The organism is uncultured Pseudoflavonifractor sp. (genome assembly GCA_904419835.1).
Lineage (GTDB): Bacteria > Bacillota > Clostridia > Oscillospirales > Oscillospiraceae > Pseudoflavonifractor.
This window is the reverse complement of record CAJFTA010000011.1, coordinates 1-56323: the sequence shown is the minus strand read 5'-3', so window position 1 is coordinate 56323 and position 56323 is coordinate 1. Positions and strand designations below refer to the sequence as shown.

The window sequence follows — 56323 nt, the reverse complement described above, 5'->3', positions numbered from 1 at the left end:
GAAGAAATTCTGGATCTGTTCGCCGTAGATGTCGTAATGGGTGGTCACCTCCAGGGCGGGGCTGTCAAACCCGGCCAGGGGAGCCAGCTGCTCCCACAGCAGGGGGGCGGCCTTTTCCAGGGTGTCCGCCCAGTCGGGGAGGGACAGACGCTCCGGCAGCCAGACATGGCAGCTGATGAGATTTTCCATGGTCATCCGTCCGCCGTCGGCCATATCCGCGGAGAAGAAGCGGTAGGGCGAGCCGGTTTCCGGGCCGCTGCTCTCATAATCGGTGATCTCAGTCCCCAGAGCGGCGGCGACATTTTGGGCGAACCGGAGCTGTTCCTCCTCGCTGGGGATAGGATTTTTGTATACAGGCAGCTCTTTCATCCTGTCCGTATTGTCCAGGGTGGGGTTGACGCCCGTCATCTCCTCCAGGTCATGCACCATAAAGGAGCCGCAGGTGTCATCCGAGCCGCCCATGCCCATGCCCACCGGGGCGGACCAGGCGATTTTCTCCAGGGTCTGGGCGGAGGTATAGCCCGGGTCCAGGGGGACGGTGTGCCGCTTCCAGGCGGAGGTGGCCAGGTTTTTGCAGCGGTGGGAGGTGGCGCGGATGAGCCAGGCCCGGAGGTGGGTCTCGTCCCGGAAGGCGGGGCTGGACCGGACCAGGGCCACAAAAACCTCCTGGGCCGCGTCCTCGGCGTCCTGCCGGTTGCCCAGGGACTGCCAGGCCAGACGGAAGACCAGGGGGCTGTACCGGTCCAGAACCTCCTCCCAGGAGAGGGGGGAACCTTGCAGGGTGAGCATAGCCTTTCAACTCCCTTCTACCTATAAAACAGCGTGGGAGGGGATTTGATTGCGTGGGAGGAGAAAAAAGAGAAAAGCCGCCTGCCCCTCGGAGAGGGACAGGCGGCTGAGGGGACTGCTTACAGCTCCCGGGTGGGGACATGCCAGATGTTGTCGGCGTAGTCCCGGATGGAGCGGTCGGCGGCAAAGATGCCGGATCGGGCGATGTTGATGAGGGACATCCGGTTCCAGGCCTTCTGGTCCAGATAGGCCTCGCCGGCCCGCTGGTGGGCGTTCTTATAGCTCTCAAAGTCAGCCAGCAGCAGGTACTCGTCGGGGGCGCTGCCGTTCTGGCCGAAGAGGAGCCGGTTGGTCAGGTTGGTGTAGCTGACGCCGTCGTTGAAGCCGCGGGCAATCTGGTCCAGCACGGCCTTCATGCTGGGGGAGCCCACGTAGTACTCATAGGGCTTGTAGCCGCGCTGCTTGAGCTCCACCACCTCGTCGGCCTTCAGGCCGAAGAGGAAGATGTTCTCGTCGCCCAGCTGCTGGTGCATCTCCACATTGGCGCCGTCCAGGGTGCCGATGGTCAGGGCGCCGTTCATCATGAACTTCATGTTGCCGGTGCCGCTGGCCTCCTTGCCGGCGGTGGAGATCTGCTCGCTCAGCTCGCTGGCGGGCATGAGCTGCTCGGCCAGGCTGACCCGGTAGTTCTCCAGGAACACCACCTGCAGCCGGTCCTTACAGGCCGGATCGGCGTTGATGGTGGCGGACAGGGAGTTGATGAGGTGGACGATCTCCTTGGCCACATAGTAGCCGGGGGCCGCCTTGGCGCCGAAGAGATACACCCGGGGAGTAAAGGTGAAGTGGGGATCGCTCTTGAGGCGCTGGTACAGGTAGACGATGTGCATCACGTTGAGCAGCTGCCGCTTGTACTCGTGGAGGCGCTTGACCTGCACGTCGAAGATGGCGTCGGTGTTGAGAATGACGCCGCTCTCCCTGGCCACGTAGGCGGCAAAGGCCTGCTTGTTCTCCGCCTTGATTTTGCCCAGGCGGGAGAGCACGCCGGCGTCGTCCTTGTACTTCTCCAGCTTCTTCATGGCCTCAGGCCGGAGCAGGTAGTCGTCCCCGCCGGTGCAGTCCTTGATGAGGGCGTCCAGCTTGGGGTTGCACTGGGACAGCCAGCGGCGGTGGTCGATGCCGTTGGTCACGTTCTGGAACTTCTCGGGCGTGAGGGCGTAGATATCCCGGAACAGATCCTTCTTCAGGATGTCGGAGTGGAGGGCGGACACGCCGTTGACCGCGTAGCAGGCGCACACGCACATGTTGGCCATGCGCACGTCGCCGCCCCAGACAATGGCGTTGCGCTCCACGCGGCCCATGTCGCCGTGGAAGGCCTCGGTGAGGCGCTGCTGCCAGCGGTTGGAGATCTCGACGATAATCTCCCAGATACGGGGCAGCAGGGTCTGGACCAGCTCCTGGGGCCAGCGCTCCAGGGCCTCGATCATGACGGTGTGGTTGGTGTAGGCCACCGTGTGGGTGACGATATACCAGGCGTCATCCCAGGTGTAGCCCTCCTCGTCCAGCAGGATCCGCATCAGCTCGGGGATCACCAGCGTGGGGTGGGTGTCGTTGATCTGGATGACATGCTTCTGGTGGAAGTTGTGCAGGGTGCCGTACTGGGCCCGGTGCTTGCGCACGATGGACTGGATGGTGGCGGAGACAAAGAAGTACTGCTGCTTCAGCCGCAGGGACTTGCCCTCGTAGTGGTTGTCGTCGGGGTAGAGGACCTTGGCGATGACCTCGGCCATGGCCTGCTGCTCCACCGCCTTCAGGTACTCGCCCCGGGAGTAGAGGGACATATCCACGGGTACGGGGCTCTTGGCGTCCCACAGCCGCAGCACGTTGACGTGGTCGGTGCCGTAGCCGGCGATCTCCATGTCCTTGGGGATGGCCAGCACGTCGGTGCCGCCCTCATAGGCCACCCGGTGGCGGCCGTTCTCATCCCAGTAGCCCCTGACCTTGCCGCCGAAGTGGACGGTCTCGGTCTCGTCGACCTTGGGGATGAGCCAGGCGTCGCCCAGGCCCAGCCAGTTGTCCGCCAGCTCCACCTGCTGGCCGTCCACGATCTTCTGCTTGAAGATGCCCAGCTCATAGCAGATGGAATAGCCGGTGGCGGGGATCTCCAGGGTGGTCATGGAGTCCAGATAGCAGGCGGCCAGGCGGCCCAGGCCGCCGTTGCCCAGGCCGGCGTCGGGCTCGGCCTCGAACAGGTCGGCGGCGGAGAAGCCCAGGGACTCAATGGCCTGGGTCAGGGGCTCCAGCACGCCCAGGTTGTAGGCGTTCTTCATCAGGGAGCGGCCCATGAGGAACTCCAGGGACAGGTAGTGGACCTGGCGGGCATGGCTGTTCTTCACCCGGTCCTCGGTCTCCAGCTCATGGGCGGACATAATGTCCCGCAGCACCATGGCGCAGGCCTTGAACATCTGAGGCACAGTGGCCTCATCCACGTCGCGGCCAAAGTTGCGGCGCAGCTTTCCGGTAATCAGATTGGTCAATTCGGTCTTTGTATAATTATGCAAGGGAACGCATCTCCTAAACATAAAATAGGCTGGGAAAACAGATATAGCTGTCCTGGTAACAGCGACCTATTTTACCACAAGGAGTTATTTAATGTCAATGTAACAGGGACAAAATCGGAGATTAAGACAAAAACTATGGCTCATTTTCCGGTAATCCAGCCGTAAATCTCCAGATACTCGCCGGCGGATTTGCCCCAGGAGAAGTCGGCGGTCATGCCGGAGCGCATCAGGCAGCGCCAGGCCTTGGGGTTGTTGTGGTACAGATCCACGGCCTCGTGGAGGACCCACATCATGTCGTGGGCGCTGATGTTGGCGAAGGTGAAGCCCCGGCCCTGGCCGGTGAACTTGTTGTAGGGCAGCACGGTGTCCCTCAGGCCGCCGGTCTCCCGCACCACGGGGACGGTACCGTACCGCATGGCGATCATCTGGGACAGGCCGCAGGGCTCGGCCTCGCTGGGCATGAGGAACAGGTCGGCGCCGCCGTAGATGGCGGTGGACAGGGAGGCGGAGTACATCATGTGGGCGGCGAAGCGGCCGGGGTACTGGGCCGCCGCGTGGCGGAAGGCCTCCTCATAGTTCCAGTCGCCGGTGCCCAGCACCACCATCTGCACGTTCATCTTCATAATCTCGTGGATGGAGGCGGTGACCATGTCAAAGCCCTTGTGCTTGACCAGACGGGAGATGCAGGCGATGATGGGCACGTCCGGGTCCTGGTTCAGGCCGCAGGCCTGCTGAAGGGCGGCCTTGCAGGCCTTCTTGCCGGACAGGTCGTCGGCGGTGAAGGCGGCGGCCAGGCCGCTGCCGCCGGCCGGGGTGTACAGCTCGGTGTCAATGCCGTTGAGAATGCCCCGGATTTTGTTCCGGTTGTCGGCGATGACCCCCTCCAGGCCGTGGGCGTAGAAGGCGTACTGGAGCTCCTGGGCGTAGGTGGGGGAGACGGTGGTGACGTAGTCGGCGGCATAGATGGCGCCCTTCATCAGGTTCACGTCCCCGTGGTACTCCAGCATATGCTCGTTGAGGTAGCCCGGTGCCAGGCCCAGCAGGTCCTTGAGCACCTGGCTGCCGTACCGGCCCTGGTACTCAATGTTGTGAATGGTGTATACGCTCTTGGCGTCCCGCAGCTCGGGCACCACATGGCGCTCCTCCAGCAGGTAGATGGGCACCAGAGCGGTCTGCCAGTCGTTGCAGTGGATCACGTCGGGCTGGAAGCCCACATGCCCGGGCGTCTCGATGATGGCCCGGGAGAAGAAGGCGAAGCGCTCGCCGTCGTCATAATGGCCGTAGATCTGGGCGCGCTTGAAGTAGTACTCGTTGTCCACAAAGTAGTAGGTGACGCCGTCCCGCTTCAGCTCGAAGATGCCGCAGTAGGGGGTGCGCCAGGCCAGGTGGACGTGGAAATTGCACAGGTAGGTCATCCGGCTGCGCCAGTCCTGCCCGATGCCCTCGTAGAGGGGGAGAATGACCCGCACGTCATGGCCATGGGCGGCCAGCGCTTTGGGCAGGGAGCCGGCCACGTCCGCCAGTCCGCCAGTCTTGATGAAGGGGGCTACCTCGGAGGAGGCAAAGAGGATATTCATATGGGAGCTCCTTTCAGAACCGGCCGCCGCTGGAGGCCGGTGAATTAAAGTTTTGGGAGGACAAGCACGAGAGACGAAGCCTGTCCGGCCCCGTCTCTCGCGTTTTCGGCGGTTCGCCGGCCGCCGGTAATGTTTTTATACAGTTTCGTCCTTGGCGATGGCCAGGGGATAGGTCTCATGGCCCATGAGCATCCGGCCGGGGTTGACGTGGACGTTCTTGTCCGTGATGGTGTACTTGAGGACAGCGCCCTGCTGAATGGTGGTGCCCTGCATCAGGATGCAGTTCTCCACCAGGGCGCCCGCCTCCACCCGCACGCCGCGGAAGAGGATGGAGTTGCGCACGGTGCCCTCGATGATGCAGCCGTCGGCCAGCAGCGAGTTGACCGAGCTGCCCTGCTCCCCGTAGTAGGTGGAGGGGTTGGACTGGTCCTTGGTCTTGACGGGGCGCTCGGGCACAAACAGGTCGGCCCGGACGGCGGGGTCCAGCAGCTCCATGCTGCGGGCAAAGTAACTGGGGACAGACTGGAGCCGGGCGGCATAGCCGTCGAAGATGTAGGGGACGATCTTCAGGGTGTGGACCATGGCCTGGAGCACGTCCTGGCTGAAGGAGGGGCTGTTGTGGGCGGCGCACTGGTCCACCAGGGAGAGCAGCAGGCTCTTGGAGAGGATGTATACCTCCAGGGACTCGCAGCCCACCGGGGCGTAGGGGTGGACGGACACGTCGGTGATCCGGCCGTCGTCGCCGATGGTGAAGTAATCAGAGGAGCGGGGATCGCCCTTGGGGTTGCGGGTGCACACGGCGGTGATATCGGCGCCGCTCTTGATGTGCTGCTGATAGATCTCCCGCATGGGCAGGTTGACGGCGATGTCGCCGCCGGCCAGCACCACATGCTCCTGCTTGATGTTCTTCAGGTAGGAGTAGACGCCCTCCAGCGCGTCCATACGGCCCCGGCACACGCCGCCCCGCTGCTTGTTGGCGTAGCCGAAGGGGGGCAGGATGCGCAGGCCGCCGTGCTTGCGGGACAGGTCCCAGTCCTTGCCGGAGCCCAGGTGGTCCAGCAGGGACTGATAGTTGGCGTGGACGATGATGCCCACGTCCACAATGCCGGCGTTGACAAAGTTGGAGAGCATGAAGTCAATGATGCGGTAGCGGCCGCCGTAGGGCACGGAACAGGTGTTGCGCACCTGGGTCAGCTCCCGCAGGTCAGCGTTGGAGCGATAAGCGAAAATGATGCCGTGCAGCTTGTTCATCATTCCGCAGCACCCCCTTTCACATTCCGGGTAATCATAGCGTTGGCGGGTACGTGGGCGCCGTCGCCCACCTCAATGTCCTGGGCAACCACAGTGATGCCCCAGTCTCCTGTACCGCTGGGCGGAGGCGGCGCGCCCACGGAGGCGCCGCGGCCGATGACCGCGTTCTCCGCCACAATGGTGTAGTCCACGGTGGCGCCGGCCTTGACCACGGTGCCGGGCATCAGGATGGAGTAGCGCACGGTGGCGCCGGGCTCCACAATGACGGAGTGGAACAGCACGGAATTTTCAACGGTGCCGTACACCTCGCAGCCGCCGGTGACCATGGAGTGGGTGAGCTTGGCGTCGGGGCCGGTGAAATGAGGGGGCTTGGTTGGCGAGCGGGCGTAGATGGGCCAGCTGGGGTCGTAGGGGTCGATACCGGTGCCGATGGACAGCATGTCCATATTGGCGTCCCACAGGGAGCTGATGGTGCCCACGTCCTTCCAGTAACCCTTGAAGCGGTAGGCGGACATCTTCTCGCCGGCGCCCAGCATGGCGGGGATGATGTCGTGACCGAAGTCATTGGAGGAATTGGGGTTGGCCTCGTCAGCGATGAGATAGTCCCGCAGCTTGGACCAGGTGAAGATGTAGATGCCCATGGAGGCCAGGTTGCTCTTGGGCTCCTTGGGCTTCTCCTGGAACTCGTAGATGTTGTCCTCCTCATCCACGTTCATGATGCCGAAGCGGCTGGCCTCCTCCATGGGGACCTCCAGCACGGAGATGGTGCAGGCAGCGCCCTTCTCCTTATGGTAGGCCAGCATGGCGCCGTAGTCCATCTTGTAGATGTGGTCGCCCGAGAGGATCAGCACATAGTCGGGATCATACAGCTGCAGGAAGCCGATGTTCTGGTAGATGGCGTTGGCGGTGCCCTTGTACCAGGTGCCGGAGTCGCCCTTCTGGACGTAGGGCGGCAGCACATGCACGCCGCCGTCGGACCGGTCCAGATCCCAGGGCTGGCCGTTGCCCAGGTAGGCGTTGAGCTCCAGGGGCTGATACTGGGTCAGGACGCCCACGGTGTCAATGCCGGAGTTGATGCAGTTGGAGAGTGGGAAATCGATGATGCGGTACTTCCCCCCAAAGGGGACGGCGGGTTTTGCCACATGGCTGGTCAGGGCGTAGAGACGGCTGCCCTGTCCGCCAGCCAGCAGCATGGCGACACATTCCTTTTTCATTCCTAACACCTCTGCTTATTTGGTGGTAATTCGCCTGGGTATTTACCTTTCCATCGGGGCGGAGTGCCTGAAAGAGCCGCTCCGAAGAAAAATCAGGATTTTTTGGCCGTGGAACGCTTCTTGCCCACGGGGGTCAGCTTGACGGCGCCCCCCGCCTTGGCGGCCTTTTTCCTGAGGGCCGGCTTCTTCCGGGTGCACCGGTAAATCACGCCGCTCATGGGGGGAATATCAATCACCAGAGACTGCTCCTGGCCGTGCATGGGGATATCCTCGGAGCTCAGCGGCTCCTTGTCGCCCAGGCCGGATCCGCCGAAGCGCTCGTCGTCGGAGTTGAACACGCACTGATAGGTGCCCCGGTAGGGGACGCCCAGCCGGTATCCCGGCCGGTGAACCGGCGAGAAATTGCACACGGCCAGCACGAAATCCCCCTTGCGATCCTTCCGCAGGAAGGAGGCGCAGTTGTTTTGGTTGTCGTCGGCGCAGATCCACTGGAAGCCCTCCCAGGAGAAGTCCAGATCCCACAGGGGCTTGTTCTCCAGATAGAAGGCGTTGGCCGCCTGGAAGAAGGCCTTGATGTCCTGGTTCTCCTTGTTCTCCAGCAGGTGCCAGTCCAGGGAGTACTCATAGTGCCACTCGTTCCACTGGCCGAATTCGCTGCCCATCATCAGCAGCTTCTTGCCCGGGTGGGCCAGCATGTAGGTATAGAAGGCCCGGACGCCGGCGAATTTCTCCTCGTAGGGGCCGGGGATCTTGTTGAGGAAGGAGCCCTTCATGTGGACCACCTCGTCGTGGGACAGGGGGAGGATGAAGTTCTCCGAGAAGGCGTACATCAGAGAGAAGGTGATGTCCTTGTGGTTGAACTGCCGGAAGTAGGGGTCCAGCTTCATGTAGTGGGTGATGTCGTTCATCCAGCCCATGTTCCACTTCAGATTGAAGCCCAGGCCGCCCTCCTCCACCGGGTGGGATACCAGGGGCCAGGCGGTGGACTCCTCGGCAATCATCAGCACATCGGGGTGGGGGACAAAGATATGGGTGTTGAGGGTGCGCAGGAAGTCGATGGCCTCCAGATTCTCATGGCCGCCGTACTTGTTGGGCACCCACTCGCCGCTCTGACGGCTGTAATCCAGGTAGAGCATGGAGGCCACGGCGTCCACCCGCAGGCCGTCGATGTGGTACTGCTCCAGCCAGAAGAGGGCGGAGGAGAACAGGAAGGAGCGGACCTCCTTCCGGTCGTAGTCAAACACACGGGTGCCCCAGTCGGCATGCTCGCCCTTCCGGGGGTCTGCGTATTCGTAGCAGGGCTCGCCGTCAAACTCGTACAGGCCGAAGGCGTCCTTTGGGAAATGGGCGGGTACCCAGTCCAGAATCACGCCCACGCCGGCCTGGTGGAGCTGGTCGATGAGGTACATCAGGTCGTGGGGAACGCCGAAGCGGCTGGTGGCGGCAAAGTAGCCGGTGCACTGGTAGCCCCAGGAGGCGTCCAGGGGGTGCTCGGTAACGGGCATCAGCTCCACATGGGTGAAGCCCATCTCTTTTACATAGGGCACCAGCCAGCCCGCCATATCCCGGTAGCTGAGGAACTCGCCCTCGCCGGTCCTACGCCAGGAGCCCAGGTGCATCTCGTAAATATTCAGCGGATTGTGGTAAATCGGATGGGCCTTCCGGTACTCCAGCCATTTCTGGTCGCCCCACTGGTAGCCGGACAGGTCGTAGAGCTTGGAGGCGTTGCCGGGGCGGGTCTCGGCGTGGAAGGCGTAGGGGTCGGACTTGGCCAGAACCCGGCCGTCCCGGGCGTGGACGGCGTATTTATAGGTGTCGTACTGCTTCATGCCCGGGATGAACAGCTCCCACACGCCGCCCTCCAGGCGGTTCATGGGGTGGGACTCCTCACTCCAGCCGTTGAAGTCGCCCATCACGGATACGCCCCTGGCATGGGGCGCCCAGACGCGGAAGACATATCCGTCCTGCCCGTCCTGATTGGCGGGGTGAGCGCCCAAATAGTCCTGTGCGTGGCAGTTATCCCCATGCAAAAAATGGAAAAGCGGTGTGTCAGGCTGCTGGGGGGTGGGGCTTGCTTGATCCGTGCGGGTCATAGGGAACACCTCCAGAAAATTGGAAAAAACTTGCAAAATAAAGCGTTTATGAGCGATTTTGAATGTCGAATTGACACAAATGACTGTTTTCAACGGAATTAATTTGTATAAATTATACAACAATACAAGTTGCCAGTCAAGTGCAGAACCAGTAAAAAGTTAAAAGGTCTGAAGTATGGACTCAAACAGGGGAAAACACTGCAAAAAAAGGCAGACGGATCCGGATCAATCCGTCTGCCTGCCGGAGGCAGCCTGGTGATCCCGCTCGATGTCCTCAAAGGCGCGGAGGAAGGCGGCCCGCTGCTGGGCGTAGCCCTCCTCGCCCAGACGGGTGAGGCAGGTCCCCAGAATCAGGGACAGTTCGGCGGAGAGCCAGGCGCTGCCGTACATGCCCTCCTGATTGTAGTATTGGGCGTTCTCAGCCAGTTCTCTGGCCTCCACCAGGCTGCCGGCGTCCAGCGCCTCGCGGGCAGCGGCTGCGCCGGCGAGGGCGTGGAGCAGATACCCCTCGTCGGTGGTGCCCGCCTTGTTGTCGGTATCCAGAGCGGCGAGACAGTCGGCCCAGCGGTGCTCCCGGTAGGCGGCCCGGGCCTCGTCCAGCCCGTCGGGGGCGGTGCCGTCGGATACCGGCGCACCGGAGAGAAAGTATCCGGTGGGAAAACCCAGCGCCCCGGCCAGGTACTCCAGGGTGCGGACGGAAGGGATGGCGCTGTCATTTTCAATTTTGGAGAGCATATTGCGGGTAATATAGTCCCCCACCAGCTCCTTTTGGGTCATCCCCTTGCTCTGACGTGCCTCGCGGATCTTCTGACCAAGGGTCATAGATGTTCCCTCCCTGCGTAACTGAAATTTACTCTTCTGTTATTGTAGCAGGTATGGAGGGAATTTACAATTGAAAAATAGAGCTGCTATCTGTAAAAATCAGGGAATTGGATAAGGGCCTGCCAGCGTCAGAGTAAGGAAGGCGTTGGAGTAAGCGGGTGTGGCAGGGAGGGAGACTGTGGTATTGTTGTCGGCGGAGTCCACATGGATGCCAACGAGAAAGCCGGGCAGCAGAGGCACAGCAATGGTACGGCTCACCAGCACGCCGTTGGAAAGAGGCGTGCGGGCCCAGGGGAGATAGCCGCCGGGGGTGACGCCGATGGTGATATAGTGGGGCAGATCAGTATTGGTTAGTGCGCCGAAGCTAATGAGATAGAGCCCGGCCGTCTGGATAACGGCGTACTGGCCGCTGGCGCTCTGGGTAATGCCTTTTCCATTAAATTGGTCGAAGGTAATAGAACCATAGAGGGGGGTGGAGAAGGTCTGGGCTGCGCTGCTGGAGAAATTTCCGTATACGGCGGGCTGGACGGGACCAGTGGCGCCGGCAGGGCCTGTGGGCCCGGTTGGTCCCGTGGATCCGGTTGGTCCCGTGGATCCGGCTGGTCCTGTGGGTCCGGCTGGTCCTGTGGGTCCGGCTGGTCCTGTGGATCCTGCTGGTCCCGTGGTCCCGGCTGGTCCTGTCGGCCCTATTAGTCCGGCAGGTCCAGTTGGGCCGGCCGCCCCTGTGGGTCCGGTCTGACCGGTTTGGCCGTCGGCCCCCGCAGGTCCGGTTGGGCCGGTCGGTCCGGGAATGGGGCATACCGTGACAGTGGACCAGGGGCAGAACGGACGGCTGAGATTTGGGTTGCCGAAAAAGTAATTCATAGCAAAAACCTCCGCCCCAGTATATGACAGGGGAGGGGCGCGGGAGAAAAAAGCCGCCCCTGAGCCGAGAAGCCTCGGACAGGGGCGGCGGAACGTCTGTTTGGCAGGCTGGGACTCAGCCCACAGGCAGCACTTCTACAATGCGGCAGACCAGGGAATTCTCAGTGATGCGGTCGTTGCTGGCCATCAGATCGGCCAGGACATCCTGGTCCTCCTCCAGCTCCAGCTTGACCACGGCGCCCTGATGGCGCTCCTCCTTGGTCTCGGCGGCGGTGTTGGGAATATCAAACACCATCTTGGCCACCTTGTCACGGAGCAGGTTGGCCTTGGTGGCGTTGTCGGCAAGACCGAACACGATATGGCTGTCATCGCCGGCTGCGCCGGGGGTGAAGATGGCGATGTTGGGGGTGCCGTCGGCATTGACGGTAGACACCACGGACACACCGCTGTAAGCGGCGATGGCGTCCAGCAGCTCCTGCTGGCTCATATTGCCGTACAGGCCGGTGGTAACGGAGGCGGTGGTGACGGCGTCGGTGCTGGGGGTGCCGCCGGAGGTGTCGCCGCCGGCGGGCTGGCTGCAGGCGGTGAGGCTGAGGGCCATGACGCCGGCCAGGGCGGCAAGGACAAGCGCGTTCTTTTTCATGGTGGGACTCCTTCCTTCAAATAACGGATAGAACTGTCTGATTGGGAAACAATTGTATTTTATCGCATTGTCAGAAAATTGTCAAATCAAAAATGTATAAAATGCGCATAAAATACATGAACAAAATGTTATAAAGCAGAAAAATTGTCAAATATGATCATGGATCAGCCCCTGCTCCTCCATGGGGCAGGGGGCGCCGTAGGAGGAGAAGGAGGCGGCGATGTCCAGGAAGCGGCGGAGGGTATCGCTGATAACCTTATTGCGGTGGCAGCACAGCAGGAAGGAGCGCTGCCAGACGCAGCCCTCCACATTGACCCGACAGAGCTCACCCCGGGAGAGCTCTCCGCTGACCAGCCGGGCGGAGAGGACGCTCAGCCCATAGCCCCGCATGACGGCCTGCTTGATGGCGGTGGCGCTGCTGCACTCCCACTTGGCGCTCAGAGGCAGGCGGCGGCGGGCCATGAAGGACTCAAAGAGGGCCCGGGTGCCGCTGCCCTGCTCCCGGAGGATAAAGGGCTGCCCGGCCAGCTCCTCCGCCTCCACCGATTTCCGTGCGGCAAAGGGGTGGTCTGGGGCGCAGACCAGGATGAGGCAGTCGCTGATGATGGGGGAGGAGAGGATTTCCTCCCTGCGGATAATGCCCTCCACAATGGCCGCGTCCAGCTCGTTCTGGAGGAGCAGGGTTTCAATGGTGCGGGTGTTGTCCACCCGGACCGACAGATCCACGTTGGGCCGGACCGACCGCAGCTCGTCCAGAATGGAGCACAGCACCGTGCTGCCCACGGTGAGGGTGGCCCCAATCCGCAGGGAGGGCCGCTCCCCTTCGCCTTTCATGACCTCGTCCAGCCGGTCAAAGGCCTCCACCGCCAGCAGGGCCTGGGCGCGGAGGGTGCGGCCCGCCTCGGTGAGAAAGAGCTCCTTGGGGTAGCGCTCAAAGAGCCGGGCTTTGTACATCTTCTCCAGCTCGCCGATGGTCTGGGAGACCGTGGGCTGGGACACATAGAGCCGGGCGGCCGCCTCGCTCATGTTTCGGGTCTCAGCCACGGTGAGAAAAATTTTCAGGTGGCGGATGGTGATCAACGGATACCCCTCCTCTTGCCGGTATCGGCTTTTCTGATTGCCTCTATCCGATTTTACTATTTTACCAATGGCAGAACAAGTGATAAAATGAAAACAATACTGCCAAAGGCGGGGCGCCCGCCGGAAAGGATGGAGATTCCAGTGAAGGTTTTGGTTATCGGCGGCGTGGCCGCGGGCACAAAGACGGCCGCCAAGCTCAAGCGGGAGGACCCCTCGGCGGAAGTGACCATTCTCAACAGGGGTGAGGATATCTCCTACGCCGGCTGCGGCCTGCCCTACTACGTGGGCGGCGTCATCGCCGACCGTGGGGAGCTGATTGTCAATACGCCCGCCCAGTTCGAGAAGCTCACCGGCGTGGCGGTGAAGTGCGGCGTGGAGGCCGTGGCCCTGGACCGGTCCGCCAGGACCGTCACCGCCAGAAACCTCTCCGACGGCAGCGAGACCGTGTACGGCTATGACAAGCTGGTGCTGGCTGTGGGCGCCTCTCCCGTGGCGCCGCCCATTCCCGGCGTGGATCTGGAGAACGTATTCTTCCTCCGCACCCCCGAGGATGCCGCAGCCCTGCGCCTGGCCGCCGAGAGCGGCCAGGTCCGCCGGGCCGTGGTGGTGGGCGGCGGCTACATCGGCCTGGAGGCCGCGGAGAACCTGGCCGCCCGGGACATCCGCACCACTGTGCTGGAGATGGCGCCCCAGATCCTCCCCGGCTTTGACCAGGAGATGGCCGCCTGGGCCGAGGACCGTCTGGCCGACCAGGGCGTTATGGTCTTCACCAACGAGCGGGTCACCGCCATCACCGGCGAGGGGAAGGTGGAGAAGGTCCTGTGCGAGAGCCGGAAGATGAAGGCCGATCTGGTGGTGCTGTCCACCGGCATCCGGCCCAACACCGCCTGGCTGGCGGACAGCGGCCTGGACATGGTGAAGGGCACCCTCCTCACCGACTTCCACGGCCGGACCAGCGACCCGGCCGTCTGGGCCGTGGGCGACTGCGCCATGGTCCACAACCTGATCATCGGAGCCCCGGCCTGGTCCCCCATGGGCTCCACCGCCAACATCGCCGGCCGCAGCGCCGCGGTGAACCTGGCGGGGGGCGAGAGCCAGTATCAGGGCGTGCTGGGCACCGCCGTGTGCAAGCTGCCCGGCCTCAACGCCGGGCGCACCGGCATGAGCGCGGCCCAGGCTGCCGCCGCCGGCATTGACGCCGAGAGCGTGGTGTGCGTGCTGGGCGACAAGGCCCACTACTACCCCGGCGCCGGCGAATTTATCGTCAAGCTGACCGCCGCCCGTGCGGATCAGCGGCTGCTGGGCATCCAGGTGCTGGGAGAGGGCGCGGTGGACAAGATGGTGGACGTGGCCGTCACCGCCATCACCCTGAAGGCCCGCCTGACCGACCTGGCCAACATGGACATGGCCTATGCGCCCCCCTTCTCCACCGCCATCCACCCCTTTGTGGCCGCGGTGCAGATCCTGCTCAACAAGCTCTCCGGCCGTCTGGTGAGCATGGGCCCCGCCGATTTCCAGGCCGGAAAGGCGGAGGGGTATCAGGTGCTGGACGTGGGTAAGGCGCCTGCCGTTGAGGGCGCCCGCTTCCTGGACTTTACCGCCCTGCCCGCAGGGATGGACGGGGTGGAAAAGGACAGCAAGCTCCTTCTGGTGTGCACCAAGGGCCGCCGCGCCTACCTGACCCAGAACCGGCTGCGGGCCCTGGGCTATCCCAACACCGTGGTGCTGGAGGGAGGCACCACCGTCAACGGCACCGAGCTGGTGAAATAAGCGAGAAGTTCCGCGCTGAAACACAACATCATACATGACATAAGGAGAGGTAATTATGGCCTGCACCATCAAGCCCGAGGACATCAAGCGGGTGAAAGCCTTCGGCTTTCTCCACAACAAGGGGACCGACTGCTTTAATGGACGGATTATCACGGTAAACGGGAAGATCACCGCCAGGCAGAATCAGATCATCGCCGAGGCGGCCGAGAAATTCGGCAACGGCACCGTGGCCTTCACCACCCGCCTGACCGTGGAGGTACCCGGCATCCACTATGACAACATCGAGCCCTTCCGGGCCTATATCGCCCAGGCCGGGCTGGAGACCGGCGGCACCGGCTCCAAGGTCCGCCCCGTGGTGGCCTGTAAGGGCACCACCTGCCAGTACGGGCTCCACGACACCTTCGCCCTCTCCGAGGAGATCCACCAGCGGTTCTACAAGGGCTACGGCAACGTCCGCCTGCCCCACAAGTTTAAAATTGCCGTGGGCGGCTGCCCCAACAACTGCGTCAAGCCCGACCTGAACGACCTGGGCATCATCGGCCAGATGGTCCCCAACTTTGACAGCGAGGAGTGCAACGGCTGCAAGAAATGCGGCGTGGCCCAGGTGTGCCCCATGGGCGCGGCCAGGCTGGACGGCGGCGAGCTGACCATTGACAAGGAGCTGTGCAACAACTGCGGCCGCTGCATTGACAAGTGCTACTTTGACGCCATGGACGGCGGCACCTTTGCCTATAAGATCTACATCGGCGGCCGCTGGGGCAAGCGCACCGCCACCGGACGCCCCCTCAGCAAGCTGATCTCCACCAAGGAGGAGGCTCTGAGCATCATCGAGAAGGCCATCCTCCTCTTCCGGGAGGAGGGCAGGACCGGCGAGCGCTTTGCCGACACCATCGAGCGCCTGGGCTTTGAGCACGTGGAGCAGGAGCTTCTCTCCGACGGCATCCTCGCCCGCAAGCAGGCCATTCTGGACGCCCAGCTCCACATCACCGGCGGCGCAACCTGCTGAGCCATAGAGACAAAAACGACCCCCTGTGCAGGACAATCGCTGCACAGGGGGTCGTTTTTGTCCACAGGGAAGGGGAATGTGTGGAAAAAGATTCAGAATAAATTTACCAGGCTGTCGAAAAAAGTCCGGGGCATTCGATTCCACGCGAGGCGGGCGGCTGCCCCCCGCGCTCCCCCGCCCCAGTCCAGGCGGATTCTGTTCAACCGAGGTTTTTCGACACGCTGCTGTTCTATTGCCCAAGCTCTTCGCGCCAGGCCTCCAGAAAGGCCTCGTCCTTCAAATCCAGGCCCCGTTCCCCGGCCAGCCCCTCAATATGGTGGGTGAACTCGTGGGCCAGGGTGGTATAGAGCTCCTCCTCCCAGTCCTCCTCCGTCCAATGCTCCTTTTCCGCCAGGGCGGCGAAGGAGCCATAGTACAGGAGGATGTACCGGCCCATCTGGTCGTCGCAGTACTCGCCCAGAATATACATCTCCCCCGGCGGAAACTCCGGATCCGGCTTTTCGTCGGGCAGCAGGGAGATGCCGCCGTTAAGGCCGGCGTAAAATTCCTCGGGGAACTCCTCCGCCATGAGGTCCAGAGCTTCCCCCGCCTCGTCAAAGGTCATGTTCATCCCTCGCTTCTCATTTCCTGCCTGGGGCATCCACCATGCCGCAGAGGAGGCCTCCCACAGGGAAGACCACCCAGGCGGGATGCCAGGCGTTGAAGACCAGGCCCGCAATCAAAAAGATAATGGTGGCCGCCGACATGATGAGGCTACACCGGCGGTCAGAGGGCCCGTCAGGTCCGTACTCGCCGCTGCCACCCTCTGCCCGGGCGGCGCCGCTGCCGTGGTACTTGCTGTGCTGGATGCCCAGATAGACGATGGCCCCCACTGCGGCGGCTACAATCAGAAAGAAGACCGTACAGGCCGCCGCGCCCCCGTTGGGCTGGAACTGCCACAGCACCGAAAGCCCCACCAGAATGGCCACGGCCACCAGGATGGCGGCCACCGCGGCGGCGATGCCCGCCCGGAACAGCTTCCGGAAGGCGGCGATGGCCTCCGGGTTGTAGAAGGGCGGCACCTCCGGGTGGGCCTTGCGGAAGTCGCTGTGGGCGATGCCGCCCCAGATAAACAGAAACACCGCCGCCGCAAGGCACAGGAAGAAGGGCAGCACGATCATGCCGGTATTTCCCCAGTTCAGATAGCCCGCCAGCAGGGCGGCTATGCTGGCCACGGACAGAAACACCCCGGCGGACATGAGGGCGGAGAACCGGTCCATATGCCGGTCGTAGGCCACGAAGAGGGCGAAACGGGCCTCCTCGGCCTCCGCCTCGGCGGCAGAGGGCGGGGGGAAGTCCTCTGCGGACAGCTCCTCCCGCATCAGCTGGTCCAGCGTGCAGGAGAGCAGGTCGGCCAGGGTGAGGAGGGTGGCGGCCTCGGGCAGGCTCTGGCCGCTCTCCCACTTGCTCACCGCCTGGCGGCTCACCCCCAGGGCTTCGGCCAGATTCTCCTGGGTGTACCCGGCCCGGCGGCGGAGGATGGGCAGATTATGCTCAAAATGCGTCATTTGGAATGGTCACTCCTTTCAGCATCATTTTGCCGGAAGGAGGCTGGTTTTACCACCAACCCGGCGTTTCAGCGGGGATTTTTTCACGCAACTTCAGGTTGCGGAGCCGATTTCGGCTCAGGAGGGGCGCTTCATGGTGAGGGAGATGCGCTTCTTCTCGTCCGCCCCACACGGCCGCGGCCGTGCGGGGACCCCGGATTTTTACATCCTCGGGGCAAGTGAATTGCCCCTGCGGCAAGGTTTCGGCGCTGCCGAAACGCTTGTACGCGGCGCTCGCCGCGTCCCGCCGGCGGCGGGTCCCTGTACAGCCCTGTCAACTCTGGGGCTTCTTCATGGTGAGGGAAATACGCTTCTTCTTTTCGTCCACCTCCAGCACCCAGACGGTGACGATGTCCCCCACGGCGCACACCTCGCTGGGGTGCCTCACCCGGCGGCCCGCCCCCAGCTGGGAGATGTGCACCAGGCCGTCCTGGTGGACGCCGATGTCCACAAACACGCCGAAGTCGATGACATTGCGCACCGTACCCGTCAGCTCCATACCCGGCTTCAGGTCCTTCATCTCCATCACGTCGGTGCGCAGGATGGGCTTGGGCAACTCGTCCCGGGGGTCCCGGCCCGGCTTCATCAGCTCGCCCACCACGTCCCGCAGGGTGGGCACGCCCACGCCGCAGGCCTGGGCCGCCTTCTCCTCGCCGAAGTCCCTCACCCGCTCCGGCAGCTGGGCCAGGTTGCCCGCCTTTACGTCGGCCATGCCGTAGCCGCACAGCTCCAGCAGCCTGCCGGCGGCGGCGTAGCTCTCCGGGTGGACGCCGGTGTTGTCCAGCACGTTGGCGCTCTCGGGCACCCGCAGGAAGCCGGCGCACTGCTCAAAGGCCTTGGGGCCCAGCTTGGGCACCTTCAGCAGCTGCTTACGGGAGGTAAAGGCTCCGTTCTCCTCCCGGTACTTGACGATATTTTTCGCGGTGGTGGCGTTGAGGCCCGCCACCCGGGTGAGCAGAGGGGCGGAGGCGGTGTTCAGGTCGGCGCCCACCGAGTTGACGCAGTCCTCCACCACGCCGGACAAGGTCTCGTCCAGCCGGGCCTGGGGCATGTCGTGCTGATACTGGCCCACGCCGATGGCCTTGGGGTCGATCTTCACCAGCTCGGCCAGAGGGTCCTGGAGCCGCCGGGCGATGGACACGGCGCTTCTCAGGTTCACATCGTACTCGGGGAACTCCTCGGCGGCCAGCTTGGACGCGGAGTACACGCTGGCTCCCGCCTCGCTGACGATCATGTAGCTCACGCCGCCCCCCAGCCGCTTGATCAGCTCCACCGCCATCTGCTCGGTCTCCCGGCTGGCGGTGCCGTTGCCGATGGCGATGTGGGCCACGCCGTGCTTTTTAATGAGCCGGGAGAGCACGTCGATGGCCTCCTCCTTCTTCCGCTCGCTGAAGGTGGGGTAGACCACCGCCGTGTCCAGCACCTTGCCGGTGCCGTCCACCACCGCCACCTTGCAGCCGTTGCGGTAGCCCGGGTCCAGGCCCATGGTGACAAAGCCCTTCACCGGCGGCTGCATCAGCAGGGGCTTCAGGTTCAGGCCGAACATTTTGATTGCCCCCTCGTCGGCCTGCTCGGTGAGGAGACTGCGGATCTCCCGCTCAATGCTGGGGGCGATGAGCCGGTCGTAGGCGTCCTCGGCGGCGGCGCGGACAAAGGACATGGAGGGGGCGCCGGGCGCCAGCACCGCCCGGCGGACCACGATGAGGGCGGCCTCCCGGTCCATCTCCACCGAGACCTTCAGCACGCCCTCCCGTTCACCCCGGTTGATGGCCAGAATCTGGTGGCCCATGGCCCGGGAGACCGGGGTGGTAAAGTCGTAGTACAGGCGGTACACCGTGTCCTCCGGCTCCTTGTCCGCGGCTTTGGACACCAGGCTGCCCTTGCTCCGCCACAGCTCCCGCAGGCGCTTGCGCAGGTTGGCGTCGTCGCTGACAGCCTCGGCGATGATGTCGGACGCCCCAGCCAGGGCCTCCTCCACCGAGTTGACGCCTTTTTCCGGGTTCACATAGTCCGCCGCCGCCGTCTCCGGGGCGGGGCAGTCCCTGCCCTGGGCGAAGAGCAGCTGGGCCAGGGGCTCCAGCCCCTTCTCCCTGGCGATGGTGGCCCGGGTGCGGCGCTTGGGCTTGTAGGGGCGGTACAGGTCCTCCACCTCCGCCAGGGTGGCGGCGGCGTCGATGGCGGCGGACAGCGCCTCGGTCAGCTTGCCCTGGCCCTCAATGGAGGCCTTGACCTCTTCCCGCCGCTTGTCCAGGCTGCGCAGGTAGGTCAGGCGGTCGGCCAGGGTGCGGAGGGTGGTGTCGTCCATGGTGCCGTGCATCTCCTTGCGGTACCGGGCGATAAAGGGGATGGTGTTCCCCTCGTCCAGCAGGGTGACGACATTCTGGACATGCGCTTCCTTGCGGCCCAGCTCCCGGGCCAGAATCTGCACAATGGTCTCCATTGCAAAACTCCTTCATATAGAAATGCCCGGCGGCAATGCCGTCAGGCTTGTCCTGTGGGATATATTTTACGGCATTTCCCCTGGGAAGTCCAGGGGAAAGCTTGCGCGGCGGCGGGCGAGTGAGTAGAATAAAAGGGAGAAAACCGGCGAAAGATCCGGAGGAGAGGAGAGACGGAACATGGCGCGTACATTGGAGGAGCTCAACCGCACCCTGGCCGAGCTGGGGGAGCGGCAGGAGAGGCGGCGGCGTCTGCTGGCCCAGCGGTCCGCCCTGGAAGACGAGGTGGAGGAGCGCTCCGCCCGGGCAGAGGAGCTGGCCCAAATCCTGGCCAAGGAGCGGCGGGACGTGGCGGAGCTGGAGGGCATCAGCCTGAAGGGGCTGTGGCTGCGCATCACCGGCGACCGGGAGGTCCGCCTCTCCAGGGAGGAGGCGGAGGCCCTGGCGGCCCAGGCCAAGTACGAGCAGGCCCTCCGGGACGTGGAGGATGCCGGAGCCCGCCTGGCCGAACTGGAGCGGGCGCTGGACGGGGCGCCCGACTGCTCGGCGGAGCGGGAGGCGGCCCTGGAGGAGAAGCGGGCCCTGCTCCGGGCCGCGGGCGGCCCGGCGGGAGAGCGGATTGCCGCCCTGGAGGAGGAGATTGCCCGGCGGGAGGGCTGGAAAAAGGAGCTTGAAGAGGCCGCGGCCGCCGGGCAGGAGACGCTCGCCTGCCTCGGCGCGGCGGATGGAAGCCTGGCTGAGGCCGAGGACCTGGGCACCTGGGACATGGTGGGCGGGGGCACCTTTGTCACCATGATGAAGCACGACACCCTGGACAAGGCCAGGGACTATGTGGACCAGGCCCAGCGGGCGCTGTCCCGGTTCCACACGGAGCTGGCCGACGTGGACCTGATTGCCGGCGCCCAAGTGTCCATCGGGGACTTTGCCACCTTTGCCGACTACTTCTTTGACGGCTTTTTTGCCGACATGGCAGTACAGGAGCAGATTGAGCAGTCCCGGGACAGCGTGGTCCGGGCGGGGCAGGAGGTGGAGCGCGTACTCAGCCGGCTGGAGGAGATGGGCCGGGAGGAGGCGGCGGGCCTTGCCCGGGCCCGGGAAGAGCTGGCGCGCATCACCGAAGCGGGATAGGGATAGAATGACAGGCCCGGCCCGGATATTTCCGGGCCGGGCCTCAGCGTGTGGAAAAACCTCCCCGAAGAGGAAGCCTCGCAGAGTTCCGCCATCCGCAGATGACGGAATTAAATGAAAATCCGTCATTTTCGGGGACATGTGCCTCGAAAATGACACTTCTCATGAAAATTTGCCGACAATTTCATCAGAAATCGAGGTGAAAATTTCATGAAGCCCCTTCGGAAAAGTGGCGGAAGCCACTTTTCCGACATACTGAGGCGCGGCCCGGAAATATCCGGGCCGCACCTCGTATGTCGGAAAGACGCTGTCAAAAAAGCTGCCCAAATTGGGACGGGGGAGCGCAGGGGGACAGCCGCCCGCGCCGCAAGCTCTGTATGGCAGGAACTGCGGCGCGAGAGCAGCGGATTCCCTCAGGGCAATGAAACAGAATTTACTCCAGCGAGCCGGGCAGGAACGCCTGCCAGGGCAGCACGGCGGAAAGCTCTATCACTGCCGGAGAAAAGCCGCCGGTGCGGCCAATCTTTGGCTGGGGCGTGCGGAGCAGGGGGGACTTATCCGGACGGCTGACAGGGAGGGAGACCGTGGCCCGCACTCCCGCGCCCGTGCGGCTCTCCAGCATCAGCGCGCCGCCGTGGAGGGCGGCAATCTGCCGGGCGATGGGCAGGCCCGCGCCGGCGCCCCAGACCTTTGCTTCCGTACCGCCGTCCAGCCCGGCGCCGTTGTCCCACACGGTGAGGAGGGCACGGTTACCCGACGCTGACAGCCGCAGCCCCGCCCGGCCGCCGCTGCCCGCCGCCTTCAGGGCGTTGGAGATGAGACACAGCAGCATCTGCTGGATAAGCTCGCTGTCTCCAATTGTAAGGAAGGAGCCGCACCGGTCGTCAAAGTGGAAGGATACGCCCGCCGCCTCCGCCAGGCCGGACACCTCCCGGCACAGCTCCCGGCACAGTCCGGCCAGGTCCAGCGGCCCGGAGGACAGGGCCAGCCGCTCATCAGCCAGCGCGCCGGCGATCTCGGCATTGTTCATCAGGCGCACCATCCGGTAAAAGCTCTGATTCATAACAGCCAGGTACTGCTCGTATTTGCCCCCCAGCACATGAAAATCGGGTGTAATGAGCTGGATGGCGGCGCTCAGATTGTTGATGTGCTGCCGCAGCTGCTCCAGCAGGGCGGCGGTGCCGGGGAAAGGGGAGCCCGCCGGGTCCTCGGGGAGGAGGACCGCCAGCAGATCGTTCTCCTGGGGGGAGAGGGAAAAACGCCAGCTCCGTCCGGCGGCGGTACAGGTGCCGGTGACAGGCTCCGGCGAGGGGGAGACGCCCGTCAGAAAATCCGGCGCCGGTCCGCCGGGATGCAGCCCCAGCAGTTCCGCCGCCGCGCCGTTGCAGGCCGCGGTTCTGCCGTTCCGGACCAGCAAAGCGGGAAAGGGGGCGTGCTCAAGGGAAAAGGGAGAGAACGACACGCTGTCCATAGGCCGCGCGCACCTCCATTGAAATAGATCTCTTGCAGCATTATAGCTTATGCAGTTCCCGGAGGAACCGCATTTTTTTCAGTATACCAAAATCTGGCCTGTGCAACAAGGGAAAATGTCGAAAAACGTCGAAAGAAGGGGGACAGGGTGCAGCCGCTGATTTTTATCAGCCCCGCCCGCTTGAAGAAAGGGAAAAACCGGAACAGAGAGCGCTTGCCCCGGATAAGCGGGAGGAAAACAGACAGAACGCCGCGCCAAAGGAGAACGGGGTGACCCTTATGCCGCGCTTAAGCGCCTCGGCGGCTTCGCTTGCGATAACTTGAATAAAAAAAGCAAATTTTTTGTGGAATTTCAAAAAAACTCTTTAAAAACGCAACAAGATAGGCTATAATAGGGGGCGCACGAGGATACCTCGAAGATTTTAAAAGGAGAGAATTGAAATGAGCATTAAAGTCGGCATCAATGGCTTTGGCCGCATCGGCCGTATGGTCTTCCGCGCTAGTCTGAATCATCCCGAGATCGAGATCGTGGGCATCAACGATCTGTGCCCCGCCGACTACCTGGCTTACATGCTGAAGTATGATACCATGCACGGCCAGTTCGCCGGCGAGGTGAGCAGCAACGAGACCGGCATTGTGGTCAACGGCAAGTGCATTCCCGTCTTTGCCGAGCGTGACCCCGCCAACATTCCCTGGGGCAAGCTGGAGGCCGAGTACGTTGTGGAGTCCACCGGTCTGTTCCTGACCAAGGAGAAGGCTCAGGCTCACCTGACCGCCGGCGCCAAGAAGGTCGTCATGTCCGCCCCCTCCAAGGACGACACCCCCATGTTCGTCTGCGGCGTGAACCTGGACAAGTACACCACCGACATGAACTTCGTGTCCAACGCCTCCTGCACCACCAACTGCCTGGCCCCCATCGCCAAGGTCCTGAACGACGCCTTCGGCATCACCGACGGCCTGATGACCACCGTTCACTCCACCACCGCCACCCAGAAGACCGTTGACGGCGTGTCCATGAAGGATTGGCGCGGCGGCCGTGCTGCTGCCGGCAACATCATCCCCTCCTCCACCGGCGCCGCCAAGGCCGTGGGCAAGGTCATCCCCGAGCTCAACGGCAAGCTGACCGGTATGTCCATGCGTGTTCCCACCCTGGACGTGTCCGTCGTTGACCTGACCGTCAACCTGGCCAAGCCCGCCAAGTACGAGGAGATCTGCGCCGCCATGAAGGCCGCCTCCGAGGGCGAGCTGAAGGGCGTCCTGGGCTACACCGACGAGGACGTTGTCTCCTCCGACTTCCTGGGCGACACCCGCACCTCCATCTTCGACGCCAAGGCCGGCATCGCCCTGACTGACACCTTCGTGAAGGTCGTGTCCTGGTACGACAACGAGGTGGGCTACTCCAACAAGGTGCTGGAGCTCATCAAGCACATGTACTCCGTCGACCACAAGTAAGCTGGTCCAACGGCAGATGAAGAATTCCCTCCGGAGCAATCCGGAGGGAATTTTTCAGCTTGTCAGAAAAGCCTCGCAGAGTTCGCGCCCGCAGGCGCGAAAAAGTGCAAATCTGTTTTCTCCGGGGACATGTGCCTCGGAGAAAACACTGCTCAGGCCGCAAGTGTGGTATTTGTCCGCATTGAACGGACAAATGCTGCGCGCAGTGGAATGCATCCCACTCGAAAAAGGTGAGAAACACCTTTTTCGACGGTTCCGAAAATTCCCTCCGGAGCAATCCGGAGGGAATTTTTTTGCGCCGGGGACAGCGGGTCAGGCCATGACCGCTCCGCCGGGGAGCGCCTCGCCCGCCAGAGCCCGGCGGCCCAGACGGACGCTGAGGAGGAGGGTGGCCAGCTCCACCGCCGGGAAGGACAGCCAGATGCCGGTCATGCCGAAGAGGAGGGAAAAGAGGCAGGCGGCGGGGACGATGCCCAGACAGCCCCGGAAGAAGGACACCCAGAAGGAGGCGCCCGCCTGCTCCGTGGCTCCCAGCAGGGCGGCGGTCACAAAGTTGAAGCCCACAAACAGGAAGCCGATGAAATAGAGCCTCAGCCCCGGCTCGGCGATGGCCTGAAGGGCGGCGTTGCCTTCGCTGTTGAAGACAGACACCAGCTGCCCGGGGAAGAGCATGGCGGCGGCCGTGATAAGGGTTCCCAGAGCGGTGGCCAGAATAACGGTCCGGCGGTAAACCGCCCGCACCGCCCTGCCGTCTCCCCGTCCATGGGCAGTGCTCAGCAGGGGCTGGCAGCCCTGGGAGATACCGGTAAACACCGACAGGGCGACCAGGGCCAGGTTGGCCACAATGCCGTAGGCGGCCACGCCGATGGTGCCCGCGGTGTGCATCATCAGAAGGTTGAACACCACCAGAACAACGCTGGAGGAGAACTCATTGATGAAGGCGGCGATGCCCAGCCCGGCCACGGCCGCCGCCTTACGCAGCTGGATTCGGGCACGGATCAGGCGGAAGCGGCTGCGGCCGGAGAGAATATGGCAGGAGGAGATGAGGATGCCGATGACCGGGGCGATGCCGGTGGCCAGGGCGGCGCCGAAGATGCCCATGTCCAGGGGAAACAGGAACACATAGTCCAGGACCACGTTGGACAGACTGCCCACCAGCATGGCCGCCATGGCCAGCTTGGGGTTTCCGTCGTTGCGGACAAAAGCCACCAGAATGTGGTTGAGAATAAAGAAGGGGGCAAAGGTGAGCACGGTGCGCAGATAGTCGGCACACATGGGCAGGATGCGCTCCTCCGCACCCAGCAGCCGGGCCATGGGCTGGGACAGCAGCAGACCGAGGACGGCCAGCAGGATCCCCGCCCCCAGGCCGGTGAGGAAGGCGGTGGAGAAGGAGGCGTCCGCCTCCCGGTCGTCCTCCCGGGCCTTGCAGATGGCATAGCGGGTGGCGCCGCCGATGCCCAGCATCATGCCCAGGCCGTTGACAAAGCCGAACACCGAGATGGCCAGGTTTAAGGCCGCCAGGCCGTCCGACCCCAGGCGGCTGGAGACGAAAAAGGTGTCGGCCAGGATATAGCCCGACATGCCCAGCATGCCCAGAATATTCAGGGACATGTACCGGGCGAAGGTACGGTTCAGAGTGCGTTCGTCCATGGGGGAATCCCTCGCTTTTCAAAACTGGGGCTTTCGGGCCCCGCAGAGCAAAAAAGTGCCTGAATATATTCCTTCTAAGACCTACGGAATATATACAGGCACAGAGTGCATTTACCCGGTGGTAAATGCCGGCACAGGTGATAAAAATGTCGTAAGAGAGGATACCACAGGGGGACGGGGATGTCAAGCCCCCGTCCCTCAGCCCAGGATGCCCAGATGCTCCAGCAGGATTTTCACGCCCATGAGGATGAGCACGCACCCGCCGAAGAGCTCCGCCCCGGAGCGGTACTTGGCGCCGAACACGCTGCCGATCTTCACCCCCGCGGCGGACAGCAGGAAGGTGGTTACGCCGATAAAGGCCACGGCGGGGAGGATGTCCACCTGCAAAAAGGCGAAGGTGACGCCCACGGCCAGGGCGTCGATGCTGGTGGCCAGGGCCAGCGGGAGCATGGCGGCGGGGGAGAAGGAGCCGTCCTGATGCTCCTCCGCGCTGCGGGACTCCCTGACCATATTGCCGCCGATAAAGGCCAGCAGCACAAAGGCGATCCAGTGGTCCACGCTGGTGATGAGGGCCTCAAACTGGGAGCCCAGCAGCCAGCCCAGGAAGGGCATCAGGGCCTGAAAGCCGCCGAACCACAGCCCGGCGGCCAGCATGTGGGGGAGGCGCACCCTCCCCACGGACAGGCCCTTGCAGATGGAGACGGCAAAGGCGTCCATGGAAAGCCCTACGGCGATGATGAACAGCTCCAGAAGACCCATAATAAAAACCTCCGCTTTGGGGGGATTTGGTCCGGCACGGCGGCCGGGGCGGGAGAAAACGGACGGAAAGCGCCCAAAACAGGCAAACAAAAAGAGACCTATCCGCCCCCGGGCAGATAAGTCTCGTCATTTCAGGCTGAACCAGAGGCCCAAGGCCCCAGTATGTTGGCTCCGCCGCGCACACCGCGCCGACTACTCCCTTATTTTCGTCTATTCTAACATTTTCCGCCCCGGCCTGTCAAGAAAAAAACAGGCGGATTTCCTGCCCCGTCCGGGGTAGCCATCGGGGCGGCGCTGTGATAGAATGTTGCATGCTCAACTGAGAAATACCACAGGCGGAGGGAGAACCATGGGAAAAAGCACGGCGGGGGAGCGGCGCTACCCTGTGACGGAGAAGGGCTATCTGCTGGAGTTCCTGCTGGAGCGGGTGAGGGGGAAGTCCCGCAACGCGGTGAAGCACCTGCTGTCCGGGCGGCAGGTGGCGGTGGACGGGAAGGTTGTCACCCGCTTTGACTGGCCCCTGGAGCCGGGGGAGATGGTGACCCTTCTGCCCCGGAGCCGGGAGGAGAAGGCCGCCGCCCCCTTCCCCATCCTCTATCAGGACAGGGACCTTATCGCCATTGACAAGCCCGCCGGGCTCCTCACCGTGGGCCACGAGGGGGAGCGGCAGCGCACCGCCTACCGCCTGCTTGCCGACACACTGCGGGACGGCAGCCGGGAGAAGAAGCTCTTTGTGGTCCACCGGCTGGACCGGGACACCTCGGGCGCGGTGCTCTTCGCCCGGAACGAGGCCATGAAGCGCTCGCTCCAGGAGAACTGGGACGCCCTGGTACGGGAGCGGATCTATCTGGCGGTGACGGCGGGCGCGCCCGAGCGGGAGGAGGGCGTGGTCCGCTCCTGGCTGAAGGAGACCTCCACCCGGGTGGTCTACTCCGCTGGGCCGGGCAGCGGCGGCAAGGAGGCCGTTACCCGATACAGGGTGCTCTCCCGGGCGGGGGAGTACGCCCTGGTGCGGGTGGCCCTGGACACGGGCCGGAAGAACCAGATCCGGGTCCACATGGCCGACCTGGGCTGCCCCGTGGCGGGGGACAGAAAGTACGGCGACGGCGGCGGCCCCATGGACCGGCTGGCCCTCCACGCCGCCCGCCTCACCCTGACCGACCCCCGCACCGGAGCGCCCCTGACCGTGGCCGCGCCGGTGCCCAGGCCCTTCCTGCGGCTGTTCCCCGGAGCGGGAAAATGGGTGTAGCGCGCCGGAAGATGGAAAAACCGCGTTGTAAAGCGGGAGACAATCAGATATAATAAAAACAGTACTCTGCACGATTCTGCTGTGCAAAAGCATGGCAAAAACCGGCCATGTGCCGCACGGAGCGGCACGGCCATAAAATCAAAGCGCGTGGGCCCGGGACGGCCCGCATGCCGGGAATTTAGGTCCATGGCGCATGAAAAATTTTTTGTGTAAAGAAGGAGCCTGACGCATGTCAAACATCTGGCACGATATCAGCCCCAAGCGCATTACCCCCGAGGATTTTGTGGCAGTCATTGAGATCCCCCAGGGCAGCAAGAAGAAGTATGAGCTGGACAAGGAGACCGGCCTTATCATCCTGGACCGGGTGCTCCACACCTCCACCCACTACCCCGCCAACTACGGCTTTATCCCCCGGACCTACGGCGACGACGGCGACCCCCTGGACGTGCTGGTGCTCTGCTCCGAGTCCATGGACCCCCTGACGCTGGTGCGGGTGTACCCCATCGGCTACATCTCCATGCTGGACGACGGCAAAAACGACGAGAAGATCATCGCCATCCCCTTCTCCGACCCGGCCTACAACGACTATCAGGACATCAGCGACCTGCCCGCCCACGTCTTTGATGAAATGGCCCACTTTTTCACCGTGTACAAGCAGCTGGAGGGAAAGGACACGGCGGCCGGCGACGTAAACGGCCGGGAGGCGGCCGTTCAGGTCATCCAGCAGGCCATTGACCACTACAACGACACCTTCCTGGGCAACCAGGCCGGACCCGTCAACGGCCGGTTTGACCGGTTCGGCGGCTCCGACCGCTGAAATATTTCGGCAATTTAAGGCTTTCTTAATACTTTTTTCGTTCATTTTATCCACAAAATCTGGTAAGATGAAGGAAAGATTATGCTGTGAGGTGTTCATTCCATGAGTCAGAAGTACGACTGCCTGGTCATCGGCGCCGGCTTCGCCGGCGCGGTGACCGCCCGGGAGCTGGCCGAGCGGGGCGGGAAGCGTGTGCTGGTGCTGGAGCGGCGCAGCCACGTGGGCGGCAACGCCTACGACCGGCTGGACGGCGCCGGCGTGCTCATCCACCAGTACGGCCCCCACATCTTCCACACCAACAGCCAGCGGGCCTATGACTACCTCTCCCGATTCACCGCCTGGCGGGACTATCAGCACCGGGTGGTGGCCAACGTCCACGGCGTCATGATGCCCGTGCCCTTCAACCTGACCTCTCTGGAGCTGGCCTACGGCCCTGAGAAGGCTGCCCGGCTGGAGAAAAAGCTGGTGGAGACCTACGGCGCGGAGAAAAAGGTCACCATCCTGGAGCTGCGGAGCAGCGAGGACCCGGAGATCAAGGCTCTGGCGGATTATGTGTATGAGAACGTGTTTGTCCACTATACCATGAAGCAGTGGGGACAGACGCCCGAGGAGATCGACCCCAACACCACCGCCCGGGTGCCCGTGTTCCTCTCCCGGGACGACCGGTACTTCCAGGACGCCTGGCAGGGCATCCCCGCGGAGGGGTACACCCCTGTCTTTGCGCACATGCTGGACCACCCCAATATCACCGTGGAGCTGGGGGTGGACGCCGCCGACCGCCTGAAGCTGGACGCCGCCGGCCTCTCTCTGGACGGGGCGCCCTTTACGGGCACGGTGGTGTACACCGGCGCGGTGGACGAGCTGTTCGGCTGCTGCTTCGGCCGCCTGCCCTACCGAACCCTGGACTTCAAGTTCGAGACCCACCCGGTGGAGTGGTTCCAGAGCCGGGGCACGGTCAACTACACCGTCAGCGAGGACTACACCCGCATCACCGAGTTCAAGTACTTCTCCGGACAGGACCTGCCCGACCGCACCACCATCGTCAAAGAGTACTCCCGCGCCTACACCGGCGCGGAGGGTGAGACCCCCTATTACGCCATTATCAATCAGGAGAACAACGCCCTGTACGCCAAGTACCGGGCGCTGACCGACGCCCTGCCCGGCTTCCACCTGCTGGGCCGGCTGGCGGAGTACAAGTACTACAATATGGACGCCATTGTGGTCCGGGCCCTGGAGCTGGCGGACCGCCTGCTGGGCTGAGGGCCCGGCCAAGAGAAGGGTGAGAGAAAAATGAATAAGATTATTACCTTTGCCGTGCCGTGCTACAACTCGGCGGCCTACATGGACCACTGCATCCAGACCCTCCTGGAGGGGGGCGACGACATCGAGATCATTCTGGTGGACGACGGATCCACCAAGGACGACACCCCTGCCATCTGTGACCGGTACGCCGAGCAGTACCCCGATATCGTCAGGGTCATCCACCAGGAGAACGGCGGCCACGGCGAGGGCGTGAACCAGGGCGTCCGCAACGCCTCGGGCATCTACTACAAGGTGGTGGACTCCGACGACTGGCTGGACGTGGACGCCCTCCACAAGGTGCTTGGCAAGCTGCGGGAGTTTGCCAAGATGGAGCGGCCCGTGGACATGGTCATTGCCAACTACGTCTATGAGCACGTGGAGGACAACACCCGGAAGGTCATGGGCTACGCCAACGTGTTCCCCAAGAACAAGATCTTCACCTGGAACGACATCGGCCGGTTCCGGGCCTCCCAGTACCTGCTGATGCACTCGGTCATCTACCGCACCAAGCTGCTGCGCAAGTGCGGCCTGGAGTTGCCCAAGCACACCTTCTATGTGGACAATATTTTTGTCTACCAGCCCCTGCCCTATGTGAAGACCATGTACTACATGGACCTGGACCTGTACCGGTACTTCATCGGCCGGGCGGACCAGAGCGTCAACGAGAAGGTGATGGTGGGCCGGGTGGACCAGCAGGTCCGGGTCACCCGCCTGATGATTGACGCCCACGACCTGCGCCGGGTGCTCTCCGTCCAGCCCAAGCTGGGCCGGTACATGCGCAACTACCTGGCCATGATGATGACCATCTCCTCCATCTTCCTCATCATCGACGGATCTCCCGCCGCCCTGGGCAAAAAGACCGAGCTGTGGGAGTACCTCCGGTCGGTGGACAAGGGGCTCTACCACAAGCTCAAGTACCGTGCGGTGTCCTTTGTGGGCAACATCCCCGGCTACCAGGGCCGGAAGCTGTCCGTGGGGCTGTACCGCATGGCCCGGAAGATCTACAAGTTCAACTGACAAAAAACCGGCTGTTCCCCTGGGGAACGGCCGGCTTTTGTATCCGTCGAAAAAGGTGCCTGGCACCTTTTTCGAGCGGCCTGAGCAGTGTTTTCTCCGAGGCGCATGTCCCCGGAGAAAACAGGTTTCAATTGATTCGCGCCTGCGGGCGCGAACTCTGCGAGGCCTTTCCGAAACGCCGACCGGCTGTTCCCCTGGGGAACAGCCGGCTTTTGCTGTGCTTAGATGTGGCCCGCCTCTTTGAGCAGGTTGTGCTTGATGTCCCACAGCTTCTGGGACAGGTCCACATAGTAGTTGTGGGGATTCTCAAACCGCTTGACCTCATCCCACTGCAGGTCGATCTGGGCGGCGCAGTAGGCCCGCATCTCGGTGATGGAGGGGGACTGGTACACCAGCTTGCCCCCCTGGAAGATGGGCACCAGCAGCTCCACGGCGGTGAAGTCGGTGACGGTCTTCCGCTTCCAGGTGGCCTCCGGGTCGAAGAGCTCCAGGGGCTGGCTGGGGTCGATGACCTCGTCGTGGACGCAGATCAGGTCGGCCATGGCCTTGCCCGTCTCATTCTCAAAGATGCGGTACACCTTCTTAAAGTGGGGGTTGGTGATCTTGGACGGGTTCTCGGAGACCTTGATCTTGGGGATGATATTGCCCTCCTTGTCCTCCACGGCGGAGAGCTTGTACACGCCGCCGAACACCGGCTCGCTTTTGGAGGTAATGAGCCGCTCGCCCACGCCGAAGGAGTCAATCTGGGCGCCCTGGAGGAGCAGATCCCGGATGATATACTCATCCAGGGAGTTGGAGGCCACAATGCTGCACTCGGTGAGCCCGGCGGCGTCCAGCATCTTCCGGGCCTTCCGGGACAGGTAGGTCAAATCGCCGCTGTCCAGCCGGATGGCGCACTTGGTAATGCCCTGGGGCAGGAGCACCTCCTTGAAGGCACGGATGGCGTTGGGTACGCCCGACTTGAGCACGTTGTAGGTGTCCACCAGCAGGGTGGCAGAGTGGGGATAGAGCTGGCAGTAGGTCTTGAAGGCGGTGTACTCGTCGGGGAACATCTGGACCCAGGAGTGGGCCATGGTGCCGCCGGCGGGAGAGCCGTACATCTGGTCGGCCAGGGTGCAGGCGGTGCCCACACAGCCGGCGATGTAGGCAGCCCGGGCGCCCAGCACGGCGCCGTCGCTGCCCTGGGCCCGGCGGGAGCCGAACTCGCTCACCGGCCGCCCTCCGGCGGCCCGGACAATGCGGTTGGACTTGGTGGCGATGAGGGACTGGTGGTTCAGGGTGAGGAGCAGGTAGGTCTCAATAAACTGGGCCTCAATGGCGGGGGCCCGGACCGTCATAAAAGGCTCGCCGGGGAAGATGGGCGTCCCCTCAGGCACGGCCCAGATATCGCCGGTGAACCGAAAGCCCCTCAGATAGGTGAGAAATTCCTCGCTGAAGGTGCCCTTGCTCCGCAGGAAGCCGATGTCCTCCTCGTCAAAGCGCAGGTTTTCGATATACTCAATGACCTGCTCCAGACCGGCCGCGATGGCAAAGCCGCCTCCGTCCGGCACGGTGCGGAAGAACACGTCAAAGTAGCAGATCTGCTCCGCCATACCGGTCTGGAAATAGCCGTTGGCCATGGTCAGCTCATAGAAGTCGCACAGCAGCGTATAGTTCATGGGGTTCTTTTTCATGTTTATCAGCCTTTCCGCGGGCGCGTTATGCCCGGTTGGTCACCGTCACCTGAAGTCCCTCCAGCACGTCAAGGCACTTCTCGTGGAGGGCGGGGTCAAAGGAGGCGGTGCAGGAGGCGTCCACCACAATCTCCGCCTCGGGCAGGGCGGCCTTGGCGATGACCGCGTTGGACAGCACACAGATGTTGGACACCAGGCCCACCAGCTCAATCTGCCCGTAATCCTGCCCCTTCAGCCACTCGCCCAGGGCCAGGGAGGGGAAGGTGGGCTTCTCAAAGCGGCGGTCATCCTCATGGGCGGCTTTGGCTGTCTCACCGTACAGCGCCCAGCCCTCGCTGCCCCGGACACAGTGAACGGCGGGCAGCCTGCGGCCCTCCTGGGTGTTGAGATAGTCGGGGGCGTGGGAGTCAAAGGTAAAGACCACATCATCCCCGGCGGCGCGGTAGGCGGCAATCTTAGCCGCGATGGGGGCGTCCAGCAGCTCGGCGCCGGAGAAGCCCAGAGAGCCGTCTACAAAATCCTTCTGATAGTCCACAACAATGAGCAGCTTTTTCATGGGGACAAACCTCCTGAATAAAAATAGATGCCGGGCTGTATTTTCCCCATTATATGTGATTTTCACCAAGAAAGCAAGGACAGCCGTGGGAAAAGGTCCGGCATAAGACGGCTCAGAGCACCTTTTCAAAGCAGGGGAAGCCCTCGGGGCGGCCCTCCCGGTCGAAATGAACCACGCCCACCTGGGAGAAGCCCTGGCTGCGGATCAGGGAGAGCATCCTGTCATTGCGGGCGTAGGTGTCCAGGTGAAACGCAGGCAGGCCCTGCCGCCGGGCCATGGCCTCGGCGAACTGAAAGAAGCTCCGGCCCACGCCCCGACGCTGGGCGGCCGGGTCCACCGCCAGCCGGTGGAGCACCATGGCCGGGCCGGGAACGGCCCAGGGCAAAGGCGCGTACTCAGGGGCCTGCTCCTGGTTGAGGCACACCGCCCCCAGGATGGTTCCGCCCTCGTCTTGCGCCACATACAGCTCGCCCCGGGCCTGGTCGGCGGCGTAGTGGGCCCGGGTGGGGTAGTCCTCCCCCCACTGGGGGTTGCCCAGGGAGCGCATATGGGCAGCCGCCCGGCGCACCAGCGCCCAGACTGTATCCACATCCTCCGGGCGGGCAGGACGAATCTCCGTCATAGCTGCTTCACTCCTCTGTAACGCTTTCCCACAGTATAACCCGCCGGGCCGGGAAAGGGAAGAAAAACTTGACAACCCGGCGGGGACAGGATATGGTGAACCTGGAGATGAAACCGCAGAGCGTGTGCGGGCTGACCGGACAGCCCGGAGAAACGGGAGGAAGGAGACGCCTATGGAACGAATGACGGCACTGTTTCAAGTGGGAAAAGTCCGCCCGGAACGGCGAAAACCGGCCGCCCTGGCGGCGGTGCTGGCCGCGGTGATGCTCATCACCTCCGCCTGCACCTCTGGAGCACCGGCGGACACATCCAACCCTGCTCAGAGCAACACCCCTCAGCCCACGGAGACCGTCCCGGCGGAGCCGTCTCAGGACTGGCCCCGGGTGAGCGGCAGGCTGTACAGGCGGGGGTGGCAGGTGGACTACCAGCTGGCCCTGCCGGAGGAGTACAGCGGCGATGTTGAGAGAGGGATCACATCGGTGGCGCTGGGCATGCCGGGCTGTTCCCTGGCCCTTCTGGCGGCGGATGAAGTGCCCGGAGAGGCGGTGGTCCTTGGCGGCAAGACGGTCCGGATCGAGAATCTGGACGCCGGCGGAAAGCCCATTGACAATGGGGCGTCCTCTGGCTCTGAGGACGCGGACGCGATTGTGTGCACCGGCTGGTACATCCCCCTGGATGGAGAGCGGCGGCTCCGGCTGCTGTGGCCCACAGAGGAGGCGGAGCTGGGGGAACAGGTGGCGGCCACCGTCACATGGAGCGGCCTGGAGAACAACCCCGAGCCCGACCTGCCCCTGCCCATGGCGGAGCAGATGGGCCTCACCGGCGACGCGGCCGCCATCTTTGACGCCCTTCAGGCCCGGTACGCCGACCCGGAGCAGATTCCAGTGCGCTCCCGCGCCAACGACGTGATGCTTCCCTCCATCACCATCTGGGACAGCTATGAGGCGGACGGGGATACGGTGCTGGTGTGCAGCGTCAACGAGATGTTTTACTACGGCGTTCAGCTGGACGGCACCTGCGATGGGTGGGGCGGCGGAGGCAGTCCCACCGCCTTCCGGGGGCGCTGCGATGAGAACGGGAATTTCCAGGTGGCGGAGATCATGTCCGCCATGGACGGCGAGGGATACGCCTTCTCCATCCGGCAGATGAGCGGCCCGCTGGAGGAGCTGGCGGAGTGGCTGATCAGCGGCGAAGGGGAGCGGCCGGAACCCATCTGGGACGAGATGCCCGGCCAGGACGAGATGATGCGCATCTACCTGGCGGAGCTGGGCCGGATGGTGACGGCGGGCGCCTTTGACTAGACAAGCGGCAAAAACCGGTCCCGGAGCTGTGCTCCGGGACCGGTTTGATTTGTAGGTTCAGCCCTCCTCGGCCTGCATGGCCTTGGCGGCGGCGATGGCCTTCTCCTGGACGGCGGGAGGCGCGTCCTCATAGCGGACAAAGTGGAAGGTGAAGGAGCCGCGGCCCTGGGTCATGGACCGCAGGTCAATGGCGTAGCGGCTCATCTCGGCCATGGGCACCTCAGCCTCCACCACCTGGTTGCCGTCGTGGTCGGGATTCATGCCCATCACGCGGCCCCGGCGCTTGTTCAGGTCGCCGATGATGTCGCCCATGTAGCTGTCGGGGATGGTGACCTTCAGCTCGCCGATGGGCTCCAGCAGGACGGGGCTGGCGTCGGGCAGGCCGGCCTTGTAGGCCAGCTGAGCGGCGGTCTTGAAGGCCATTTCGGAGGAGTCCACGGGGTGGTAGGAGCCGTCGAACAGGGTGGCCTTCAGGTTGACCACCGGGTAGCCGGCCAGCACGCCGTGCTGTACGGCCTCCCGCAGGCCCTTCTCCACGGCGGGGAAGAAGTTCTTGGGCACCGCGCCGCCGAAGACCTCCTCGCAGAACTCCAGCTCCTCACTCTCGCCGGGCTCAAAGCGGATCTTGACGTCGCCGAACTGGCCGTGGCCGCCGGACTGCTTCTTGTGGCGGCCCTGGACCTCCACCTTCTTGCGGATCTTCTCGCGGTAGGGCACACGGGGCTCGGACAGGGTGGCGTCCACGCCGAAGCGGCTCTTCAGCCGGGAGAGGAGCACGTCCATCTGCATATCGCCGGTGCCGGAGATGACCATCTGGTGGGTCTCGGCGTTGTTGATCCAGGAGAAGGTGAGATCCTCCTCGTTCATACGGGTCAGGCCGGAGGCGACCTTATCCTCCTGGCCCTTGGTCTTGGGGGCGATGGCCACCGAGTAGCAGGGCTCGGGGAAGGGGATGGGCTCCAGCTTGACCACCTTGCGGGCGTCGCAGAGGGTGTCGCCGGTCTTGAGTTTGTCCATCTTGCCGATGGCGCCGATGTCGCCGCACTGGAGCTCCTTGACCTCGTCGGCCTTCTTGCCGGTCATCACATACAGGCGGCCCAGCTTCTCGGTGGCGCCGGTGCGGGCGTTGACCATGGGCATATCGGGCTTGATGGAGCCGGAGAGCACCTTGACGTAGGAGTACTTGCCGTACTGGTCAGAGGTGGTCTTGAACACAAAGGCGGTGGGCAGGGCGCCGGGGGAGGAGACGAACTCGTCCAGCTCGCCGTCGGCGTTCTCGGCCACAAGGGGACGGCCCTCCAGGGGACTGGGCAGCAGCTCCACAATGGTGTCCAGCAGCATGCGGGTGCCCAGGCCGGACAGGGCGCTGCCGCACAGCACGGGGAACAGGGACAGGTCCTTCACGCCCTGGCGCAGGCCCTGGATCATCTCGGCATAGGTGAAGTCCTCGCCGGAGAAGTACTTGTCCATGAACTCCTCGCTGGTCTCTGCCACGGACTCCTTCAGGGCGTCGTACAGCTCATCCAGCACGGCCTTCTTGTCCTCGGGCACGTCGATCTCCTGGCGGGAGCCCTTCACAAACTCAAAGGCCCGCTTGTGGAGCACGTCGATGATGCCGATGACCTTCTTGTCCGCGTCCCAGATGGGGGCCACCAGGGGGGCGATGTTCTTGCCGAACCGCTCCCGCAGGGTGGCAAAGGCGGCGTTGTAGTCGGAATTATCCTCGTCGGTCTTGGAGATGTAGAGCAGGCGGGGCAGCTTGCGGCTCTCGCAGAGCTTCCATGCCTTCTCAGCGCCCACGCTCATGCCGCCCTTGGCAGAGCAGACGATAATGGCGGCATCGGCGGCCTGCATGGCCTCGATGACCTCGCCGGAGAAATCGAAGTAGCCGGGAGTGTCGAGGATGTTGATTTTGCAGCCGTCATATTCCACCGGAGCCACAGCCAGGGAGATGGAAATCTGGCGCTTGGTCTCCTCGGGATCATAGTCGCACACGGTATTGCCATCGGGGACCTTGCCCAGTCGGGCGGTGCCGCCGGTCAGATACAGCATACTCTCTGCCAGGGAGGTCTTTCCGTTTCCGCCGTGCCCCAGCAGGCAGATATTACGAATGTTTTGCGCGGAATAGCTCATACGTTGTTTCCACTCCTTACTTTTAGGGTCGCATCAGGCCGGCCGGACCCCGGCTGGTCTGTGATATTGGTCATTATACACCAAAGAGGGCGGAATGACAACTTATATTTTTAGGAAGAACATAGAAGCGGGCCAGGACATGCCCTTTCCCGCGGGACAGAAAGTTATTATTTTGACAAAGGAGAGAGGGAAGGGGGCATTTTTGGCGGAAATTCGGATGGACAGGGCGTGGAATGTGGGATACTATAACCTGTGGAAGAGGACAGACAAAAACGGAGAAAGCGAGAAAATATGGCCAAGAAAAAAACGGAACAGATTATCACCGGCGTGTTCCAGGGCACCAGCCGGGGCTTCGGCTTCCTGGCGCCTGAGGACGGAAAGAGCCGGGAGGACGACTATTTTATCCCGCCCAGAGCCACCGGCGGAGCCTGGGACGGGGACACGGTCCAGGCCGCCCCCGACCCGGAGACCCCCTGGGAGGAGGGGCGGCGCACCGCCGCGGTGGTGCGGGTGCTGGAGCGGGCCAACAAGTTTGTCACCGGCACGGTGGAAAAGCTGGGCCGGGAACTGTGGCTCAGGCCCGACTCGGACAAGCTGCCGGGGCCCATCAAAATCTCCGGCAAGGCCAAGGGCGTGCGGACCGGGGAGAAGGCCGCCGTGGAGATGCTGGGGTACGGCACCGCCAAGACGCCCCCCATGGGCGCCCTGCGGGAGACCTTCGGCCCTGCGGGGAACCGGGAATCCTCCACCGCCGCCATTCTCTATCACTATGAAATAGACCCGGAGTTTCCGCCCGCCGTGCTGGACGCGGCGGCCAAGGCCCCCCGTGAGGTGGAGCAGTCCGCCCTGGCGGGGCGGACCGACCTGCGGGACAGGATGGTCATCACAATCGACGGCGCCTCCTCCAAGGACCTGGACGACGCGGTGAGCCTGGAGCGGGACGGCCGGGGCCGGTGGGAGCTGGGGGTCCACATCGCCGACGTGAGCCACTATGTGCAGGAGAAATCCCCCCTGGACCTGGAGGCCTGGGAGCGGGGTACCTCGGTGTACTTTGCCGACCGGGTCATCCCCATGCTGCCCGTGGAGCTGTCAAACGGCATCTGCTCCCTCAACCCGGGGGTGGACCGGCTGGCCCTGTCCTGCTTCATGACCCTGGCCGCCGACGGGCAGGAGGAGGACCACACCATCTGCAAGAGCGTCATCCGCTCCACGGAGCGGATGACCTATGAGGACTGCAACAGGCTTCTGGCCGGGGAGGACCCGGAGCTGGAAAAGCGGTACGCCCCCATCCTGCCCATGCTCAGGGACATGGCCGTCCTGGCCAGAGTGCTGGAGAAGCGCCGGAAGCTCCGGGGCAGCCTGGACCTGGAGACCAGCGAGAGCTATATTGTCTGCGACGGGAACGGGACGCCGGTGGACGTCAAAGTGCGCAAGCAGGGGGAGAGCGAGGCCCTCATCGAGTCCTTCATGCTCGCCGCCAACGAGTGCGTGGCCAGGCACCTCTTTGACCGCCGCAAGCCCGCCGTCTACCGGGTCCACGAGAAGCCCTCCCAGGACAAGGCGGAGGGGCTCAGGACCATGCTGGCCCCCTTCGGGTATACCTTCCGGGAGGCGGACAGCTTCGTCCTCCAGAAAATCCTGGAGGACGCCAGGGGCAAGCCGGAGGCCCCCATCATCAGCACCATGGTCCTCCGCTCCCTGATGAAGGCCCGGTACGACGTGCAGAACCTGGGCCACTTCGGCCTGGCGGCCAAGTACTACTGCCACTTCACCAGCCCCATCCGCCGCTACCCCGACCTGATGGTCCACAGAATTCTCACCCAGGTGCTCTCCGACGAGGCCGACCCGGCCAACGTGGGCAAAACCATGCCCTGGGAGAAGCGGATGGCCGCGGTGGCCGCCCGGGCGGCGGACCAGTCCTCCCAGCGGGAGGTGGCGGCCCAGAACGCCGAGCGGGAGATCGAGAAGCTCTACATGGCCGAGTATATGCTCGCCCATGTGGGGGAGACCATGGCGGGCGCTGTGTCCGGCGTGACCAAATTCGGATTGTTCGTCATGCTGCCCTCCGGCGTGGAGGGGCTCATCCCCGCCGAGGCCCTGCCCCGGGACCGCTACCACCTGGACGACCAGCGCATGGCCCTCCGGGGGGAGCACACCGGACAGGTGTTCTCCTTCGGCATGCCCCTGACCGTGGTGTGCGCCGCCGCCGACCCGGGCAGCGGGCAGATCACCTTCCACCTCTCCGGCGTGGAGCCGGAGGATGTCCCTGAGTCCGCCGCTCCCCTCCGGCAGGACCGCCGGCATCCGGGTCCCCGGGCCTCCGCCCGCAGAAACGGCAGGCACGGGAGCGGCGGCGAGCGCCGCAGCCGTCCGCCCCGCCATAAGCCGGGCAGGGGCGGCAGGAAGCGGGGGTAAGCGCCCACCTGAAAAGAGACCACGTCCTTGTTCGTTCAACGGATCTTACTTCTGCTTCAGCAGCTCCCGGTGGACCGCCCTGGCGATAAGCTCCTGGCCCTCGGGGGAGCGGAGGGTGTCCAGCACGATGGAGCGGAGCAGATCCTGCACCTGCCTGCTGGAGAGCACCGAGTCCATCACCGTGCCCTGGGGCTGGGCGGAGGGCTGGGCCTTCCGGGGGGCGGGGGTGGGGACGTGGACCGGCTCGTCCTGGGGCACGGCCCCGCTCATCCAGTCCTCCTGGCGGGTGGGGTCGCTGCTCTCGCCCCGGAGGTAGAACAGGGAGACGCCGAAGTAATTGGCCATCTTCTCCTGCTGATCCTTGGTGGGGGTCTGGCGGCCGGTCTCAAATTTCTCAAAGGCGCCCTTGGGGAAGCCCAGAGCGGCGGCGGCCGCCGGACGGCTCAGCCCCCTGGCGGTGCGGAGCTCCTCAATGCGCTGCGCAAGTGTAACCATGAAACAAACTCCCTTTCGGTTGATCTGACAGGCATATTATACCGCCCCCCGCCGCCGGCCGCAAGAGCGGAAGGGGGCGGTTTTCCGCCGGACGGCGCGGGGATGGAACCTGCCCGCCGTGACATGCGTCAAAAAAGAAACGGGCCGCTGTTGCAATTCGGCCTTCTGATTTGTATACAGGGCAGAAGCGGCTGGACGCTTCCCCATTTCAACACAGGAAGGATGGTATTTATGAAAAAGATGATGTGCGGGGTTCTCTGCGCGGCCCTCCTGGCCTGCTCCGCCGGCGCGGCGGCAGCCGGCAGCTATACCGTCACGGTGGACGGCGCTGCCCTGGATCTGAGCGGCAAGACGCCCTTTGTGTCCCAGGACAAGGTGATGGTCCCCCTGCGGCCGGTGGCCGAGGCCCTGGGCTACACCGTCACCTGGACGGCGGAGGACGCCCAGCGGGTGGAGATTGACAACGGCGTGGTCCGCACCTGGGTGGACATCGGCGTGGACAGCTACTGCCGCACCAGCAGCACCGCCATCGGCATGGGTGCGCCGGTCTCCTTCGGCGCGGCGCCGGTGGCCATGGACAACACCACTTATGTGCCGGTGGACCTCTTCGCCATGATGGGCGACACGGTGGAGACCGACGGCACCGACATTACCCTCTCCGCCATGGAAAGCCAGACCCAGATCCCCAACCCCATCGTGGCCTATGACACCCTGGAGAAGGCCGTGGCCGCCGCCGGGGTGAAGGCGGTGCTGCCTGCCTTCCCGGCGGAGTGGCGGCAGGAGGAGTTCTCCGTCATCGGAGGGACCCTGCTCCAGGTGATCTATACCGACGGGACGGACACGGCGGTGTTCCGGGCCGCCGCCGGGGACGGGGACACCAGCGGCGACTACAACGCCTACGACAGCACCTGGACCGTGGGTGATGTGACCCTGAAGGGCAGCGGGGACCGGGCCGTGCTGGCCCTCTGGCAGCGGGACGGCGTCAGCTATTCCCTCAGCTTTTCCGCACCCGTGGACGGCGCGGCGGCCGCTGCGCTGGCGGGCATCTGAGAGACGGGCGCACAGCGGGGAGTGACAGAACATGCCGGACGAGAGGGAGAACGGGGCGCGGGTGCTGGAGGCCTACGGGGACGCCATCCTCAGGCTGGCCTACTCCTACCTCCACAGCCGGACCGACGCGGAGGACGTGCTCCAGGACACCCTGGTGCAGTATCTGACCGGGCGGCCGGAATTCGCGGGGCCGGAGCACGAGAAGGCCTGGCTCCTGCGGGTGGCCATCAACCTGTGCAAGAACCAGCTCTCCGCCCCATGGAAGCGGCGCTGGGAGGCGCTGGACGAGAACCAGCCCTGCTTTGACCAGGAGGAGAGCGCCGTGCTGGAGGCGGTGGAGGGCCTGCCGGTGAAGTACCGGGAGGTCATCCATCTCTACTACGTGGAGGGCTACTCCACCGCCGAGATCGCCGCCCTGCTGGGCCGGGGCGAGGGGGCTGTGCGGGTGCAGCTGAGCCGGGGCCGGGAGCGGCTGCGGCGTGTATTGAAGGAGGCGTATGACTTTGGAGAAGAATAGGTATTCCGCAGCCATGGAAAAGCTCCATGTCACGCCTGATGAGCGGGAGCGGCTGCTGGACCGGGCCCTGGAGCGGGCGCAGCGGCGGGAGACCGCCCCCAGGGTGACGCCCGCCCGCCGCCGCTGGGCGCCGCTGGCCGCCGCGGCCTGCCTCTGCCTGGTAATTGCCGGCCTGGCGGTTATCCCCAGCTGGAGCGGCCCCGCCGCCGGCCCGCCCGTCCAGGTGACAAACCCCATGGTCCAGTCAGAGGACCTGAAGGCCCTCCGGGCCGCGGCGCCCTTTGCCCTCTCCGTCCCCACGGACCTCCCCGAGGGGTGGAAGGTGGAGAGCACCACCCTCATCGGGGGTACGCTGGCCCAGGTGGTGTACAGCGACGGGACGAACACCGTCACCTATCGCATGGCGGAGGGGACGGAGGACGTGAGCGGCGACTACAACGCCTACCCCTGGACGGCGGAGACCGAGGCGGACGGCGTTACCGTCACCCTGAAAGGTCAGGAGGAGGACGCCGTCCTCCTGGCGGTGTGGACCGACGGGCAGTACAGCTATGCCCTCGCCTGCTCCGTCCCCCTGACGGCGGAGGAAGCGACAGCCATGGCGTCCGGCGTGGCACCGCTGGAATAAGAACGGCCAGAAGGCCCGGGAGCATTGCTCCCGGGCCTTCTGCGCAATGAAAAGAGAGACACGCTCCGTTTGGAACGCGTCTCTCTGATGCGACGGGAATTAGTCGGTCACGTAGGGCAGCAGAGCGATCTGGCGGGCCCGCTTGATGGCCTCGGTCAGCTGACGCTGATGCATGGCGCAGGTGCCGGTGGTACGGCGGGGCAGGATCTTGGAACGCTCAGAGAGGAAGCGGCGCAGCTTCACCGCATCCTTGTAATCGATGTGCTCGACCTTGTCCACACAGAAGGTGCAGACCTTGCGGCGCTTCCGGCCGCGGGGACGCTCTCTATCCATAGCCATGGTAGCAAAACCTCCGTTTCGTGGGGCGATGACCCCTTGATGTCATAGGGCGCACGGATGTGGCCCGGAATGTTGTGTGGGTTGCCGCGTTAGAACGGCAGCTCGCCGTCGTCGTCGGCCAGGTCGCCGAACTCATTGCCGGCAGGGCCGCCGGGCGCGCCGTAGGCGGGGGCGGAATAGCCGCCGGCCTCGGCGTCCCGCTTGGAGTCGCCAAAGTAGACATTGTCCGCAACCACTTCGGCGGAGCGGCGCTTGCCGCCGTCCCGGTCGGTCCAGTCACGGATCTGCAGCCGGCCCTCCACCACGGCCATGCGGCCCTTGGTGAAGAAGCGGGAGACGAACTCGGCCGTCTGCCGCCAGGCCACGATGTCGATGAAATCGGTGGCCTTCTCGCCGGTCTGCTTGTCCTTGAAGTCCCGGTCCACGGCCAGAGAGAAGGAGGCCACGGGGGTCCCCGTCTGGGTGTGCCGCAGCTCGGGATCACGGGTCAGCCGGCCCATGAGAATAATGCGGTTAAGCATATCTTCCTCCTTACTCGTCCTTGCAGACGATCAGGGAGCGGACGACGCCGTCGGTAATGCGGAAGATACGATCCAGCTCCAGGGGGAAGCTGGGGGCGGAAGTAAAGGTCATGAGGACGTAGTAGCCGTCGTTCTTGTCGTTGATGGGATAGGCCAGACGGCGCTTGCCCCACTCGTCAACCTCGGCCAGAGTGCCGTTGGACTCCACCAGGTTCTTGAACTTGGCCACGAGAGCGGCGGTCGCCTCCTCGCCCAGGTCGGCGTCCAGAATGTAGACAGCCTCGTAGTTCGCGCTGAGCTTTGCCATGTTTTGTGCACCTCCTTATGGACGTATGGCCCTCATACCCCGATGAGGGCAAGGATGAGTTGTCTGTACGAAATACAAACAAGCTATACTATTATATAAGAAATTCTGCCGTTGTCAAGAGAAAAATGCAAAAAGAAAATGAAATTGCATATAAAATCAAAAAGTGGGCGGGATACGCCGGGGAAAGATGGACACTGACGCGATGGAATGATATAATGGAGCCGGAGAGAATGAAAGACCATGCGGTCATGGGAGTGATTGCATGAGGCGGGACTGCTTTTGAAAAGGAGCGTGGCGGAATGAAGGCAAAACGGGTTGTTTTTCTCTGTGCGCTTGGGGCCGCAGTCGTGGTGCTTCTCTTCCTGTTTCTCCCCCGCCCGGTGTCCCTGCTGCTGTCCGGTCCCCTGGATGAGGTCAACCACATGGGGCTGCTGTACACATCAGCGGACGCCGACAACCGGTTTCAGGATGCTGATATGACGGAGGAGCAGGCGGACAGGGCGCGCGCCGCACTGGAGGGCATGGTGGTCTGGTACAGCCCTGATTTTTCCCGCTTTGCCGGGTGGATACCCGTGCCCAACTATGAACTGCTGCTCTACCGGGACGACGCGGCAAACAGGGAGCAATACGGCAGGCTCACCTTTGACCAGAGGGGCTACCTCTATAAGCCCAACGGGGCACGGTACCGGCTTCTCTCCGGCGAGGAGGAGATTCTGGCGGTCCTTCAGGCCTGTATTTCAGAATAACACGCGGAGCGGCCGCAGCGCCGGCAGGACGGGTCAAAAAACTTCAATGAAACGGTATCAGCCTGAACCGGGCCGGGGGCTTCCCCAGCCCGGTTCAGGCTGTCGAAAAAGTGGCTTCCGGCCAGCGAAGCGAGGACTTTTGCGCCGCTGTGCGGCCCAAAAGTAACGGCATTTTTGTGTTATTCGTCCACTGCCTTCCAGAAGGCGGCATCATCCCCGGGGGTATTGTCCGCCCACGCGGTGAGAATTTCCCCGTTCCCCTCCAGGGGCACGGCATAGAAATTCAGGGTATCGCCGCCGTCACCGGCCGCCTGGGTGTACAGCTTGAAAATGCTGTACGCCCCGTTTTCACTCTCCCGCAGATAGCGGAGCACAGCAGTCTGGGTCCCGTCCGCGCTGGTGAGGTAGTAGCCGGTCAGGCGCTCGTCCGCCGCCGCTGTCCCTGTGGGCCAGCCGGCGGAGAGAATCTCCTCATAAATCCGTCCGGCGGCAGCTGCCGCCGGGTCAATGGCCGTCTGGAGCGCGCTGACGCCTCCGCTCTCCTGAGGGGTGTCCGCGGCGTCAGCGGACCGGAAGGGCATCACCCCAGGGGTCTGCCCCTCTTCGGCAGGCTGTTCCGTCTGCCCGCTGTTCTGGGGCGGCTGGGACGCCTGCGCACCGGTGACACTCCCGCCGGTTCCATCTCCGCCGGCGGTCTGGGCGTCCTCCTGAGCGGGCTGGATCTGTGTCCCTTCCGTCCCGCCCACAGAGGGCTCGCTCTGAGTATCATTCTCTCCGTCAGAAACAGCCGCCTTTTCCTGCGCCGGCAGCGAATCCGCCGCAGCGGACTGGCTAGCCTCCGGCTGGGCGGAGAAGGGGGCCGCGCTCTGGACCGGCGCGTTTTCCGGAATGCCCGCGGTATCGCCGCCGTTGCCGCCAAAGCGCATGGTGACGGCGCTCATGAACACCACGGCCATCACAGCCGCCATAGCCCCCCAGGAGCGCCATCTCTTCCGCCCGGAGTGCTTCTTCCGGACCTCCTCCAGGGAGATGGGCGCGCTCTCCGCCCTGATCTGGGCCATGACCCGTTCTTTCAGTTCAGGAGGCGGCTCCTGATACAGCCCCGGTATGGCGGCGTGGAGCTCCTCCAGGTCCGCCGCCAGAGCCCGGCAGTCCGGGCAGCGGGCCAGATGCTCCTCCAGCCCGGCGGACTCCTGGGGCGTCAATGCTCCATCCAGGCGGGCGCTGAGCAGCTCCAGCGCCTGATCGCAGGTATACACGGCGTTTCACCTCCCTTTCTCACCCCCGCGGCGCGGCGCGCTTTTGGGGGTATGATTTTCTTTCCTCATGTTATGGACGATGAAGCGCCGGAAAAGTTCCCGTCCTTCGCCAAAATTTTGCGCAGCGCCACTCTGGCTCTGGCGATCCGGGACTTGACCGTCCCCTCCTCCAGCCTGAGCACCGCGCCGATCTCCGCATAGCTCATGCCGCTGAGCTCCCGCATTACCAGCACCTGCCGGTGCTCCTCCGAGAGGGACATGAGCCCCCGGCGGATGTCCTCCCGCAGCTCCTGCCGCTCCACCTCCCGCTCGGGGGAATGGCGGTGGTCGGGCAGCTCGGCCTGGCGGCCCTCCTCCTCGTCATCCAGCGACACGGTCATGGAGATATCCTTCCGCCGCTTCTCCCGGCGGAGGAAGTCGATGCATACGTTGGAGGCCAGGCGGTAGAGCCAGGTGGAAAAGGAGCTGTCCCCCTGGAACCTGTCCAGCCCCCGCCAGGCGTTAAGAAAGGCCTCCTGGGACAGATCCAGCGCATCCTCAGGAGAGCCCGTCATCCGCAGCGTCAGATTGTAGATGCGGCCCTGGTTGGCCTCCACCAGGGCCCCGAAGGCCTCCTGGTCGCCTCTCTTGGCCCGGGCCACCAGCTCCCGCTCGTTTTCCACTCCGTTTCACCTGCCTTTTTCATTCCGGGGTGTTATTTTAAGTCCCGCTTGATACCGACGGTAATCTTATAGATGTCCTCCAGGGTGTTGATATGGCTGATCTGCTCCTTATAGTATCCGGCAAAGGGCACGCCCTTCAGGTACCAGGCGTACTGCTTCCGGGCCTCCAGGCAGGCGATGTGCTCCCCCTTGTGGGCGGCGGCCAGCTCAAACTGCCGCACCGCCGTGTCCACCCGCTCCGCCAGCGGGGGCAGGGGCGGGATCTCCTCTCCCTCCAGGGCGGCCTTCGCCTGCTGGAACACCCAGGGGTTGCCGAAGCAGCCCCGGCCAATCATGGCCATGTCCGCGCCGGTGTAGCGCAGGATATGCGCCGCCGCCGGGCCGTCAAACACGTCGCCGTTGGCGATGACCGGGATGGACACCGCCTCCTTCACCGCCCGGATATAGTCCCAGTTTGCGGTACCGGCGTACATCTGGGTGCGGGTGCGGCCGTGGACCGCCACGGCGGACACCCCGGCGGCCTCCATGGCCTTTGCAAATTCCACGCAGTTGATGGAGCCCTTGTCCCAGCCCAGGCGGAACTTGACGGTCACCGGCCGCCCGCCGGCCCCCTTCACCACCGCCTCGGCCACACGGACGGCCTTGTCCACGTCCCGCATCAGGCCGGAGCCGTCGCCGCTCTGGGCCACCTTGGGCACGGGGCAGCCCATGTTGACGTCGATGATGTCTGCGCCGGACACCTCTCCGGCGATGGCGGCGGCCTCCTCCATACACGTCTCATCGCTGCCGAAGATCTGGGCGGCACAGGGGTGCTCGCCCTCCCCCAGCCTGAGCAGCGGGATGGATTTTTTGTCCTGATAACACAGGGCCTTGGCGCTGACCATCTCGGTAATGGTGTACCCGGCCCCCAGTTCCCGGCAGATGGTGCGGAAGGCCAGATCGGTTACGCCCGCCATGGGCGCAAGGCACAATTTTGAATTTATTGTAACATTTTTGATTTTCACAACAAACCTCTGTTGACAAATGGATTACCGCCATTGTATCATAAAGCTACCCACGGGACAAGCGTTAAGGCGCGCCCGGCGGGGAAACGAATTTTGATGCAAAGGAGCGATATCCCATGGGCAAGTACGTCTGCGATATCTGCGGCTATATCTACGACCCCGAGGTGGGCGATCCTGATAACGGCGTGGCGCCCGGCACCGCCTGGGCCGATGTGCCCGAGGACTGGGTGTGCCCCCTGTGCCAGGTGGGTAAGGACAGCTTTTCTCCCATGTAATGACCGCTGAAAAATGAGGCGCGCCCGCAGAGTGGGCGCGCCTCATTTTGCTGTGCAGAAGCATAGCAAACTTGGCCATGTGCCGCATTCAGCGGCACGGCCATGGAATCAAAAGCGCGTGAAGTTTTATTTCTCCCCTTTTCCACTTTTCTTTTGATGAAAATCATGCTACAATACCCTCGACCGGTTCCCAAAACCCGGTCCAACCGGAACAGAGACAGCCGCCCGGAGGCGTATGCGCCATGCCCCCGGGGTAGGGACCTGTTCCGCTGTGCGCGGCGCGCGCACTCTAAAGATAAAATTGGAGGTATTGTTTCTATGATCCTGCGTCCCAAACGCGAGCTCTCCGTCAGGGAGCTGACCCTGGCCGCCGTGGTGGCGGCCGTGTACTTTGTCCTGTGCTACTTCGGCAACATCTTTCAGCTCACCTTCGGCCCCGTCCAGGTGCGGCTGGGGGAGGCGCTCACCGTGCTGCCCTTCCTGTTCCCGGCCACTGCGCCGGGCGTGGCCCTGGGCTGCCTGCTGACCAACGTCCTCTCCCCCTACGGCCCCATCGATATGGTGGTGGGCACTCTGGCCACCGCCGTCGCCGCCTGGCTGACCACGAAGATGCCCCGGTGGTACCTGGCCGCCCTGCCCCCCATTGTGATCAACGCCCTGCTGCTGCCCCCCATGTGGGCCTGGGCGGAGGCGGGCGCTGTCAACGGCGCCTTCTGGGCGGCCTACTGGTTCAACCTGTGGACCTTTGTGGCGGGTGAGGCCATTGCCTGCTATGTGCTGGGTACCGTGCTGCTGAAAGCCCTGCCCAAGGTCAAGTTCTTCCGCCCCATGATTCCCGCCGTGCATCTGGCACACCTGTAAACCGCGGGCGGCCCTCCGCCCGCACGAGCTGGAGGTTTTCGCTATGAAGGTCCGTAAAGCTGTCATTCCCGCCGCCGGCCTTGGCACCCGCATGCTCCCCGCCACCAAAACGGTGCCCAAGGAGATGCTGCCCATGGTGGACAAGCCGGTGATTCAGTACATCATTGAGGAGGCCGTGGCCGCCGGAATTGAGGACATTCTGATTGTCACCAACCGGGCCAAGTCGGCCATGGACGACTATTTCGACTACTATCCCGAGCTGGAGACCCGGCTGAACCAGGCGGGCAAGGAGAAGGAGCTGTCCGAGGTCCGGCGCGCCGCCGACCTGGCCAACATTTTCTACGTCCGCCAGAAGGAGACCAAGGGCCTGGGCCACGCCATCTCCCGGGCCCGCCGCTTTGTGGGGGACGAGCCCTTTGCCGTGCTCCTGGGCGACGATATCATGCGGGCCCGCAAGCCGGTGATGAAGCAGCTCATTGAGGCGGCGGAGAAGTACAACGCCTCCTGCGTGGGTGTGCAGAAGGTGGCCACCGAGGCCATCAGCAAGTACTCCTCCGTGAAAATCCAGCCGCTGGAGGAGCGGATCTTCTCCGTCTCCGACATGAATGAGAAGCCGGCCCCCACCGAGATGTTCTCCAACTACGCCATTCTGGGCCGGTACGTCCTCACCCCCGACATCTTCGATATTCTGGAGCACCAGGCCCCGGGCTACGGCGGGGAAATCCAGCTGACCGACGGCCTGCGCACCCTGTGCCGCCAGAACCAGATGATTGCGGTGGACTTTGAGGGCCGCCGGTACGACACCGGCAATCTGAAGGGCTTCCTGGAGGCCACCATCGACTTCGCCCTGGATCACCCTGAGACCGGCGCATGGCTCAGGGGCTTTATCAAGGAGAAGGCGGAGCTGCTCTGAACCCGCCCCGGATAAAACGCCGTCCCCGCCGCTTCTGCGGCGGGGACGGCGTTTTATTGTCTCATGGCTCAGTCGTCGCGGTCCACTTCCCAGTCCAGGATAACGCCGGTGACGGCGTTGATGTCGCACTCGTACTCGGTACGGCCGTCCCGCAGCTCCAGCTCATAGACCCAGCGGCCGTCGTCCCGGTCCAGCTCGCACTTGACCACCGTGGCGGTGGAGGGGGCCTGGGCCTTGGCAATGGCCTTGGCCTGCTCGGCGGTGATCACGTTGTCCGCGGAGACCTGGGTGCGGTCGTCGTCATAGAGGTCGAAGTCGTCTACCTCCCAGTCGCGGCTGCGGATTGTGCCGGTGAGGGCGTCAATGTCGTAGTCGTACTCCTTGCTGCCGCTGTAAAACTCCACCTCGTACTCCACGCGGCCGTCGTCCCGGTCCAGCCTGGCCTTGAGGAACACGGCGTCGGCGGCGTTGACGCCCGCGTCGGCCAGAGCGATCTCCTTGGCCTTGTCCACGCCGATATAGCTGCCGGAGTTGGGGTCGGAGGCGGCCACCCGGTCGGCGGTGGTGAGGACGGCGGTGTAGGTGGCGGAGTCATACTCCACCTCCAGGCCGGCGGCCTCGCAGATGGCCCGGACGGGGGCGTAGGTGGTGCCGTTGTAGGAGAAGAGGGCCACGTCCTTGCCGTTGGCGTCCTTGGGGGAGAAGACCGCGCCGTTGATGGTCACGCGGATGTTGTCGTCCACAGAGATAGTGCGGCTGGCCGCGAAGGCGGATACGCCCAGGCCCAGCACAAGAGCGGTGGTGAGGATACCGGCGCCGAAGCCGCTGAAGAAACCCTTCTTTTTCATACTCGATACTTCCTTTCTTTACCCGTTCATAAATGTTGTTATGGTGTGCGGGCGGAGCGCCCTCCCCCGGGAGAGGTCCGCCCCTTGTGTGCCCTTCTGCACCATTAACGGGCGGGGCGGGCGTTTTATTGCACGGCGGCAAAAATTTTTTCAAAAAATTTTTGCCCGCAAAAAACCGGGCCGGGGAAGCCCCCGGCCCGGTCAGCGTGTCGAAAAACCTCCCAGAAGGGGAAGCCTCGCAGAGTTCCGTCATCCGCAGATGACGGAATCAAATGAAGCTCCTTCGAAAAAGTGGCGGAAGCCACTTTTTCGACAGCCTTTAAAATGCCGTTACTTTCGCGCCGCACAGCGGCACAAAAGTCCCCGCTCCGCTCTCCGGAAGCCTTGCACAGCAAGGCTTCCGGAGCATTCGTTCCCGCACGAGGCGGGCGGCTGCCCCCTCGCGCTCCCCCGCCCCGGTACAGCCCGATTCTGTTTAACCGAGGTTTTTCGACACGCTGAGCTCTGTGGCCCGTTGGCCTCAGAGCTTTTTTAGCATTGCCGCTCTTTTATTTTTTCCTGTAGGGCACAGCCACATTGGTTCTGCCCAGAAGGTAGTCCGTGGAGGTGTGGTAGAAATCCGCCAGTTTCATCAGGTGAATAACGGGAATTGTCTGATACCCACGCTCATAACGGGAATAGACAGTCTGGCTGATGCCCAAAATCTCGGCCACATCCTGCTGCCGCAGGTCCCGATCCTCCCGCAAATCCCTCAGGCGCTGAAAAAACATACAGATACTCCTCCATTAAGAACAAAAACCGACGCTGTCCTGGGGACAGCGCCGGTTTTTACTGCATTCTTACTTCATCAGGCTCAGGACAAGGGTGAGCACCATGAACAGGATGGCGACCCACTTGGTCCACTTGGCCAGCTTGGCGTCCCAGGTCTTGGCCTTGTTCTTGGCCATAAAGGTGTCCATGCCGCCGGCGATGGCACCGCTGAGGCCGGCGCTCTTGCCGGACTGGAGCAGAACCACAGCGATGAGGAACAGACCGGAGAGGAGCTGGATAACCGTCACAACAATCTTGGGAATGCTCATTGCTTTCATCGTTCCTTTCGACCCCGAGGGGGCGCTGTATTTTCACAAAAGGGCGCACTCTGACCATACGCCGTCTAAACGTAGCCCTAATCATAGCATATTTGCCGCAGAATTGCAAGAGGACCATGAAAATTTCCGCTTTTTTTCCGGCGGTTCTCCCTCAGCGGCCCCGGACGATCCGCCGGCTGCCCCAGCAGGTGGCCAGGAAATAGGCCCCGTACACCACCAGAATGAACACGGCGGTGACGGCGCTGGAGGCCGCGGCGTCCAGCTTGCCAACCTTGGCGATAGCGGCGTTGGCCGCCGTCATGCCCACCACCGCGTGGATGACCGCCAGGAACAGCGGCAGGAAGAAGGACAGGAACACCTGGACGTACACCGATCGGTCCCGCATCTTCTCCTCCACGCCCAGACGGGTGAGCACCGCGTACCGCTCCTGGTTGTCCGCCGCCTGACTCAGCTGCTGGAGGGCCAGCACCGCCGCCGAGGTCAGCAGGAAGATGATGCCCAGATAGATGCCCAGGAAGAGGACGAGAATTTTGGTGCCCATGGTCTCGGCATAGATTTCCAGCTTGGTGTTGAAGCTGGTGCTGCCCGCGTCCTCCCCCAGCACGGAGCGGTAGTAGTCGGAAATCACGCTCCGGAGCAGCGCTTCCGTCTCCTCCTTGGGCACGTCGGTGCGGTAGTTGGCGCAGTAGTAGGTGACGTTGTGGTACATTTTACTGGTGTCCCAGTCGCCCGCCCCCTCCAGCACCGCATCGGGGATGATGAAATAGTTTTCAGCGCTGGTGGAGTAGCCGATGGACAGGGCGGTATGGAGGGGGGCCTCTCCGGCTGTCAAGGTGTGGCCGCTGACCACCAGGGAAGGGCTGTCGGAGCGGAGCCGGATCATCCACTCATCCTCATCCCCCACCACCAAGAGGTAAGCGGAGGGCTCCAGCGTGATGGGCTCCAGCCCCTCCAGGGCGCGCAGGCCGTTGTAGCTGGACAGGGGGAGCACATAGGCCGTCAGATATTCATCCCACGCGGGCACATAGAGCTGCCCCTGCCACAGCTCCACCTGGGCGCTCTGGGACAGCTGTACCGCCGGGTCAAAGCCCGCCTCCTTCAGGGCGGCCGGAATGTCCACGGGCAGCTCCTCGCCTGTTTCCGGGTTAAATCTGGAGGCGGACAGGGAGACGTCATAGGGAGCCTGGGCGCTGGTGAGCTGGGAGATGGTGTTGTTCAGGCCGATGGAGCAGGCGGTGATGCCGATGGCCAGCAGGAGCATGAGGCAGATGACCGTCATGGACACATAGGTGCTGTTGATGCGGGCGTTGAACTGGCGCAGGATGAACATATTCAGGCCCTTGTAGTAGAGGCGCTTGTTGGCCTGGCACACCCGCAGAAGGAAGCCGGACAGGGACAGGAAGAACAGCAGGGTGCCCGCCGTGCCCAGGGCCAGCATGACAAAAAACAGGGTGTCGATTATCAGGATGCCCCGGGTGAGGAGCATGGCGTAGGCGATGCCCAGCAGTACGGCGCCCACCACAAAGAGGACCGCCGACACCCCCAGGTTCTTCACCTTCAGCTCCTCGTTCCGCTTTCCCGCCTGCATCAGGTCCAGCAGCCTGCACCGGGACACGGACAGGGAGTTGAAGCACATGACCACCAGAAAGATGACGCCGAAATAGAGCACCGTCTTGCCCAGGGCCCGGGGGGAGAAGACAAAGTGGAACTCGGGGATGCTGATGGCGAAGAGGCTGGCGGTAAATACCGAGATAAACTGGGACAGGAACACCCCCAGCGCCAGGCCCACGCCCAGGGACAGCAGGCCGATGACCAGCGTCTCCAGAAAGAGCAGGCCGGAGATGGCCCCCGGGCCCATGCCCAGCAGCAGGTAGGTGCCCAGCTCCTTCTTCCGGCGGCGGACCATGAAGCCGTTGGCGTAGAGGATGAGAAAGGCCAGGATCACCGACACAAACACCGAGATGACGTCGATGAGCTGGATAATGACGAGGGCGATGTTGTTTCCGCCCTTGAGGGCCTCCATGACATACTGGGCGTCCATGGAGTTGAACACATAGAAGATGCACACGCCGAAGGTGAGGGTGAGGAAGTACACCGAGTAGTCCCGCAGGCTGCGGGTTACATTTTTCAGGGCCAGCTTAGAGAACATCCCGGTCGTCACCTCCCAGCAGGGTCACAACCTGGATAATCCGGGCGAAGAAGTCCTTCCGGCTGTCCGCTCCCCGGATGAGCTCGGTAAAGGGGCGGCCGTCCTTGATGAAGAGGATGCGGCGGCAGTAACTGGCGGTAAAGGCGTCGTGGGTGACCATGAGGATGGTGGCCTGCCGCTCCCGGTTCAGGGCCTCGAACCGGTCCAGCAGCAGGCGGGAGGCCTTGGAGTCCAGCGCGCCGGTGGGCTCGTCGGCCAGCACCAGGGCCGGGCGGGTGATGATGGCCCGGGCCGCCGCCACACGCTGCCGCTGGCCGCCCGAGAGCTGGTAGGGGTATTTGGACAGGCACTCCTCAATCTCCAGCAGCCGGGCCGTCTCCTTCACCCGGGGCTCAATCTCCCCGGCCGGGGTTCTGAGGATGGTCAGGGCCAGGGCGATGTTCTCAAAGGCGGTGAGGGTGTCCAGCAGGTTGCAGTCCTGGAAGATAAAGCCCAGCCGCTCCCGGCGGAATTTGGACAGGGCTTTGCTCTTCATGGCGGTGATGTCCGCCCCGTCCACCACAATGTGGCCGGCGGTGGGCCGGTCGATGGTGGCGATGCAGTTGAGCAGGGTGGTCTTGCCGCTGCCCGACGCGCCCATGATGCCCACGAACTCCCCCTGCTGGACGGAGAAGCTCAGATCGTCAATGGCCCGGGTCACCGAGCTGCGGGCGCCGTAGTATTTCTGAAGATGGGTGACAGTGAGAATCGGTTCCATGGCGGAATCCCTCCTTTATGGGCCCATTTTACCCCAATGCCTCCGGCGGGGCCATGGAAAGACCTTACGGAGAGGTGACAGTTTTGTAAGGCTGGCCCTCCGCCAGGTGGAAGCGGCCCAGGGGGAAGGTGAGGGAGACCAGGGTCCCCCCGCCGGGCGGACAGGAGAGGGACAGGCCCAGACCCAGCCGGGCGCACAGCTTCCTGCACAGGTACAGCCCCAGGCCGGTGGAGCGGGTGGACAGCTGCCGGCCGTTGGCGCCGGTGAAGCCCTTGTCAAACACCCGGGGCAGGTCCTCCGGCGGGATGCCGGGCCCATTGTCCCGGAGGGAGAGGACCACCCCGTCCCGCTTTACCTCCTGGGAGAAGGTGAGCTTGGGTGCGGCAGAGCGGTACTTGAGAGAGTTGGAGATGAGCTGGCCCAGGATGAACTCCACCCACTTCCCGTCGGAGCAGACCACCGCGTCCAGCGCTTCCAGCTCCACCCGGAACCCGGCCTCAATGAGGGGCCGGGCGTACCGGCGCAGGGCGGCGGAGACGGCCTGGCTCAGCGGGAGGGCGCGGACGGCGTAGTCCCGGTCCACCGCGCCGCTGCGGGCGTAGAACAGGGCCTGCTCCACATAGCCCTCAATCTGGAACAGGGAATTCTCCACGCTGTCGGCCAGGGGGCCGGGGCGGTTCTCCAGGGACAGCCGGGCGGCGGCGATGGGGGTCTTGACCTCGTGAATCCAGGTCTCGATGTACTCCCGGTACTCCCCCATGTCCCGCCGGGCGTCCCCCACCGCCTCCGCCATGGAGGCGCCCATGGCCTGCGCGGCGGAGAGAAGAAACGCCCCTTCGGGAAAGCCGGGCTCCGCCATCACCTCGGAGAACAGATACTTCTCCTCCAGGGCGTCCAGCCTGCCCGCCATGTCCCGATAGAACCGGAGCTTGCGGGCTATCTCGCCGCCCAGGGGCAGGAGGACGCACAGGGACAGGACCAGACAGAGAAACACAGCCGCAGAGGGAGGCACCCGCAGCAGGGACAGCAGGGCCGCCGTGAAGAGCAGAGCGAAGGCAAGCCCCAGCAGGTGGGGCAGCTTGTCTTTGAGCAGGGCGGACAGGGTCATGGCCAGACCTCCTCGTTCAATATACCGAAGCCGGTCAGGGCAGGAGCAGCTGGTAGCCCTGGCCCCGGCGGGTGATGAGCACGTCCTTCAGGCCCAGCTCCTCCAGGGTGCGGCGCAGCCGGGCCACATTGACGGTGAGGGTGTTGTCGTCCACAAACTGGTCGGACTGCCACAGGGCGTTCATCAGGGCGTCCCGGCTGACAATCTGCCCCGGCTGGCGGAGCAGCTGCCGCAGGAGGAGCGCCTCGTTGCGGGTGAGTCGGGCTTCTCTGTCCCCAAAGCGCACCGTGCCGCTGCCCAGGTCCAGGGACACGCCGCCTGCCGACAGCACCGACGCTCCGCCGCCGGAGGGGTAGGCACGCTGGAGCAGCCGGGCCATCCGGGCCAGGAGAATCTGGGGGTTGAAGGGCTTGGTGATGAAGTCGTCCGCACCCAGGTTCATGCTCATCAGCTCGTCCAGCTCGTCAGAGCGGCTTGTCACTATCATAATGGGCAGCTGGGCGCTGCGGGCACGCAGGTCCCGGCAGACGTGGTAGCCGTCGTACCGGGGCAGGCCCAGGTCCAGCAGCACCAGCTGGGCGCCGCTGGACAGAATCTGTCCGGCCAGGTCCTCAAAACCTGCCGGAAACAGGCAGCGGTAGCCGTACCGCTCCAGCAGCGCGGAGAGCTCATCCCGCAGACGCAGGTCATCTTCTGCCAGAAATACCGTATATCCCATTGTCTCACATCCTTTTCCACAGTGTACCACGAAATTGTGGATAAGGTCCTTAAGAAAACATAAAAAAGCCCCGGAGCGCCTGAACCGGACCAGTAAAAACGGACAATAGACAAAGTCCCCCCTGATGTAGGAAAATAAGACTGCATCAGGGGGGATTCTATATGGCAAGAAGGTATCAAAAAATGCGGAAGCTCCTGCCAGAAATCAAGCGGATGCTGGAGAGCGGGATGAGCCAGAGGGAAGTTGCGGAAAGGCTGGGGTTGAAGGGCGACAGGCCAATCCATGATTTACTGAAGCGAGAGCGAAAGAAAGCAATGCAGGTCACACCCAAACAGAGAGGGCGAAAACCCGCCAGGACTCTGCAGGAATACAAGTATGAAAACAAGCGCCTGAAAATGGAGAATGTACTACTGCGGGATTTTATTACGCTCATGGGAAGGAAGTGAGGCCGAAGGTCAAGTATCAAGTAATTTATCGTCATCAGGACGCATATCCGGTATCCGTCATGTGCACATTCTTTGGGGTATCCAGGAGCGGTTATTATGACTATGTGAAGCGAATGAATCGGCCCGAGAAGGACGCGCCGCTGGCCGCTCTGCTTCGGAAACAGCAGGAGCATTGCTTTCAAACCTACGGCTACCGCCGGATGCACCTGTGGTTAGAGCGGCAAGGCATTCACCATAATCCGAAAACTGTCCTTAGGGTCATGGAAAAATACGGCCTTTTATCTGAAATTCGGAGAGAACGAAAGTGGAAGAACCTGGGGCAGCAAGTACATAAATATCAGAATTTACTCAACAGGGAGTTTCACGCAGACAGGCCCAACAGCAAATGGGTAACAGATATT

The 56323-nt window shown here is 63.5% G+C and carries 52 protein-coding genes (1 of these 52 cut by a window edge); 19 read left to right on the top strand and 33 right to left on the bottom strand.

Annotated features, from left to right (window positions below):
- The 9 genes from QZY67_RS03320 to QZY67_RS03280 all read right to left on the bottom strand — a co-directional run.
- A protein-coding gene (locus QZY67_RS03320; protein ID WP_295368529.1) for a sigma-70 family RNA polymerase sigma factor crosses the window boundary here: on the bottom strand, nucleotides 1-789 show its 5' portion. 459 nt of this gene lie to the left of the window's left edge; only the first 789 of its 1248 coding nucleotides appear in the window; it begins with the start codon at nucleotides 787-789; its stop codon lies beyond the left edge, outside the window.
- 119 nt (nucleotides 790-908) lie between these two features.
- Nucleotides 909-3368 carry a glycogen/starch/alpha-glucan phosphorylase gene (locus tag QZY67_RS03315; protein WP_295368528.1) on the bottom strand — a complete coding sequence of 820 codons (2460 nt, stop codon included), beginning with the start codon at nucleotides 3366-3368 and terminating at the stop codon, nucleotides 909-911.
- A gap of 119 nt (nucleotides 3369-3487) precedes the next feature.
- Nucleotides 3488-4924: a glycogen synthase GlgA gene (glgA, locus tag QZY67_RS03310; protein WP_295368527.1), complete on the bottom strand. Its 1437-nt coding sequence runs from the start codon at nucleotides 4922-4924 to the stop codon at nucleotides 3488-3490.
- Nucleotides 4925-5059: 135 nt separating this feature from the next.
- Nucleotides 5060-6178 (bottom strand): glucose-1-phosphate adenylyltransferase subunit GlgD, encoded by a 1119-nt coding sequence (gene glgD, locus QZY67_RS03305; protein WP_294535517.1) that lies wholly within the window; start codon nucleotides 6176-6178, stop codon nucleotides 5060-5062.
- On the bottom strand, nucleotides 6175-7389 hold the full coding sequence (locus QZY67_RS03300) for a glucose-1-phosphate adenylyltransferase (protein ID WP_294535514.1): 1215 nt from the start codon (nucleotides 7387-7389) through the stop codon (nucleotides 6175-6177). The genes glgD and QZY67_RS03300 overlap by 4 nt, the downstream gene beginning before the upstream one ends.
- 92 nt (nucleotides 7390-7481) lie before the next feature.
- Entirely contained in the window at nucleotides 7482-9482 is a 2001-nt protein-coding gene (gene glgB, locus QZY67_RS03295) for a 1,4-alpha-glucan branching protein GlgB (protein ID WP_295368525.1), read from the bottom strand.
- Nucleotides 9483-9707: 225 nt separating this feature from the next.
- Nucleotides 9708-10304: a helix-turn-helix transcriptional regulator gene (locus QZY67_RS03290; protein WP_295368524.1), complete on the bottom strand. Its 597-nt coding sequence runs from the start codon at nucleotides 10302-10304 to the stop codon at nucleotides 9708-9710.
- A 979-nt stretch (nucleotides 10305-11283) separates the two neighbouring features.
- The gene (locus QZY67_RS03285) at nucleotides 11284-11811 is read right to left on the bottom strand and encodes a pyridoxamine 5'-phosphate oxidase family protein (protein ID WP_294534689.1); all 528 of its coding nucleotides are present in this window, start codon (nucleotides 11809-11811) and stop codon (nucleotides 11284-11286) included.
- Between the two features lie 147 nt (nucleotides 11812-11958).
- Nucleotides 11959-12891 (bottom strand): LysR family transcriptional regulator, encoded by a 933-nt coding sequence (locus QZY67_RS03280; protein WP_295368522.1) that lies wholly within the window; start codon nucleotides 12889-12891, stop codon nucleotides 11959-11961.
- A 141-nt stretch (nucleotides 12892-13032) separates the two neighbouring features.
- Here QZY67_RS03280 and QZY67_RS03275 point away from each other — a divergent pair, with 141 nt between their 5' ends.
- Both QZY67_RS03275 and QZY67_RS03270 read left to right on the top strand, forming a co-directional pair.
- Nucleotides 13033-14661 (top strand): FAD-dependent oxidoreductase, encoded by a 1629-nt coding sequence (locus tag QZY67_RS03275; protein ID WP_295368521.1) that lies wholly within the window; start codon nucleotides 13033-13035, stop codon nucleotides 14659-14661.
- 55 nt (nucleotides 14662-14716) lie between these two features.
- Nucleotides 14717-15667, top strand: coding sequence for a 4Fe-4S binding protein (locus QZY67_RS03270; protein WP_295368520.1), 951 nt, complete (start codon nucleotides 14717-14719; stop codon nucleotides 15665-15667).
- Between the two features lie 229 nt (nucleotides 15668-15896).
- Here the strand turns inward: QZY67_RS03270 and QZY67_RS03265 are convergent, their stop codons facing one another.
- The 3 genes from QZY67_RS03265 to QZY67_RS03255 form a co-directional block, all read right to left on the bottom strand.
- The gene (locus tag QZY67_RS03265) at nucleotides 15897-16277 is read right to left on the bottom strand and encodes a metallopeptidase family protein (RefSeq protein WP_295368519.1); all 381 of its coding nucleotides are present in this window, start codon (nucleotides 16275-16277) and stop codon (nucleotides 15897-15899) included.
- A gap of 10 nt (nucleotides 16278-16287) precedes the next feature.
- Complete coding sequence (locus QZY67_RS03260) at nucleotides 16288-17214, bottom strand: helix-turn-helix domain-containing protein (protein WP_295368517.1); 927 nt, start codon at nucleotides 17212-17214, stop codon at nucleotides 16288-16290.
- 313 nt (nucleotides 17215-17527) lie between these two features.
- Entirely contained in the window at nucleotides 17528-19693 is a 2166-nt protein-coding gene (locus QZY67_RS03255) for a Tex family protein (protein WP_295368516.1), read from the bottom strand.
- Between the two features lie 178 nt (nucleotides 19694-19871).
- On the opposite strand from QZY67_RS03255, the gene QZY67_RS03250 reads away from it, so the two are divergent.
- A complete protein-coding gene (locus QZY67_RS03250) occupies nucleotides 19872-20819 on the top strand; it encodes a hypothetical protein (RefSeq protein ID WP_295368514.1) in 948 nt (315 codons plus the stop codon).
- Nucleotides 20820-21252: 433 nt separating this feature from the next.
- On the opposite strand, the gene QZY67_RS03245 is transcribed toward QZY67_RS03250, so the two are convergent.
- Complete coding sequence (locus QZY67_RS03245) at nucleotides 21253-22290, bottom strand: HAMP domain-containing sensor histidine kinase (RefSeq protein WP_295368513.1); 1038 nt, start codon at nucleotides 22288-22290, stop codon at nucleotides 21253-21255.
- 440 nt (nucleotides 22291-22730) lie between these two features.
- On the opposite strand from QZY67_RS03245, the gene gap reads away from it, so the two are divergent.
- Nucleotides 22731-23741 (top strand): type I glyceraldehyde-3-phosphate dehydrogenase, encoded by a 1011-nt coding sequence (gap, locus tag QZY67_RS03240; protein ID WP_294534716.1) that lies wholly within the window; start codon nucleotides 22731-22733, stop codon nucleotides 23739-23741.
- A gap of 312 nt (nucleotides 23742-24053) precedes the next feature.
- Here gap and QZY67_RS03235 read toward each other — a convergent pair whose 3' ends face one another.
- Together QZY67_RS03235 and QZY67_RS03230 are read right to left on the bottom strand one after the other, a co-directional pair.
- Entirely contained in the window at nucleotides 24054-25391 is a 1338-nt protein-coding gene (locus QZY67_RS03235; RefSeq protein WP_295368512.1) for an MATE family efflux transporter, read from the bottom strand.
- 198 nt (nucleotides 25392-25589) lie between these two features.
- The gene (locus QZY67_RS03230; protein ID WP_294534722.1) at nucleotides 25590-26150 is read right to left on the bottom strand and encodes a manganese efflux pump MntP family protein; all 561 of its coding nucleotides are present in this window, start codon (nucleotides 26148-26150) and stop codon (nucleotides 25590-25592) included.
- A gap of 349 nt (nucleotides 26151-26499) precedes the next feature.
- Between QZY67_RS03230 and QZY67_RS03225 the strand changes: the two genes are divergently transcribed.
- The 4 genes from QZY67_RS03225 (at nucleotide 26500) to QZY67_RS03210 (ending at nucleotide 30535) form a co-directional block, all read left to right on the top strand.
- Nucleotides 26500-27399 carry an RluA family pseudouridine synthase gene (locus QZY67_RS03225; RefSeq protein WP_295368510.1) on the top strand — a complete coding sequence of 300 codons (900 nt, stop codon included), beginning with the start codon at nucleotides 26500-26502 and terminating at the stop codon, nucleotides 27397-27399.
- Between the two features lie 229 nt (nucleotides 27400-27628).
- Nucleotides 27629-28216 (top strand): inorganic diphosphatase, encoded by a 588-nt coding sequence (locus tag QZY67_RS03220; RefSeq protein WP_294534728.1) that lies wholly within the window; start codon nucleotides 27629-27631, stop codon nucleotides 28214-28216.
- Nucleotides 28217-28318: 102 nt separating this feature from the next.
- The gene (gene glf / locus QZY67_RS03215; RefSeq protein ID WP_295368509.1) at nucleotides 28319-29476 is read left to right on the top strand and encodes a UDP-galactopyranose mutase; all 1158 of its coding nucleotides are present in this window, start codon (nucleotides 28319-28321) and stop codon (nucleotides 29474-29476) included.
- Nucleotides 29477-29506: 30 nt separating this feature from the next.
- A complete protein-coding gene (locus QZY67_RS03210) occupies nucleotides 29507-30535 on the top strand; it encodes a glycosyltransferase family 2 protein (protein WP_295368508.1) in 1029 nt (342 codons plus the stop codon).
- 221 nt (nucleotides 30536-30756) lie between these two features.
- Here the strand turns inward: QZY67_RS03210 and QZY67_RS03205 are convergent, their stop codons facing one another.
- The 3 genes from QZY67_RS03205 to QZY67_RS03195 form a co-directional block, all read right to left on the bottom strand.
- Nucleotides 30757-32208, bottom strand: a complete 1452-nt coding sequence (locus tag QZY67_RS03205) for a nicotinate phosphoribosyltransferase (protein WP_295368507.1) — start codon at nucleotides 32206-32208, stop codon at nucleotides 30757-30759.
- Between the two features lie 25 nt (nucleotides 32209-32233).
- The gene (locus QZY67_RS03200) at nucleotides 32234-32764 is read right to left on the bottom strand and encodes an isochorismatase family cysteine hydrolase (RefSeq protein ID WP_295368506.1); all 531 of its coding nucleotides are present in this window, start codon (nucleotides 32762-32764) and stop codon (nucleotides 32234-32236) included.
- A 112-nt stretch (nucleotides 32765-32876) separates the two neighbouring features.
- Nucleotides 32877-33386, bottom strand: coding sequence for a GNAT family N-acetyltransferase (locus tag QZY67_RS03195; protein WP_295368505.1), 510 nt, complete (start codon nucleotides 33384-33386; stop codon nucleotides 32877-32879).
- Nucleotides 33387-33558: 172 nt separating this feature from the next.
- Between QZY67_RS03195 and QZY67_RS03190 the strand changes: the two genes are divergently transcribed.
- Entirely contained in the window at nucleotides 33559-34686 is a 1128-nt protein-coding gene (locus QZY67_RS03190; protein ID WP_295368504.1) for a hypothetical protein, read from the top strand.
- A 57-nt stretch (nucleotides 34687-34743) separates the two neighbouring features.
- Here the strand turns inward: QZY67_RS03190 and QZY67_RS03185 are convergent, their stop codons facing one another.
- A complete protein-coding gene (locus tag QZY67_RS03185) occupies nucleotides 34744-36819 on the bottom strand; it encodes an elongation factor G (RefSeq protein WP_295368503.1) in 2076 nt (691 codons plus the stop codon).
- 252 nt (nucleotides 36820-37071) lie between these two features.
- Here QZY67_RS03185 and rnr point away from each other — a divergent pair, with 252 nt between their 5' ends.
- Entirely contained in the window at nucleotides 37072-39234 is a 2163-nt protein-coding gene (gene rnr, locus QZY67_RS03180) for a ribonuclease R (RefSeq protein ID WP_295368502.1), read from the top strand.
- Between the two features lie 45 nt (nucleotides 39235-39279).
- Here rnr and QZY67_RS03175 read toward each other — a convergent pair whose 3' ends face one another.
- Nucleotides 39280-39729, bottom strand: a complete 450-nt coding sequence (locus tag QZY67_RS03175; protein WP_294535721.1) for a helix-turn-helix transcriptional regulator — start codon at nucleotides 39727-39729, stop codon at nucleotides 39280-39282.
- 231 nt (nucleotides 39730-39960) lie between these two features.
- On the opposite strand from QZY67_RS03175, the gene QZY67_RS03170 reads away from it, so the two are divergent.
- From QZY67_RS03170 to QZY67_RS03160, 3 genes are read left to right on the top strand one after another with little or no spacing between them, the layout of a single operon-like run.
- A complete protein-coding gene (locus QZY67_RS03170; RefSeq protein WP_295368500.1) occupies nucleotides 39961-40779 on the top strand; it encodes a copper amine oxidase N-terminal domain-containing protein in 819 nt (272 codons plus the stop codon).
- Between the two features lie 31 nt (nucleotides 40780-40810).
- Complete coding sequence (locus QZY67_RS03165; RefSeq protein WP_295368499.1) at nucleotides 40811-41296, top strand: sigma-70 family RNA polymerase sigma factor; 486 nt, start codon at nucleotides 40811-40813, stop codon at nucleotides 41294-41296.
- The gene (locus tag QZY67_RS03160; RefSeq protein ID WP_295368498.1) at nucleotides 41283-41921 is read left to right on the top strand and encodes a hypothetical protein; all 639 of its coding nucleotides are present in this window, start codon (nucleotides 41283-41285) and stop codon (nucleotides 41919-41921) included. Before QZY67_RS03165 ends, QZY67_RS03160 begins: the two co-directional genes overlap by 14 nt.
- A gap of 99 nt (nucleotides 41922-42020) precedes the next feature.
- Here the strand turns inward: QZY67_RS03160 and rpsR are convergent, their stop codons facing one another.
- From rpsR to rpsF, 3 genes are all read right to left on the bottom strand, one after another.
- Nucleotides 42021-42260: a 30S ribosomal protein S18 gene (rpsR, locus tag QZY67_RS03155; RefSeq protein WP_006572919.1), complete on the bottom strand. Its 240-nt coding sequence runs from the start codon at nucleotides 42258-42260 to the stop codon at nucleotides 42021-42023.
- A gap of 89 nt (nucleotides 42261-42349) precedes the next feature.
- Nucleotides 42350-42781 (bottom strand): single-stranded DNA-binding protein, encoded by a 432-nt coding sequence (locus QZY67_RS03150; protein WP_295368497.1) that lies wholly within the window; start codon nucleotides 42779-42781, stop codon nucleotides 42350-42352.
- A 10-nt stretch (nucleotides 42782-42791) separates the two neighbouring features.
- Nucleotides 42792-43088: a 30S ribosomal protein S6 gene (gene rpsF / locus QZY67_RS03145; protein WP_294535729.1), complete on the bottom strand. Its 297-nt coding sequence runs from the start codon at nucleotides 43086-43088 to the stop codon at nucleotides 42792-42794.
- Nucleotides 43089-43387: 299 nt separating this feature from the next.
- On the opposite strand from rpsF, the gene QZY67_RS03140 reads away from it, so the two are divergent.
- Complete coding sequence (locus tag QZY67_RS03140) at nucleotides 43388-43834, top strand: hypothetical protein (RefSeq protein ID WP_295368496.1); 447 nt, start codon at nucleotides 43388-43390, stop codon at nucleotides 43832-43834.
- 179 nt (nucleotides 43835-44013) lie between these two features.
- Here QZY67_RS03140 and QZY67_RS03135 read toward each other — a convergent pair whose 3' ends face one another.
- From QZY67_RS03135 to dusB, 3 genes are all read right to left on the bottom strand, one after another.
- Nucleotides 44014-45093, bottom strand: coding sequence for a zf-HC2 domain-containing protein (locus QZY67_RS03135; protein ID WP_295368495.1), 1080 nt, complete (start codon nucleotides 45091-45093; stop codon nucleotides 44014-44016).
- Between the two features lie 65 nt (nucleotides 45094-45158).
- The gene (locus QZY67_RS03130) at nucleotides 45159-45755 is read right to left on the bottom strand and encodes an RNA polymerase sigma factor (RefSeq protein ID WP_295368494.1); all 597 of its coding nucleotides are present in this window, start codon (nucleotides 45753-45755) and stop codon (nucleotides 45159-45161) included.
- Between the two features lie 32 nt (nucleotides 45756-45787).
- Nucleotides 45788-46759 (bottom strand): tRNA dihydrouridine synthase DusB, encoded by a 972-nt coding sequence (dusB, locus tag QZY67_RS03125; protein WP_295368493.1) that lies wholly within the window; start codon nucleotides 46757-46759, stop codon nucleotides 45788-45790.
- Between the two features lie 116 nt (nucleotides 46760-46875).
- Here dusB and rd point away from each other — a divergent pair, with 116 nt between their 5' ends.
- The 3 genes from rd to galU all read left to right on the top strand — a co-directional run bounded on the left by rd (nucleotide 46876) and on the right by galU (nucleotide 48808).
- Complete coding sequence (gene rd / locus QZY67_RS03120) at nucleotides 46876-47034, top strand: rubredoxin (protein ID WP_294535743.1); 159 nt, start codon at nucleotides 46876-46878, stop codon at nucleotides 47032-47034.
- Nucleotides 47035-47352: 318 nt separating this feature from the next.
- Nucleotides 47353-47895 (top strand): QueT transporter family protein, encoded by a 543-nt coding sequence (locus QZY67_RS03115; protein ID WP_295368492.1) that lies wholly within the window; start codon nucleotides 47353-47355, stop codon nucleotides 47893-47895.
- A 43-nt stretch (nucleotides 47896-47938) separates the two neighbouring features.
- Nucleotides 47939-48808, top strand: coding sequence for a UTP--glucose-1-phosphate uridylyltransferase GalU (galU, locus tag QZY67_RS03110; protein WP_295368491.1), 870 nt, complete (start codon nucleotides 47939-47941; stop codon nucleotides 48806-48808).
- A 68-nt stretch (nucleotides 48809-48876) separates the two neighbouring features.
- On the opposite strand, the gene QZY67_RS03105 is transcribed toward galU, so the two are convergent.
- The 7 genes from QZY67_RS03105 to QZY67_RS03075 form a co-directional block, all read right to left on the bottom strand.
- A complete protein-coding gene (locus QZY67_RS03105) occupies nucleotides 48877-49656 on the bottom strand; it encodes a PepSY domain-containing protein (RefSeq protein WP_294535751.1) in 780 nt (259 codons plus the stop codon).
- Nucleotides 49657-50204: 548 nt separating this feature from the next.
- Nucleotides 50205-50426, bottom strand: coding sequence for a helix-turn-helix transcriptional regulator (locus QZY67_RS03100; RefSeq protein WP_295368490.1), 222 nt, complete (start codon nucleotides 50424-50426; stop codon nucleotides 50205-50207).
- Between the two features lie 69 nt (nucleotides 50427-50495).
- On the bottom strand, nucleotides 50496-50744 hold the full coding sequence (gene secG / locus QZY67_RS03095) for a preprotein translocase subunit SecG (RefSeq protein WP_294535756.1): 249 nt from the start codon (nucleotides 50742-50744) through the stop codon (nucleotides 50496-50498).
- Nucleotides 50745-50895: 151 nt separating this feature from the next.
- A complete protein-coding gene (locus QZY67_RS03090; protein ID WP_295368489.1) occupies nucleotides 50896-52893 on the bottom strand; it encodes an ABC transporter permease in 1998 nt (665 codons plus the stop codon).
- Nucleotides 52883-53650 (bottom strand): ABC transporter ATP-binding protein, encoded by a 768-nt coding sequence (locus tag QZY67_RS03085; RefSeq protein ID WP_294535760.1) that lies wholly within the window; start codon nucleotides 53648-53650, stop codon nucleotides 52883-52885. Before QZY67_RS03085 ends, QZY67_RS03090 begins: the two co-directional genes overlap by 11 nt.
- A gap of 64 nt (nucleotides 53651-53714) precedes the next feature.
- Nucleotides 53715-54758, bottom strand: coding sequence for a sensor histidine kinase (locus tag QZY67_RS03080; RefSeq protein ID WP_295368488.1), 1044 nt, complete (start codon nucleotides 54756-54758; stop codon nucleotides 53715-53717).
- Between the two features lie 34 nt (nucleotides 54759-54792).
- Nucleotides 54793-55476 carry a response regulator transcription factor gene (locus QZY67_RS03075; RefSeq protein WP_295368487.1) on the bottom strand — a complete coding sequence of 228 codons (684 nt, stop codon included), beginning with the start codon at nucleotides 55474-55476 and terminating at the stop codon, nucleotides 54793-54795.
- Between the two features lie 161 nt (nucleotides 55477-55637).
- On the opposite strand from QZY67_RS03075, the gene QZY67_RS03070 reads away from it, so the two are divergent.
- Nucleotides 55638-55922, top strand: coding sequence for an imidazolonepropionase (locus QZY67_RS03070; protein WP_295368486.1), 285 nt, complete (start codon nucleotides 55638-55640; stop codon nucleotides 55920-55922).
- 113 nt (nucleotides 55923-56035) lie between these two features.
- On the top strand, nucleotides 56036-56323 hold a 288-nt coding region (locus QZY67_RS03065; RefSeq protein ID WP_295368485.1), incomplete at its 3' end, for an IS3 family transposase.

Excerpts from the sequence above, each read along its gene's own strand:
- QZY67_RS03315 (WP_295368528.1), bottom strand. The coding sequence starts at position 3,368 with ATGTTTAGGAGATGCGTTCCCTTGCATAATTATACAAAGACCGAATTG.
- glgA (WP_295368527.1), bottom strand. The coding sequence starts at position 4,924 with ATGAATATCCTCTTTGCCTCCTCCGAGGTAGCCCCCTTCATCAAGACT.
- glgD (WP_294535517.1), bottom strand. The coding sequence starts at position 6,178 with ATGATGAACAAGCTGCACGGCATCATTTTCGCTTATCGCTCCAACGCT.
- QZY67_RS03300 (WP_294535514.1), bottom strand. The coding sequence starts at position 7,389 with ATGAAAAAGGAATGTGTCGCCATGCTGCTGGCTGGCGGACAGGGCAGC.
- glgB (WP_295368525.1), bottom strand. The coding sequence starts at position 9,482 with ATGACCCGCACGGATCAAGCAAGCCCCACCCCCCAGCAGCCTGACACA.
- QZY67_RS03290 (WP_295368524.1), bottom strand. The coding sequence starts at position 10,304 with ATGACCCTTGGTCAGAAGATCCGCGAGGCACGTCAGAGCAAGGGGATG.
- QZY67_RS03285 (WP_294534689.1), bottom strand. The coding sequence starts at position 11,811 with ATGAAAAAGAACGCGCTTGTCCTTGCCGCCCTGGCCGGCGTCATGGCC.
- QZY67_RS03270 (WP_295368520.1), top strand. The coding sequence starts at position 14,717 with ATGGCCTGCACCATCAAGCCCGAGGACATCAAGCGGGTGAAAGCCTTC.
- QZY67_RS03265 (WP_295368519.1), bottom strand. The coding sequence starts at position 16,277 with ATGAACATGACCTTTGACGAGGCGGGGGAAGCTCTGGACCTCATGGCG.
- QZY67_RS03260 (WP_295368517.1), bottom strand. The coding sequence starts at position 17,214 with ATGACGCATTTTGAGCATAATCTGCCCATCCTCCGCCGCCGGGCCGGG.
- QZY67_RS03255 (WP_295368516.1), bottom strand. The coding sequence starts at position 19,693 with ATGGAGACCATTGTGCAGATTCTGGCCCGGGAGCTGGGCCGCAAGGAA.
- QZY67_RS03250 (WP_295368514.1), top strand. The coding sequence starts at position 19,872 with ATGGCGCGTACATTGGAGGAGCTCAACCGCACCCTGGCCGAGCTGGGG.
- QZY67_RS03245 (WP_295368513.1), bottom strand. The coding sequence starts at position 22,290 with ATGGACAGCGTGTCGTTCTCTCCCTTTTCCCTTGAGCACGCCCCCTTT.
- gap (WP_294534716.1), top strand. The coding sequence starts at position 22,731 with ATGAGCATTAAAGTCGGCATCAATGGCTTTGGCCGCATCGGCCGTATG.
- QZY67_RS03235 (WP_295368512.1), bottom strand. The coding sequence starts at position 25,391 with ATGGACGAACGCACTCTGAACCGTACCTTCGCCCGGTACATGTCCCTG.
- QZY67_RS03230 (WP_294534722.1), bottom strand. The coding sequence starts at position 26,150 with ATGGGTCTTCTGGAGCTGTTCATCATCGCCGTAGGGCTTTCCATGGAC.
- QZY67_RS03225 (WP_295368510.1), top strand. The coding sequence starts at position 26,500 with ATGGGAAAAAGCACGGCGGGGGAGCGGCGCTACCCTGTGACGGAGAAG.
- QZY67_RS03220 (WP_294534728.1), top strand. The coding sequence starts at position 27,629 with ATGTCAAACATCTGGCACGATATCAGCCCCAAGCGCATTACCCCCGAG.
- glf (WP_295368509.1), top strand. The coding sequence starts at position 28,319 with ATGAGTCAGAAGTACGACTGCCTGGTCATCGGCGCCGGCTTCGCCGGC.
- QZY67_RS03210 (WP_295368508.1), top strand. The coding sequence starts at position 29,507 with ATGAATAAGATTATTACCTTTGCCGTGCCGTGCTACAACTCGGCGGCC.
- QZY67_RS03205 (WP_295368507.1), bottom strand. The coding sequence starts at position 32,208 with ATGAAAAAGAACCCCATGAACTATACGCTGCTGTGCGACTTCTATGAG.
- QZY67_RS03200 (WP_295368506.1), bottom strand. The coding sequence starts at position 32,764 with ATGAAAAAGCTGCTCATTGTTGTGGACTATCAGAAGGATTTTGTAGAC.
- QZY67_RS03195 (WP_295368505.1), bottom strand. The coding sequence starts at position 33,386 with ATGACGGAGATTCGTCCTGCCCGCCCGGAGGATGTGGATACAGTCTGG.
- QZY67_RS03190 (WP_295368504.1), top strand. The coding sequence starts at position 33,559 with ATGGAACGAATGACGGCACTGTTTCAAGTGGGAAAAGTCCGCCCGGAA.
- QZY67_RS03185 (WP_295368503.1), bottom strand. The coding sequence starts at position 36,819 with ATGAGCTATTCCGCGCAAAACATTCGTAATATCTGCCTGCTGGGGCAC.
- QZY67_RS03175 (WP_294535721.1), bottom strand. The coding sequence starts at position 39,729 with ATGGTTACACTTGCGCAGCGCATTGAGGAGCTCCGCACCGCCAGGGGG.
- QZY67_RS03170 (WP_295368500.1), top strand. The coding sequence starts at position 39,961 with ATGAAAAAGATGATGTGCGGGGTTCTCTGCGCGGCCCTCCTGGCCTGC.
- QZY67_RS03165 (WP_295368499.1), top strand. The coding sequence starts at position 40,811 with ATGCCGGACGAGAGGGAGAACGGGGCGCGGGTGCTGGAGGCCTACGGG.
- rpsR (WP_006572919.1), bottom strand. The coding sequence starts at position 42,260 with ATGGCTATGGATAGAGAGCGTCCCCGCGGCCGGAAGCGCCGCAAGGTC.
- QZY67_RS03150 (WP_295368497.1), bottom strand. The coding sequence starts at position 42,781 with ATGCTTAACCGCATTATTCTCATGGGCCGGCTGACCCGTGATCCCGAG.
- rpsF (WP_294535729.1), bottom strand. The coding sequence starts at position 43,088 with ATGGCAAAGCTCAGCGCGAACTACGAGGCTGTCTACATTCTGGACGCC.
- QZY67_RS03140 (WP_295368496.1), top strand. The coding sequence starts at position 43,388 with ATGAAGGCAAAACGGGTTGTTTTTCTCTGTGCGCTTGGGGCCGCAGTC.
- rd (WP_294535743.1), top strand. The coding sequence starts at position 46,876 with ATGGGCAAGTACGTCTGCGATATCTGCGGCTATATCTACGACCCCGAG.
- QZY67_RS03115 (WP_295368492.1), top strand. The coding sequence starts at position 47,353 with ATGATCCTGCGTCCCAAACGCGAGCTCTCCGTCAGGGAGCTGACCCTG.
- galU (WP_295368491.1), top strand. The coding sequence starts at position 47,939 with ATGAAGGTCCGTAAAGCTGTCATTCCCGCCGCCGGCCTTGGCACCCGC.
- QZY67_RS03105 (WP_294535751.1), bottom strand. The coding sequence starts at position 49,656 with ATGAAAAAGAAGGGTTTCTTCAGCGGCTTCGGCGCCGGTATCCTCACC.
- QZY67_RS03100 (WP_295368490.1), bottom strand. The coding sequence starts at position 50,426 with ATGTTTTTTCAGCGCCTGAGGGATTTGCGGGAGGATCGGGACCTGCGG.
- secG (WP_294535756.1), bottom strand. The coding sequence starts at position 50,744 with ATGAAAGCAATGAGCATTCCCAAGATTGTTGTGACGGTTATCCAGCTC.
- QZY67_RS03090 (WP_295368489.1), bottom strand. The coding sequence starts at position 52,893 with ATGTTCTCTAAGCTGGCCCTGAAAAATGTAACCCGCAGCCTGCGGGAC.
- QZY67_RS03085 (WP_294535760.1), bottom strand. The coding sequence starts at position 53,650 with ATGGAACCGATTCTCACTGTCACCCATCTTCAGAAATACTACGGCGCC.
- QZY67_RS03080 (WP_295368488.1), bottom strand. The coding sequence starts at position 54,758 with ATGACCCTGTCCGCCCTGCTCAAAGACAAGCTGCCCCACCTGCTGGGG.
- QZY67_RS03075 (WP_295368487.1), bottom strand. The coding sequence starts at position 55,476 with ATGGGATATACGGTATTTCTGGCAGAAGATGACCTGCGTCTGCGGGAT.
- QZY67_RS03070 (WP_295368486.1), top strand. The coding sequence starts at position 55,638 with ATGGCAAGAAGGTATCAAAAAATGCGGAAGCTCCTGCCAGAAATCAAG.